The sequence below is a fragment of the Bacillus sp. CDB3 genome, from assembly GCF_002081505.1.
GTDB lineage: Bacteria > Bacillota > Bacilli > Bacillales > Bacillaceae_G > Bacillus_A > Bacillus_A cereus_AT.
Genome location: NZ_ALBR01000093.1, coordinates 1 through 57,671 on the forward strand (window position 1 = coordinate 1; position 57,671 = coordinate 57,671).

A 57,671-nucleotide genomic window follows, 5' to 3' on the forward strand; every position below is an offset into this window, starting at 1 on the left:
CATAAGAGTCGTCTTCTTACATACTAATTCTACAGTAGTAAGTAACTTACTAACGAAATCATTAGTTAACTACAACGAAAGAAAGCTATTACGCTACAATAAAGCTATGCCTTTTCTTTATTCATATTGTTAAACGTTCCATTCTTCGATATTCCATATTTTCGTTATCCACGCTTCATAGAAAGATGGCTCATGTGAAACAATTAAAACCGTACCTTTATATTGTTTTAACGCTTCCTGTAAAGCCCTCTTAGTCTCTGTATCCAAATGGTTAGTTGGTTCATCTAAAATTAAAACATTGCTTTTAGTTACGATAAGTTCGCATAACCGTACTTTTGTTTGTTCTCCTCCACTTAATAATTGAATAGGTCTTAATACATGTTCTTCTTTCAATCCGCACTTTGCTAATGCTTGTCGGATTTCTTTTCTTGTCATGTCTGGCCTTCCTGCCCATACTCTCTCTAGTGCAGTTATTTCTGAGGAAAATTCCTCTTGTGCAAAATAAGCGGGTTTTACTCGTTCCCCAATAGAAACTGAACCGCCTAACGGTTTTATTTGTCCTAGTAATGTTTTTAACATTGTTGTTTTTCCAATCCCATTATGACCAATAATCGCAATCTTTTCCCCTTTTTTCACTTGAAAATCCAATTCCGAAAATAACGGTTCACCATAACCAATTTTCAGTTTCTCTACCTGTAATATACGACTCACTGGCTCAGTATAAACATTAAAATCAAAACGAGCGCGAGGTACATAGTTAACCTTTTCAACCTTTTGCATTTTCTCTAATACTTTTTCACGACTTTTTGCTTGTTTCGCTTTACGAATTTTATTTTTTTGAATAAAGCTCTCTAAATGTGCAATTTCCTTTTGCTGTTTCGTATATGCTGCTTGTAATTGTTTCTTTTGCAGTTCATAATTACGCACAAAACTATTATAATCACCTACATAGCGCTTAATTGTGCGCTCATCTAGATGGTAAATAACTTTCGTAATATTGTTCAAAAATACTTCATCGTGCGAAATGATAATATAAGCTTTTTCATACATTTGTAAATATGATTGCAACCATTCTATATGAGCTGTGTCTAAATAGTTAGTTGGCTCATCTAATAATAAAACATCAGCTTTTTCTAAAAGGAGTTTACCAAGTAATAACTTTGTCCGTTGACCACCGCTTAACTTTGAAACATCCTTTTCCATTCCTACTTCAAACAACCCTAAGCCAGTCGCTACTTCTTCAATTTCTGTATGAATTTGATAAAAATTAGAATTCTCCAATATAGTTTGTAACTCTCCATACCTTACTAACAATTTCCCTACTTCTCCTGCTCCAGCCATCTCTTCTGTAAGTTTTAACATTTCACGTTCAAACTCATACAGATTAGAAAACGCACTTTGCAAGTATTCTTCAATTGTTATACCTTCTTGCAAATCTATATGTTGTTGTAAAAAGCCAATCTTCACATGTGGAAACCATTCAATTTTCCCATCATCATGTATAAGTTCTCCTGTTAACAAGCGTAATAATGTTGATTTTCCAATTCCATTTTTCCCTACTAGCCCAACATGTTCACCCTTTAATAATCGAAAGCACGTATTATATAAAATGGTTTTCTCACCATATGAATGACTTACATTTTCTACTGTTAATATACTCATTTTTTCTCTCTCCTTTTCTTATGATCCATAAGCTAAATAGAGAGAACAACAGTATAAAGCCTTATTTAGTTATACATATAAAAAATGGGTAAGGTGAATACACCTTACCCATTACATATTATCGTAAGAAAGGATTAAGGTTCTTTACCTGCTGTCTTCAATTTAGCTTATTTGTTAAAAATGGGCAGACTTCTCCCATATCAAGCTAAAACCATTTGAAGAACAGTTGATAAAGTCATTTTATCCTTTCACTCCTTTAACATTTGTTATATTAAGAGTATAAACTACTCTCTTATATTCTATTCTCTATTTTTTCTTTTGTTCCTTCTCAGTTTTTTCATATTCTGCGTAAATTTCTTTATACATCTTTTCTAATGCGTATGGACTTGTAAAGATTAGCGTTAACGATTTCCAAATATAAATTCTTCTTTTAATTCGTGATGCTCCATACCATACTTCATTAATAAAATATGATTTTTTAATAAAGCCTTTCCTTCTTCAAGATTATCAGCTGTTAATGAATCAACTATTTGCTCTATAGATTTCATCTTTCTCCCCCTATATAAAAAAGCCTCTTAACAGCGATTATACCAAAAACTGTTAAAAGACTTTTTCTATTTTTTCATATAAGGAGCTAACACTCTCAGAATTTCTTCCTTATCCTTCTTCAACTCAAGTGATGTTAACATATCCATCGTTCGTGGTCTAGGTAATTTCACTTGTACCTCACCAACTATTGATGCTGGTCTTTGAGATAAAATAAATACGCGATCCGAAAGCAAGATTGCCTCATCTAAGTCGTGTGTAACCATAACGATTGTTTGCTTCTCTTGGTGCCAAGAGTTTAAAAGCCAACTATGTACTTCCATTTTTGTAAAGGCATCTAATTTTCCAAAAGGCTCATCAAGTAGCATAATTGGTTTTTCACATAAATATGTGCGCAAAAAACTAATTCTTTGACGCATACCACCAGACAATTCATCTGGATAATGGTCTGCATATTCATCTAGCTCAAACTGCTTTAATGCTTCCATTCCCTCTGTTAACCTTTGTTTTTTCGGCTTTCCTTCAATTTCTAATGGAAGTACTATATTTTGCAAAGCCGATCGCCACGGTAGTAATAAATCTTGTTGCGGCATATAACTTACAACATCTTGTTTTTTCACATGTTCCTCGTTATAAAATACCTCTCCACTCGTTGGCTCTTCAACACTCGCGATCATATTTAACAAAGTGCTTTTTCCACAGCCACTTGGACCTACAAAAGAGACGAATTCCCCCTCTTGTATAGAAGCGCTAATATTTTTTAATACATTCTTTCCATCGAAAGCTTTTACAACCTCTTTTATTAGTAATCCACTCATTTTTCACTTGGAAGGAATTCATTTGTAAAGGCATCTTTCACATCAATTTTCTTCTTAATAACTTTGTTGTCATATAAGAAATTCATGTAATTCGTCCAAACTTCTTCCTTCTGTACTCCCCACGCTTTTGCATCATCTTGATACTTTGTACTTAACCATTTTTGGCTTTCTTGTACTAATTCTTTATTCACATCTGGAACAGCTTTAATTAAAATATCCGCAGCTTCTTTCGGTTCTTTAATTGCAAAATCATAACCTTCTGTCGTTGCAGTCATAAACTTTTTCACAAAATCTTTATCTTGTTTCGTATGTTTTTCACTTGTAATAATAACAGGACTATAGAAATCAAGCGCTGGATCTAAGTCTTTCACCATAATCGTATTTAACTCTTTTCCTTGACGCTTCGCTTCAATTCCATCCCATCCGTAATAAATCCATTCGAAATCTGCATCACGACCGATCGATTTGAAGAAGTCTGTTTGTCCAAGAATAATTTTTTCGACTTTATTAAAATCAGCTTGATGTTTCTCCATAATCGTTTTTAACGTCGCTTCTTCTGCTGGTCCTCCCCAGCCGCCATAACGTTTACCTTCAAAATCTTTCGGTGACATCATATTATCTTTTTTTAGCGATGCAAAAGCAGAGGTATTATGCTGAATAATTGCACCAACAGAAACAACTGGGATTCCTTCAACACGAGCTAATGTTACATTTTCTTGTGCGCTTATCGCAAAGTCTGCTTTCCCAGAAGCAATCATCTGCTCTGCCGTTACATTATCACCAGGCTGGATAATTTCTACATCAAGCCCTTGCTTTTTGTAATAATCTTTCGCTTGCGCTACATATAAGCCAGTATGATTCGTATTTGGAAACCAATCTAAAACGACTTTTACTTTTTTATCTTTACTTGAACTTTCTTCTTTCTTCGCCGGATTACATCCGACAACACCAACTGCTAATAATGCAGCTAACATAATTTTTAAACCTTTTTTCATTTTCTGCCGCCCTTTCTGTATATCCATGGTGCTGTTATTCTTGCCATAAATTCAACAATAAAGTACAGACATAATGTCACCATGACGATAATCGCTGCAACACCAAATACACGAGCCGTTAAAAAGGATTTTGTCGCTCTCGTGAGCATAACCCCTAATCCTTCACTCGCTCCAAGCCATTCTCCAATAATCGCTCCCATCACACTATATGTAACAGCTATTTTTAAACCTGAGAAAAAGTACGGGAGCACTGCTGGAAATTTTACTTTCTGATAAACTTGCCACTTTGTCGCCTTCATCGTTTGTAACAACTTCAGCATATTTTTATCTACCGTTTGGAAACCTTCTAAAATGCTAAGCGCAATTGGGAAGAAACAAACAAGAATAACAACCATTACTTTTGGCAACATCCCGTATCCAAACCAAATAATAAATAATGGTGCTAGCACAACGATTGGAATTGTTTGCGAAATAACGAGCAACGGATTCATTAAAATCCGAAATAAAGGGATAACATCCATAATGATAGCAATACTAGTCCCAAGTAAAATTGCAAAAAACAACCCAATTATTACTTCCTGTAACGTTTGCACTGTATTCGGTAATAGTAAATCTTTCATTCCAATTAACTCTTGCACAATTGCTGATGGCTTCGGTAAAATCCACGGCTCAATTTTAAATAATGAAACAGATCCTTCCCATATAGCAATGAGAAGGATAAGCCAAATTGTTGTAATTATTTTAGATCGCTTCTGGTTTTGCATATTCATCACGGTACTTCCAAACTTTTTCGTCAATTGTTACGCCCGTACTTGGACGATAGTGAATTTTAATAGAAGTGATAACTTCTTCTGCCCCAGCATCGACGCAAGCTTGTTGCGCGCGTTTAATGACGTCAAGAAGTACATCTAATTCTCCTTCCAACGTTGTTTCCATTGCCCCTACTTCATAACGAACTCCCGACTGTTGTACAACTTCAATTGCTTTATCAACAACAGAATACACATCTTTGTTCTTCGCTTGTGGTACTACTGAAAATGAAATTGTAACTTGTTGTGACATAATAAAATCCCCCTTACAAAATATGTTTTCAAAAAAAGAAAAGGCTTTCCTACCATGTAGGAAAGCCTTGTATACAAGTTATTCTATAATAACTTATGCTACATCACTTTAAAGTAACTCCCTACGCTGGCATTATCCAGATCAGGTTGAGGGTCGATGTATACTTACATCCTCTCAGCCAATTGGCTCCCCGGTTCTTAATTCGTTTTCATTGTAGCATGATTTATTTTATTGAACAAACAAAAGCGTACATATCATTTCATTATTTTCGGAAAATATCCAACTTCTTCACCATGAGCTACTAACTGCTGAATAAATTCTTTATTAATCGCTGGCACTACCAGTTCTTTTTTCTTAATCCATTCATTTGTTCTACGTGTACCCATAACAATTTCAGATTGCTGCGCTCCATCTCCTGCAACTTGAGAAGCAATTAGCTCTGCTATTACTTCATTTCCCCTCGCTAATTCGAGTCCAGCATCTACATATTGCGAAAGCGGAACCATTTCAAGATTATATCCACATTCCTCAATTAGTTGTACAAAATGTTCGAATTCAACTTGATGTGGATGACAAATATGTAACGTCTCTCCTACAATTTGAGGATCTTGTAAATACGATACAATCGACTTACTAGCAAAGTCAATTGGTGTAAAGTCAATTTTCCACTTCACGTTTGGTGCCTTTCCGATTAGAAGCATTGTTTTAATAAGACGATAAAATGCATTTCCTTCAATATTTCGTTGGAACGAACCCGTTTCTGAATGACATGCTAAATTACCCGCACGATATATATTCCCGTGCAAACCACATTTCATCGCTTCACGAACAAGATTTTCCGCCTGTAGTTTACTATTAGAATACACATTTTCTAACTCTACATCATAGTTAAAGTCACCTGTTTCGGCATATATATCCCCTTGCTCCATCGCTAATTCTATCGGAATACCAATTGTTGAAATAAAGTGGAATGTCGCGCCTTCTTCAGTTAGCGCTAGCATACGACTTGTTCCTTGCACATTTACATTTTCAAACTGGGCTACATCTCCGAAATGCCTTACATCTGCGCCACAATGAATTACCGTATCAACCTTGGAACGAATTAATCTAAATTCTTCTTCACCCATACCAAGATATTCTTCCCCAAGATCACCAGGAACGGCTTGTATACGCTGTAACGACTCTTCACATATATCATTAAAGTAGCTTGCTAATGTATCTATAATTCTTTGTTTTACATCTTCTGTCGGTCTGACTAAACAATAAATAGTGGCAGATGTCCCTCTCAGCAATTCATACAATATGTGTGATCCCAAATAACCCGTAGCTCCTGTTAAGAATACATTTGAAATGTATGTTTTTTTCTTAACATTTGTATAAGTAATATTATTTGGCTCATGAATTACTTTATATTCGCAGAACACTTCTTCTGCCTCTACTTTTATTTCCCTCTCAATTCGAGCTAATCCGTATATCGTTCTTTCTTTAAAGAAATCTTGAATTGTTAAATGCGGAAAATCTTCTTTTAACAATGTTAAAACTCTCAATACTTTTAATGAATGTCCACCGATTGTAAAGAAATCATCATGTACACCAATCTTCGAGATTCCTAACACATCAATCCAAGCTTTCGCTATTCTTTCTTCAGCTTCATTAGACGGTGCAATATATTCTTGTAGACGAACTGGCTCATGCTCTTCTTCCAATTGCGCTAACCTCTTAACATCAACCTTTTTATTTGGTGTAAGTGGTAACTCATGAATATAAATTAATTTAGACGGGACCATATAATCTGGTAACTGCTCTCTCAAATCATGTATTAAATCTACCATAGCGACTTCATTAACAGTTGTATAGACAGCAACTAAATAATGGCTACCTTCTTCACTTTTCTTCGTAAATACAACAGCCTCTTTTATCATTTCATGCTTTGCAATTGTGTTTTGAATTTCACCTAATTCAATTCGGTGCCCTCTAATTTTCACTTGATTGTCTTTACGATGTAGAAATTCAATATTTCCATCTTCCAATATTTTAACGACATCACCAGTTTTATATATTTCACTATCGTAATTTAAAGGATGTGAAATAAACACTTCTTCTGTTTTTTCTGGTTTATTAAAGTAACCTTTCGCTAACCCTACTGATTCTATATATAATTCTCCTGGAATACCAATCGGACAAACTTTCATATTTTCATTTAAAATCCAAACTTTATAATTATCTGCTGGCTTCCCAATTGGAATACTAGCAAGTTTGTCGTTTAACTCAGCTGGGATTGGATACGTCGTTGTTGTAATCGTACATTCTGTCGGACCATATGCATTGTTTAGTTGAACATGGTTACCAATTCTCTCACGCCATAATTTCACTACTTCAGCAGTAAGCATTTCTCCACCAACTGCAACCCTCTTTAATGAATCTAGCTTATATTTACTTTCGTTCGGGAGGTATGTCGCTACTTGTTGCAAGAAAATTGTAGCTAAACCTAAAATAGACGTTGCCTTCGCGTCATAGATCGCACTTGTAAACGCATCAACTGAAAGTCTTTGCTCATCCAATAAAACATATACATTTCCACCGCAGAATAATGACGCAAACAACTCCCAAATAGATGCGTCGAAACTAAATGACGGGAACTGCGCAAAAATATCTTCTTCAGTTAATTCATAATGTCTTTGCATCCATGTACATAAATTAACTACCCCGCGATGTGCCAGCATTGTCCCTTTCGGGTTTCCTGTAGAACCTGATGTGTAGATCATATATGCAATATCATCAAGATGAATTGACAATTTCACATCTGCATCTGAAAATTTTTCAATATCATAAAGAGACAACTCTCGAATGCCTTCATACGGAATTTTTGTTTCTTTTGTTAGCACTAATTTCGATTGGCTATCCTCAATAATATACTGCACTCGATTGGCAGGATAATCTGGATCGATTGGAATATACGCAGCGCCTGCTTTTAAAACCGCTAATAAACTTACTACCGTATCAATACTTCGTTTCATGAAGATACCAACATAATCACCTTGCTTCACTCCATTATGTAATAACATATGAGCGATTTGATTACTCTTTTTATTTAGTTGTTCATATGTTAATGTTCCTTCTACTGAAGACAAAGCTATACGATTTGAAAACTTTGTTACTGTTTCATAAAACATATGTGCAATGCTCTTATTTGGATATGCCACTTCTGTACAATTTATTTCTTCATATACTGCTAATTCTTCGTCTGTAATAATATCCATATCTACAACAAATCGTTTTCCGTCTGCAATTCCTTGTTGTAATACGTGCTCAATTTGATTTATATAGCGAATGGCTGTTTTTCCTTCCAATTGCATTCCGTTATAATAAATCTCATAACAATTGCTGTTTAATGCTATAAAGTTTAACTGACTACTTATATTTTCTTTCCCTACTGTAATTGCAGGTTTACCCCATTTTTTCTCATCGTATTGTAATAATATCCTTTGTACTTCTTCCATGCTTTCTAACTGTACAATTTGGTCATTAATTTTCATCCTTAACTCTCCATAAGAAAGTTCATTTGAAATTGTAATACATAACGGATAACTACTCTGTCCCATGTAATAAGGAATCACAATACGTTTTTCATTACTCACATGATGTAACCAAACAAAAGTAGCTACTATTATATCTAATTTACTGTGTTCAATCGCTTGTAGATCCTTAATTTTCATTTGCTTATATTCGTTTACTTGAAAATCTTTCGGTATCATAAGCGGTTCATAACTTTGTTGCAAAAACTGTTCATATCTCTCCAAATATGAACGCTTTAAGAAAATACTCATACTGAATCCTCTCGCTCTCCATAAAATAAAGTGAACCTTTAATCAGCGGAGGATATTCATCCCCCGCTGATTAAAATTACACTTAAACATCTTTAAATTCAAATATAATACTATTAGTTAGAAATATAAGGTGTAGATTATATCTACACCTTATATTTATTATTAACTTTTAAATTCTCCAATTAACTCTTGTAATTCCTGCGAAAGCCAACTTAAAGAAGTAGCTAATTCTGCTATATCCTGCACAGACATTTCCTGCTCCTTCATACTCTCTTCAATATTACTACTACTATTCGCATACGTATTTGCAATATGTGATAGCTCATTTACAAATCGAACAATATTTTGGCTGTTTTGTAAAATATCACTTGAGTTGCTAGAAACAGCTCTAACTTGATTTGTAACAGATTGTGCTGACTTTGAAATTTTCTCAAAGAAGACACCACTACTTTGAACAAGCGCAATTCCAGACTCTACTTCTTTTGAGCCTTTCTGCATCGAGACTACTGCATCTTCTGCTTCAGATTGTGTTTCCCCTATTAATTTAGCTATGTCTTTTGCTGATGCTTCCGTTTTCTCTGCTAATTTACGAACTTCATCGGCAACAACTGCAAATCCTCGCCCAGCTGCCCCAGCACGTGATGCTTCAATGGAAGCATTTAAAGCTAGTAAGTTCGTTTGATTTGAAATACCTGTAATTACAGTTACAATGTCACTTATTTCTTTTGACCTTGTTTCTAACGAGTAAATGATAGAAGATAAATCTTGTACTGCATTTTGGATTAAACTCATTTGATTAATGATTTGTTCAATAACACCATTTCCTTCTATTGAATGGTGCTCCATACTTTCAGATGCGGTTGCCACTTGCTTGGCAGCACTAGTTATCTCTTCCATCTTATTTTCCATTTCGTGTACAATCCCTAAGCACTGTTGTACTGAAGATTCTTGCGACTGCGCTCCTGCTCTTAAACCTACCATAGAGCTTGCAATCTCTTGAACCGCCATACTATTTTCTTCTGTACTTGCCGATAATTCCTGTGAAGAAGTGGATACCTGCTCTGCAGTTTGCTTCACTTTATCTATAATTCCCTTAAACTTTTCAATTGTATTATTGAAATAAACATTGATTATACCAATATCATCTGGTCTTTCTTCCAACTTAATGCTTAAGTCTCCTTCACCCACTTTGCGCAAACCTTCTCGTAAATCTCGCAAAGGAGCAAGTGCATTGCGAACAATCAAGAATTGGATAACAGTCGCAATTAAGAGCGAAATACAAATAAATAGTAAACCTTGCATAGTAAATTTTTTCTTTGTAATGGGAATAATAGAAGCATCTATATCTGCCGCTACAATTGCGACAATATTTTTCTCTCCGTCTGTAATTGGCTCTAATATTGTCACCCATGAACCTAATTCATCTTCATATACTTCCGTCATTTGTGCTTTTTTCGTATCCATTAATTTATCGTATGCCTTCATCCAACGAACTGGTTGTTCATAATAGTCTCCTGATTTTACCGGGACAGCATTTGCTAACTCTGTAGTCAAACCGACAACTTGTAGCTCCGCTTTTTTATTTGGTTTTGCTCCTACAACATACGTTTGTCCAACACTTTTCAATTCTTCTGTAACTTCATCTAATTGCTTAGTTAATATCGCTTTCTTCTCTTTTTGCGCCGTAGGATCTTTCTCAACAGCTCTTACTACTTCTGCATCCAATTTATGTAATACCGCATCTCCTGTTTCAATAGACTGTCTTTCAAATAAAGACATCATACTAGTTTGAAACATATTGAAACTTAACGCCCCCATACTACAAACAAGCGTTAAAATAACTAATACAGTTAACAATACATTTTTTTGAAGAAACGATAGCTTATGCCAATATTTTTTCATTAACATCACCTTTCTAAATTCGCTCAATATGAAGTGAAAATATCCAAATATAAAAACATTAAATTGATAACAATTCTCAAATATAGATAAAAATAAAAAAAAGACCAATGAAAAAGCATTGGTCAAGACCAACCCTATCCGTCCGGTAACTGGCTAGCATAGTCGTTTGACCTTAGCCCCTGTAGTTTTGCGTCCTCATGTTTCCATCAGTTTGCCTTTCTCGCTGAACGAGTTGAACGATATGGGAGTTCTATGAGAATTAAAATATTCTCTTTCAAAGATTACAACATAAAAATTAAAATGTCCACTTATTTAGAGATGCAAATATAAAGTTTTAATGTATTATTTTTTCGAAATAATTTAACAAAATAAGTGAATGTTACATTTCTTGTGTTATATAATAAAAAACGTATATAACACAAGGATTATTTCGGATGTTTATTTAATTTTCATTCAAATTAAACTATTCGAATATATCTTAACTTACGAACCTCGGAGGTAGTTTATCATGTTTTGGCTACAATTTCTTACGTTACTACTCTGCATTTTTATTGGTGCACGCCTAGGCGGAGTTGGTCTAGGAGTAATGGGTGGCGTTGGTATGGCAATACTTGTTTTCGTCTTCCACTTACAACCTACAGCTCCTCCTATTGATGTAATGCTTATGATTTTAGCAGTAATTACAGCTGCCGGTGCTTTGCAAGCTGCTGGAGGAATGGATTACCTTGTCCACCTTGCTGAGAAAGCATTACGAAAAAATCCAAAGCGTATTACATTTTTTGCTCCTATTGTTACTTATTTATTCACGCTATGCGCGGGGACTGGCCATGTCGCTTATTCTGTACTTCCCGTTATCGCCGAAGTATCTCGCGAATCAGGAATTAGACCTGAACGACCAATGTCAATTGCCGTTATCGCTTCCCAGCAGGCAATTACAGCTAGTCCAATATCGGCTGCAACAGTTGCACTTTTAGCAATGTTAGCCGACTATAAAATCACCTTGTTAGATATTTTAAAAGTCAGCATCCCTTCTACTTTCATCGCTTGTATGGTAGCTGCATTCGTTGCTAGTAAAATGGGAAAAGAATTAAATGAAGATCCTGAATACTTGAAGCGATTAAAAGAGGGAATGATCCCTAAACTTGAAGAGAAAAAAGAATTTGTGGGTGTAAAAGGTGCTAAATTATCAGTTATCCTTTTCCTAGTAGGAACTTTCCTTGTCGTACTTCTTGGTTCATTTGAAGCACTTCGTCCGGGATGGATGGTTGACGGGAAGTTAGCTCGTCTTTCCATGCCAAACACAATTGAAATGGTTATGTTAACTATTGCAGCTCTTATTATTATTTTCTGTAAACCAAATGTAGAAAGCATTGTGTCTGGTAACGTCTTTAAAGCGGGGGCAACAGCAGTTGTTGCTATTTTCGGTATCGCTTGGATGGGAGATACTTTCTTTAACGGAAACTTAAATATGATTCAAGGATCAATTCAGCACTTAGTGACTAGTGCACCATGGCTATTTGCTATCGCATTATTCATTCTATCTATTTTACTGTATAGCCAAGCAGCAACAGTTCGTGCTTTAATTCCACTTGGACTATCACTTGGTATTCCACCAGCTTTACTAATTGCAATGTTCCCTGCAGTAAATGGATACTTCTTCATTCCAAACTACGGGACAATCGTTGCTGCAATTAACTTTGACCGCACTGGTACAACAGGCATCGGTAAATATGTATTAAATCATAGCTTTATGATTCCGGGCCTAATTGCAACATTCACTTCTATTGGAATTGGAATGCTCTTAATTTCAATTATGTTTTAAATAAAAGTACAAACCTACAATTTTAAAGGGTTTGTGCTTTTTTAATCAAACGTTTGTTTAAATATTTTTAACCGTCCATTCTTCCATTATGTTCTTTACTATTTGTGTAAAGTCCTCTGGGAAAAGATGACCTAATCCTTTTCTCACAATTAATTTACAGTTCACATTATATTTCTCGAACATAGACATTACTTGAAGTGTGTTTTCATAAAATTGATCTTTATCTCCCGTGACAATATATCCTTTCACATTCGTTATATCATTCGATATAACGATACTTTCAATTGCCTCTACATCTCGAATAGCAGGTATAACCGCAATAAATTTTTGAGTCGCTAACATATTCTTTAACGCTAACTCTATTGCTATATTCCCCCCTTGAGAAGCTCCCGCGATGATGATATCTTCCAAGTTATATTTATTTGTAAAATCATTAAAATTTTTCATAACATCTTTTATAGCTATCTCATGATTATCCCAGCTATAAGAATTCATTCCATATATTTGTGAGGATTGAGAAAAACCTAACATATACTCATGTAGTATTTCTTCTTCACACCAATATGGTGCAAAATCATTTATGTTTGATCCTCTCCAATGTAAAGAAAATATACCTGCCTGCGCTTTTTCATTTCCATAAGTAAATAATTTTGACTGACTCATCATCTGATGCTCCTTCAAAATCTCTTCGCACTTTTTGACTATCGGCTTAAAATCTATTTTATCCTGTAATCCTTTTAAATCTTCATCATGCATGAGTGTATATGGGTTCCACCAAATTCCCCTTTGTATGGCTTCATTAAGAATAGCAATTGCCTCTTCATGCTTACCTTCCACTGAATATGCACAAGCTTGCCAAAAACTCGTTTTATCCATTCTTTCAGGAAACTCCCTTTTCGTTTCATCTATGCATCTATAAACGGCATCAAATTCCCCTTTTTCAAATAAACGAAACAACTCATTTTGCAACTCTACAAACCTATTCCGTTTCAAACAATCTCCTCCCTATTTCTAATTTTTAATATCAAAAACAAACAAAAAGCTATGTAGCGTTTTAATACTACATAGCTTTTTTCTACAAACTCTTACTTACTTCCTCTACTAGCTTCTTCGTACTCTCATACGCAGATTCCGCTAAACTAATCGCAGAAATAACAGAGACACCATCCGCACCGGCTTCTATAACCGAAGCGGTATTTTCAATCGTAATCCCACCAATGCCAACAATCGGTATTGTAATTCCTTGTTCTCTAAAATGAGCTAAACCTTTCGTTCCTTGCACAGCTTTCGTATCTTTTTTCGTACTCGTTGGGAAAATAGGGCCAACACCTAAATAATCAGCTCCGTTTTCAATTGCCCAGCGTGCTTCTTCAATTGTATGGGTAGATACACCAACAATTTTATCTCCCATTTTTTCACGAACAGAAGTAATTCCTTCATCATCTTGTCCAACATGCACGCCATCTGCATCTAACTCAAGAGCTAGTTCCACATCATCATTTACGATGAATGGTACACCATACTCCTTACAAATTGCCTGTAGTTCTTTTGCGAAACAAATACGTTTCTCTCCCGTTAAAGCGCCTTCCCCCTTTTCACGAAATTGAAAAATTGTTATACCGCCTTCAAGTGCATCTCTCAATACTTGTAGTGGCTCCTTCGTACAATTGTTACTTCCCATAATAAAATATACCGATAGTAATCTAGACATTTCAGCCTTTGTAATACGCGGCATCTAGTTCCCCTCCTTACTGTATAAGCTCAATCTTCCCATACTTCTCAATATCATCTGAAGTTGTATTCGCTAACTGATTTAAAAATTCAATTTGGAAACTACCAGGTCCCTTTTCCACTGTCTTAGCAGCTGCCAGTTCCGCAGCTACACCATAAAAAGTTAATGCCGCTACTGCTGCATTTACATAATCCTTTTCTACTGCTACAAATGCTCCTATTACAGAAGTTAGTAAACAACCAGTTCCCGTAACTTTCGTTAAAATGGGATGACCATTTCGAATAAGAATAGTTCGCTCTCCGTCTGTAACAACGTCTTCTTCTCCAGTAATTACCGCAACTGTATTTAATTCATCCGCTGCCTGTTTTGCAATATTTACAACATTGCCATTTCCAGCACCGGCGTCTACCCCTTTAATTTCCCATCTTTCATTAATAACGTTCGCTATTTCAGCTGCATTTCCGCGGATAATCGCTAAATCGATTTCAGCCGGAATATGTCTCGCAACTTCTGTCCGATACGATGTTGCTCCTGCACCAACTGGATCAAACAATACTGGTACATTATTCACATTTGCTGATTTACCCGCAAGTAACATCGCTTCTACCTCTTCAGAACGAAGTGTACCCATATTTAATACAAGAGCTCCAGCAATACTAGCCATTTCTGCTACTTCTTCTTTTGCATACGCCATTACAGGCGATGCCCCTAATGCTAATAAACCGTTTGCTGTAAAATTCGTTACAACAACATTTGTAATATTATGAACGAGCGGATTAGACTCTCTTACCAAATCCACTACTTTACTAATTTCTTTCATATTCATCCTTTTCATCTCCTAACTATAGTGATGGGAGATACACAAAAAGGCACTTTGCGCGTACGCAAAGTGCCTGAACATGTGCTTTTACACTCTCCCTACGCTGGCATTATCCAACAGGTTCAAATGGTCAATGACGGACTAGTAGTCATACTCTCAGTTTGCATCCACAAACTCCCATGTGTTTATTATTCATCTACTTCAAAGTCTACTCTTATTCTAGTAAAATAACAAGTTCTTTCCTTTTATAGAATGATAGAGATCATAACTCTCCTGGTTCAACCATTTTTCGCCTTTATATAATAAAAATGAAATTCATTTACAATGTCAATGGATACCCTTTAAAATCTGACATTTATATAAATCTTTTATTTACATAAGTAAAACTCTCCCCAGTATATTTCATCACAAATAACTCAAACCTTCCGCGAGACTGAATAGAACAAAGATGTATGCTATATTTAACGTATGGAAATTTGAAAGGATGTTTTTAAATATGGCAAAAAGTATTGTAATTGCTGAAAAACCTTCTGTTGCACGTGATATCGCACGTGTACTGAAATGTGATAAAAAAGGGAACGGCTATCTTGAAGGTAGTAAATATATTGTTACTTGGGCTTTAGGTCATCTCGTTACATTAGCTGATCCAGAAAGCTATGATGTAAAATACAAACAGTGGAATTTAGAAGATTTACCAATGCTACCGGAGCGTTTAAAACTAACCGTTATTAAACAAACAGGAAAACAGTTTAACGCTGTAAAAAGTCAGCTTCTTAGAAAAGATGTAAATGAAATCATTATAGCTACTGACGCGGATTTATCTCTATAAAATATAATTGCACGTAAATCCTAAAACACCTTTCATCCCTGATTTAAAAATAATATCTGGTATTTTCCTTTAATGTACATAAATAATATTTTGCACACAAATATATATATTCTTTCTTGGATATGGATAAAGAAGAACAAGGGGTTATTATATCTCATGGTTAGAATTATATATTTAATATGGAAAAGATAGTTGAACTGTCTGAAATAACTATCTTAACAAAGAATTAATTAGCCTTGCTTTAATATAAGCAAAAGGAAATGTGCTAATAAACTCGAAAAGAAAAAAATAACACGCACTTAGCGTGTTATTCTAGATAACTACACTTTAAATTTTTACTCATTAAATATCGCACCATTTTTATGTAGATATTCTTTTATTTTCAAATTAACACCAGAAGAATTTACAAAATTACTTCCTTGAAAATCACCAAAATGATAATAACTATTTATTATTTCCTTTTTTGATATATCCACTGCAATTAGATACTCTCTAGTAATAAAATACATAATATAACCATTACTATCCAATTTTATTTCTTTATAAAAATCAAAAGTTTCTTCAGGTAAAAATTCACTTATATCCAATACATTTATTATCTCAAAATCATTAAAGTTTATTATTTGTACTTGCTTACGGTTTGCTACACAGAGAATTTCCCCATCTTTTGAAAAAGAAATTGAAGAAGCCTTGTCAATTTGCATTTCTTTAATAAAACGCCCTGAATCAATTTCAAAAACTCTTAACTTATTATCATCTGTCAATACAAATACATCTTTAAAAGGATGGAATAAAGCATTGTAATGATTTAAATTTGAAGGATCTTTCTTTTCATAAATCACTTTTTTATTTTTTTCCAAATCCCAGAGTATGAATGCATGAAAACCTGAACTAACTAGAAACTTTTCACTCGGACTTAAAGTAAGATTAGATACTCCGTAGAAGCATTGAAGTGTCTTAACTTCTTTTTTTTGTAATAAATCGTAAACATAAATAAATGAGTTATTACAACTGGTATACAATACATCAGAATTATTCGAAAAGACAAAATCACTTGTCCAAAGATTTCCTGAATCTTCCATATTTAAATTTATTTGTTTTGAAAAAGTATGTTGAACTACAATTTCAAGATTTTTACTATCCCGAATACTTAATTTTCCCCATTTAGAATGAGCAATTAATTTCCCATCTGGTGATAATCGAACATTCCAAGCGGTATCGCTAATTCTCTTAACAACGTTAAAGTTCTTTTTATTTACTAAAAGCAACTCTGCAGGAGAACCTACTACGATATTTTCATTTTTTTCATGTATATCAAGGGCATCTGTCTGAACAAAATTGAATTTTAAACCTTTTATTTTAGCATTTTTAAAAGAAGTGTTTTTATACTGGTCTACATCGTCATAAGGTACTCCTCCAAAATTAGCATTTTGTAAGTCTGAATTATCAAACAAAGTTCCAGCAAAATTACCAAATTCATTTTCTATATAGACCTCAGCTTGCTTAGGAAATGAAAAATTTCTTAATGATAAATTGGAAAGATCTTTATTTACAAAAAAGTCTTGCTGATTAGATAGTAATAATAAAATAATATTGTTAGTTAAGTAATTAACTTCTTCAAATGGTTTTCCTTTACACAATTCTAATAAAGATAATAATTTTACTTGTACCGCTTCCTCTTTTAAGGGGATTATATTTAAAATTAAATCTAATATTGCTCTTGAGAAAGGCATTTTACCAACAGTCTCAAAGAGCGATGAAACTTCTTCATGATTAAAATCCTTTAAAGGGGCTATTTCAATAAGGTTACCCTGTTCATCCGTAGTTGCGTTAAAGTAATTCTTCCAAGTATATGCTTTAGGTGTTTGATTAAAATCGACATTTGATTGACTTTGTGCGACCTCTAAGAAATCAAGAGAGAGCACTCCCATTTCTGCTGCAAATTTGTATGCAACAAAGAATTCTAAAAATGATTTATGAGCAGGTTTATAATTTCCATCCTCCTCATCAATTATAAGAATAGTCTGAGCTTGTAAATCATATCGCCAATAATCTATCTCAGCATCTTCTATTTTATGTCCAAATAAATGCCCTACCACCTTCGGAAATTCTTTATAATTAATTTTCAATTTATCATTTTTTAGCATTTCCCATGAAAGTTCACACAGAAAATATAGTTTATCAGCTAAAGAAGTAAATGTTCTTGTTTCTTTTATATCTCTTTGCATTTTTCTTTGGGTTGCATATAGATAAATTCTTGCCATATCGATTGGCTTATTTTGTTCAATTTCTTTTAACGCATCAAGAATTAATTCAACCATAATAGGACGACTTAGAAGGTCAACAATCTCTTTATTTTCCATTAAATTTAAAATGGTTTTTTCATCCGTAAAGAAAGATAGCAGTTTTTGTATTTGTTCTTTATCAAATTTTAATAATTCTAAGACTTCAAATTGCGGAGTTTTTCCAGTTAAATATTTTGTTGATTCTTTAAGCTCTGCATTTAAAAGTGAACGACCTTCTTTTATTTGAGGAAAGTGCTCATTCCTACAAGTAATAATAACTTTAGAATTTCCTTTAATTACAGTTGCAAGTTCCCAAAAATTATCAATCATTTTTTGTTTATTTACCTTATCTGCCATCTCATCGAATCCATCAAAAATAAGTAAAAGTTTCCCCATTTTATTTAATTGCATAAAAGCAGAGAAAACCCCTTTCATTTCTATCTTATGTACTCGAAAAAAGAAGTCAGAAATTAGCGTATCAACTTTAAGTGCCTTGGAATATTCCCTTAAAAAAATTAGAATTGGTATCCTTGGTCGAGGATGGTTTTTTGCCTTTGCTTCTTGATATCGCTTAATCATTTCCCAAGTATATTTCAAACAAAACCAAGATTTACCCGTACCAAACTCTCCTAAAATAGAAATATGTTCTTTTTGATGATCCTCTTGCCAGAAATCTATATATCCTTCTAGCCATCCATCTTCACCATTATAAATGTTTTTAGCTTCATATCTCTTCGTTTTAGGATGCAATTCCACTTTTTCACAAGCCAAGGAAATGTACCTTTTATCAATCCCTCTAGTATAGATTTCATTTTCAACCCAATCAAAATAGCTTGATAGATCAATAGTTTCTTCTATTAATTCGTCAAAGTTATAGCAAAAAACATTCATGCCACTTTTACTTTCTGTAAGTGCCTTTGCCGCCTTACTAACTTTTGAATTCGTAACAATCCAACCTTCTTCACAATCGTGATATTGTACTAACTCTTCCATTTCCTTTACGTGGTTCACTTTAACTTCAGATACTAATCCATAAATTAATACATTTACGGTTCTTCTTCTTTCAGTAATTCTTATTATAAAATTAAAATAATCGTTATACTCCATATCCAATTTATCAAAGCTATACTCCAAAGCCTCGAACCATTCTTTTAAGTCATATTTGAATTTTCCTAAAAGACTAATTGGTGAAGATTCTAACATACCTGCTGGTGCAATTGATAAATAAGGTTTAATGTAGTTATGTAATTTATCAGGCACCTGTTCATTCATATAATCTTCAAAGTACCACTTTAGTAAGTTAACAAGTGCAACCTTTGTGATATTAACGTGCAAAGGTTCAATTATATCACTGTTACTATTTGGATCATGAGAAGCAGGATTTCCATGTGTTCTTATAGTCTCAAGGTATGATTTTACTTTTTCCCTTGCTCTTTTATCAGCTATAATTACTAACCCAGTTTTTGATGTTACAATTACATTTGATAAAGAGAACAAATTTAATTCTCTATTACTTCCTGGGTTTCCAAAACAATCTAATTTCCCTAAAATAATATTTTCACCCAGATTCTCCCCATAATGATTTAGAATAACAGCTTTACAAACTGCCTCAGCTGCTTTCCTTGAATTATTACATATATCTTCTAAAACAGTATCAGAAAATACTTGTACTACTTGCTTATTTAAATCAGAAACTTTTTGACAAAATTTTGGCTTTGTTAGCACCATTATTTCCTCCTTTTTTCAAAACGATTAACTATACCCATTAGCCAAAAGATAAAATTAAAGCCCTTATTTCTTAATGCTACCTAAATGTAATAGCAGTTAAACGTTAGCAAAGTTTTGCTATTTAGTTTAAGCAGAGTTACAGTGGTCAGTTTATCCTCCCTAACAATGGTATTATATTCCTTTATAAAAGAGAATGATATTCTTTAAAAATTTTACTAGCTACAGTATTAATATTTTTTCCTTTTCATTCCCAATTAAAAAGTTGTTCATCCACTGTTTTTCTTTCTGTCACAAAAATTAAATTTATATTAGAAATTAAGAAATTTAATCAAACTTCGTACATTTACTATAACCTTACTTTTTTCAGTTTTAATAACTTATTTGACGAATATTTATCTCCTTATCTACAAAGATTAAAGAAAAATTTAACCACTACAAACAAAAACCTATTGACTTTGTAAATAGAACTTAAGTAACCTGTGTATATAGTAAATAGATTTTCGAAGGAGGTACTATAATGAATTTAATTAATGTAGTTAGAAAAGCCGCCAAAGAATGTAAATTAACGGAAAAGGAGTTTATCAACGAAATTATAAACTACTACTTAATAAACTCTAAAAATACAATTGAATACTTAGATATCAGTAAGCAAAGGCTTTCTAATATGAAAAAACAAGGAAAATTATTAGAAGTTGAAAAAGGATTATATTTTAGAAGCGAAGTGGAAGAATTTAAATTAATTCAAAATGAAGTTAGAGAGAAGTACCATCACCAAAAAGTATATGATCTTTTTCCAGCTTATAAGGAAATTGGCGACACCTTAATAATAAATTTTTTAAGATTTTTTGATTGCGTTACAATGGTAAAACATAACTGTACAAATTCAATGTACAATAACCATTTAGAAAATGCCCTTACTGCAATTTTAAAATACGTTACATCGAATCAAGATGTCTTTATGTTAGAGCATGAAGGATTTGACTATGTAGAGGACAAGTTAGATATCCAGGAAAGTCAAATTAAAAAAAAATTTGATACGGAATTCTTCAAAGAATATCTTGAATCAAAAACCGCTTATATTTTGGGTGTTAATAAAATAGGGAATTTCAATGAAATTCTAAGTGCATTAAATAAAACAAGCTCTTCTAATAAATAATAAACAGCCAACTATATATAAAAGGAGAAATAAATAATGGATAAATTAAGTGAAAAATTAAAAAAGGATTTCGATGTAACCTTATTTGATACTAATTTAATGGCAGGTAAAATTTCAACTAAATTAGCCTTTAAAGATACCCATACAAATAATATAAAAAGAAATTTAAAATTGTTAGGTTTAAATGGTATTAAAACTAGCGCTGAAATTTTCGCTAAACAAAATAATTATGTATTACCTTTTATACAGATTGAAGAGGTTCAAATACTAGATGATAATCCGTACGGGTTTAAAATTATAGCACCTACTAGTCTTGTTTACTTTTTTGTATACAAACTACTTTATACCAATTAATACTTAAACTTAAAAGATATAGCGCACTTTTTAAAGCTATAAATCTATTTAACATATACATTAACTATTCTTATACTGCACCATCGATAAATTTAAAAAAACTAGAATACATTACTTCATAAACTGGATTTATTCCTATTTATAAAAATTATTAGTAGAGAAAGTTCTCAGATACATATCTAAAATAAATTTCTCAAAAAAATGATACAGCTACCTATGCTGTATCATTTTTTCTAAATAAATCTTACTTAAACTTCAAGTTTTTTAATGCTTCTGCGAACGGATTATTTAACGGTTCTTCCTCTTTTTTCTGTTGTTTCATATATTTTTGAACGTCGCGTTTATCAGCTTTGTTTCCAGATTCTTTTTTACGTCGCTCTTGGAATGTTGATAATTTTTCACGATAACCACATTTACACGCAAAGATTTGTCCTGCACCTTCACCACGTAATTCTAATTTTTTCTTACACTGAGGACAACGAGCGTTTGTTGTACGAGATACATTTTTACGATGACCACATTCACGGTCTTGGCAAACAAGCATCTTTCCTTTTTTACCGTTTACCTCTAACATTGGTTTACCGCAATCTGGACAAGACTTCGTTGAAATGTTGTCATGTTTATATTTTTTATCGCTCGATTTAATTTCAGAAACGATTTCTTTCGTATAGTTCTTCATTTCAGAAATGAATACTTCTTTTTTCAGTTTACCTTTTGCAATTGCTTCTAGCTTTTGTTCCCACTCACCAGTTAGTGTAGGTGATTTTAGCTCTTCTGGCACTAAATCAAGTAATTGGCGGCCTTTTGAAGTAATGTGAATATCTTTACCACGTTTTTCAATTAAGAATGAATTGAATAGCTTGTCGATAATATCAGCTCGTGTTGCTACAGTACCTAATCCACCAGTTGATTTTAACGTATCAGCGAGTTGTTTATTTTGCGTATCCATATATTTTGTAGGGTTTTCCATTGCTGAAAGTAAAGTCGCCTCGTTAAAACGTGCAGGTGCTTTCGTTTGACCTGATGTTTGCATAATTAACTTTACAGTTAATGTATCGCCTTTTTCAATGCGAGGTAAAAGTTGCTCTTTTACGTCATCAGTTACATCATCATCTTCAAAGCGATTTTCATATACTTCCTTCCAACCGGCATGTAAAATTGTTTTTCCGCGTGCAATGAACGTTTCATTGCCGACTTTTGTGCGTAACGTTAGTTGTTCGTACTCGAATGCCGGGAATAAAACAGCTAAGAAACGTTTTACAACTAAATCATAAATTTTACGTTCTTTATCTGTGAAAGCGGAGAAGTTAACGTATCCTTCTGTCGGAATAATTGCGTGATGATCACTTACTTTACTATCATCCACAAATGATTTATTAGCCTTGATAGGCTTTTGTAATACTTTATGTGCGAAGGGACGGTACTCTCCAACACCACATGCTTTTAGACGTTCTGGAAGTGTTCCAACGATATCAGATGAAATGTAACGTGAATCTGTACGAGGATACGTTAGCACTTTATGTTGTTCATATAACTTCTGCATAATGTTTAATGTTTCTTTAGCAGAGTAACCGAACTTTTTATTTGCATCACGTTGCAATTCAGTTAAATCGTAAAGACCAGGAGAGAATGACTTCTTCTGTTTCTTATCAATTTCCACAACAGTAGCATTTTGTTTATCTAGGTTCTTTACGATGCTATCAATTTTTTCTTTATTAAAGCTACGGCTATTACCGTTTGCATCTTGCCACGTAAGTTTTAACTTATTCATTGTTTGTGCTTCGATGCCGTAGTAAGTTTGTGCTTTGAAATTCTTTATTTCATCTTCACGACTAGCGATCATAGCAACAGTAGGGGTTTGTACACGACCGCAATTTAACTGGGCATTAAAGCGAGTTGTTAAAGCGCGAGTAGCATTAAGACCGATATACCAGTCAGCTTCTGAACGTGCAACCGCCGAAGCGTATAAATTGTCATATGCCTTGCCTGGTTTTAAATTTGCAAAACCATCTTTAATGGCTTTATCAGTAACAGATGAAATCCATAAACGCTTAATTGGTTTATTCACCTTTGCTTTTTCAATTATCCAGCGTGCAACTAACTCTCCTTCTCTTCCAGCATCTGTAGCCACAACCACCTCATTAACATCACTTCGAGTGAGTTGATGTTTCACAGCATTAAACTGTTTTCCCGTTTGTTTTATAACAACTAATTTCATACGTTCTGGAAGCATTGGAAGATCTTCAAGGTTCCATGTTTTATATTTATTGTCATAAACCTCAGGGTCTGCCAGTGTCACTAAATGCCCAAGAGCCCAAGTTACTATGTATTTGTCACCTTCTAAAAATCCATTTCCTTTTTTGGTACACTTTAATACTTTTGCTATATCACGTGCAACTGATGGTTTCTCAGCAATTACTACACTCTTTACCATTTTTTATTCAAACTCCTTTACTAACTATATACCGTTTAATATACCACAGTTTTCAAGAAGAACAGTAAGAACCACCTTCTATTTGGCACTCATAATTGACATAGCTTGTTTAAGGATCTCTACTTCTTGTCTTAATTTCTTATTCTCTCTATAAACCTCATTAAACTGCTTTGGAGTAACTATCACTTGCTGTTTTGAATAAAACTTAATCCATTTATAAATAGAGGTAGGAGATATTTTATATTCAATGCTTAAATCCGTAACAGATTTCCCTTCAACATGTTGCTTTACAATTTCTTTTTTAAGGCTTTCATCATATTTTTTATTTGTCATTACCTAATAACCCTTTCTAGTAAAAATTTTATCACTTAGATAGTTTATTATTGTATCACTACCGCCTTTTGATGACTATAGTCGGTCGATTAAAATGCCATTTTTCTTAGTTAATTAACTAAGAGGTGATGTCATGGAAATCCCAAAAGCTTTCGGTAAAGTGTTAAGAAAACATAGAAAAAAGGCTAATTTTTCACAAGAACAATTAGCCCTTCAATGTAATTTAGACAGAACTTATATCGGACTACTTGAACGTGCTCAAAGACAACCAAGCATATCTACCATATTCGTCATATGTAAGGTATTAAATATTGCTCCACATGAATTAATTAAAGAAATGGAAGAACTTATACTTACCCGATAATGAATGGGGATAAAGAGGCGATCTGACAAATGAAGATGTTCTAGGTAAATGTCTTAGTATCTTGAATAATAAGTAATTGATTAAATAAATATAACCCCTATCCTACAAATAAAAAGAGCAACATTATTTAGTTCCTTTTATTTGTATTTTTCCGGTTCAACTAATTAATTAAACTTAAACCCTGTATATGATTAAAAGTGGATAATCCCCTTCCAATATAGAGAACTTATTATAAAAGACTATCATTAAGGTTCAATTGAAATTCATGTCGAATCATTAATAAAAAATAATGATTCGACATGAATTTTTAATGGACAGCACAATTTTATTTTTAATGTCAAAAACATTTTAATAATTAACTTTAAAATAAAAAAACTTCCTCAAGCAAAGACCCGAGAAAGTAATACTTAATCTTCAGATGTAATTTTTTCAACCTGCCATAATTCTTTCAAATAATTTAAATATTCATATACCCTACTATCAGTAGGATTAATAAAGTATATATGATTAGCAATTCCTAAAAGATGCTTTAGATATTGATATTTATCTTTTTTTATAAATTCTAAGTGAGAATTTAATCCATATTTTTTGATAAAATAAATATTTTTTCTTAACTCTTTTCTCATTTCACAAGGTGCTTGTATTTTTTGATTAACAATAATACCTGTTACCTCTTGACGTTGATGTGGAAAACGGACTCTTGTTTTTTTATCATTAATACTAAATCCTTTAGACCTCAATACAGTAGTTACAAATTTGATAATCTCTCCTACTTGAAAATCTCCAGAAAAAGTTAAATCATCTGCATATCTTGTATAACGAATTTTTTTCTTTTTTAAAAAAGCTGATATACGCTTATCAATATCCTTCATTAATAAGTTGGACAAAGCAGGACTAGTAATAGCCCCCTGAGGCAATGACCCTTTTAAAGTACATAAATTGGTTAACAATGTCGCAACATCTTGGGAATATCCCAAGGAACTAAAGAAATTATAAACATCTATATGTCTAATAGATCCAAAGAAATCTTTAATATCTATAGTTAATACCATTTTTTGTCCTCTATGAAACCTTGCATTGTCTTTTAAAGAGACATTCTTTTTATAAGCTTTAGCAAATTCACTCGTCTTGCAAGAATATAACATTTCTTCCAATATCCATTTTTGTATAGATTTTAAATTGGGTAATGGCTCTGCAATATTCCTAAAACCACCATTTTTTTTAGGGATTTTAAAATACCTATAAAACCCTTTTTGAGAGTTAGATACTTTCAATAGATATTCAATATCATAACCTACAAGATACGAGAGGTGCATTTGATCATATATAATTGGAATTCCCTGTAAATGAAGCGAATGTGCTTTCTTGAGATTCTCCTCAATATACATGCTGTCATAACCTGCTTTAAGAGCAGATTCTGTAAAATTCCGCTTATATTTTTCCCAAATCATATTTATATCCCTCTCCAATTAAATTACAGGCTCTTACATCCATACACTTACCACTATCACGTCTCTATCCTCCACAATGAACATTTTGATACTCTTTTCGTCAAAATGTTCATTGTACACCGTGGCGCAAGCCTAAGGTTGTGTAATACATTTATATAGCGTCTCCCGACGCGTTAAATGTATTACACAGGGCTTGAAATTAAGTTCTTCTTAGCATGGTGACTCACCATACCTGGTTTTTTTTTTAAAAAAACCATAAGTCTAGTAGGTATTGATGTAAAAGACCTGAAATTGTTATACTACGGTAAGTATACCTTAAATTTATCCCATTTTTCAATCATATATTCATATTGAGGACTAATCCATTCTTCGGAATGCTTACGTTTTAATTCCTTATTTAATTCATTTATTTTTGTTTCACCTAAATCCGTTAACTTGAGATCCCCATATATATCTGTAACTAAACCATTCCTTTTGATATGACTTATATAGCCATAAACCATTGAAAAGCTTACCTCTGCATTGATAATTTCCTGAATATTCCCGTTGTTTTTTATCAACTGCAAAATTACAAGGATTAATCCTTTATCATTGTATTTCAACTAATTTCCTCCTCGCGGAAAAGGGGCCCTATTTCCTTTTTTGTCTAACCAATAAACAGGAAACGTATTATTCGGTGTTCTTACTAATGTAATCAAAGCTTCTGAACCTTTATAACCGAATTTATAATCATCATGAGGTGCCACAATTTCTTCAATGGATTTCATAATAGTCATTTTTGTTGCTAATTCATTCTCATGATAATAATCTGATAACGCCCTTTTTAATACTTTCCCTGAAAAAATATTGATTCCTTCTTTTCTAATTAAATCATAGCCACTAAATAAGGAAACCAGTGATACAATAATAATTTCCTGACTCTTTATACCTAAGCTTTGATAAAATTCATATGCAGATAAAGCTGTTTCACCCGTACCAATAAAATCATCAACTAAAAGTAATTTAACTTTGGGAGATTCATTTATTTTGTTAAGTTCCTTGGCTGTCAATTCATTCCTTACTTTAAAATCTATTTTCGAAACATCTTGATTGTATTTTATCTGGGGAGACTGGAATAAATATGCTACTAACGTTGAGCTCTTTATTTTATTTCTGTCTTCCTCAGGTACCAAAGGCATCACATATACAGTATTCAATTCTTTAAAGTCTTTTATTTTGGCTACAATTTGATTCAATGTTTGATTTATTAATTTAGTGTATTCATCAAAACTAACCTTTTGATATTTATATGTTAAATCAATTATAAATTCTTGTTGTTCCAAACTTAAACAATTTAACAATTCGCAAAAGCGATTAAATAAACTTGATTCATTGTGTTCTTCATCAATTTCCCAACCTTTTTCTTCAAACAGAGTACCTAACTTATTAAGTATGTTCACATTTATCTTTTTATATTTAAAGTTTTTTCTCATAATAAACACCTATCGATTTATATTATTAGCAAAATGAGGACATTAAAAAATGATTAGTTATGATTCTATAAAATTATATCACGTAAATCCCATAAAAAATAATAGGATTATCTCTTAATTAAAGAAGACCATAGTATCGCAATTATAGTCTTTATTCCCTCTCTTAAAACCTTAATCTCTTAGCAAAATAAATATTTCAATAAACTATTAAAGAAACAAAGAGAAGGCTCTCATCTCTAGTGTAAATACATGTTTTTAATAGTTTAAAATTGCTAGGAAGCATAAACCTATATTTTATGCAAAGCTATGCCTCATTTTTTAGTTTTATATCATCAACTGGCGTCCTCTAATATTATCTATAGACTTAATTTAGCTACCTTACCAATCTAAATTAAATAATTCATTAAGCTTTTCTATTTTTTTATCATTTACATCAATAGTATTTGAAATTGCTGATTCATTTTTGAAAACCTTATTAGGGTTATTTAATTCTAAAACTTGTGAAGTTTGATTTGGTAAAGTAATAACTTCCGCCTTCACATTAGCTTGTTTTAACTTATCTGATTGTCCGTATAGATGAGGAAAATAACTTTCAGCAACAATTTGATTATAAAGTGTCTCATAGTGAGTCTTTTGAACTGTCACTTTAGATAGTTGTTCTTTTAATTGCTCTATTTCTGACTTCATTTTTTGTGTAGCTTCTTCAAGTGTTACTAATTTTTTAGTATCTGTGTAAAGGTCACTAATAATGTTTAATAACTTCGCAATCTCATTTTTTAATTCTGTTGTGTTAGCACCATATTTTAAAAACAGTTCTTCAACGCTAGGAATCGTTATAATACCACTTTCATCCAGTTTCGGAATATGAACAGGAGAATTTAAATGATTTATAAATTCCTTCATTCGCCTACTCCATGTATTCCTTCCAATTCCAGTTTCTTTTTCTAATAATAACGACGTTAATTTTCGATTAGGCTGCTTATATTTAACCTCTAGAGCAATGTTCTTTAAATTCTCATCAGACCATTGTTGTGGTTTACCTCTTTTAGTTTTTACCATTCTTATCACCCGCAATATTAGCATCTATTTTCGATTTCAGTTCTATATAGTATTGTAACTTTTTGGCCGCTGACTTTCTTTCAGTTATATTTAAGTCATGACCGTATCTTTGTGGTAATCCAAATAAGCTTTCTAAAAGAGAAATAGACTCTTCAATTCGTTGTTTTAAATCTACAGAATGATTAGACAGCCATTTAATAGCTTCGTCTTTTTCATTTATACTAGGCGAAAAAATATATTTTGGACAAAACTCACAGAACTCAATACAAGTATCCGGAAAATTCTCTTTTAGTTCTGAACATAAACCATATTGAACTCTACCTATGTGTTTTTCGGTTATCTTCTCTTTCTCAACGTTAGATTTATGAACAATATATTTTTTCCACCCTATGATAGAATTGTCCATTCTATAACCAATCTCTGTTTCAAGCTTTAGTTGAGCTAGCCTATAGACATACGATTGTGCAAAATGCTTAACATGACTAAAGTAACCTTGCGTAATTTTTAGTTCACTATGTCCAGCTAGTGTAGCAATATTATGCATACTAAAACCTTGCAAGCACATATTGATGATAGCAAAGTGTCGAGTATCTCCCGCTTTCACGCGTTCTAAATTGTATCGTCCATATTTCTCTTCTACGATTATTTTATAGAATCTATCTTTTAAATCATTAAAATTTCGTAAGTTCATTATTGGATTCTGCTTTTTCCTTCTAACTTTATAATTTAAGCTAAACATTTCTGATGGAAAAAAATATTCTGAGTAAGGAAAATACATATTTACCTTGTCCCTTACTTCTATTAACAGTTGATATGTTTTTTGATCAATCACAACTGAATCATATTTTATAGAAAAATCAATGGTAGCAGACTTATTTTTTATTCGTGGAACCGAAATTGTATAGGGCTCATTTTTACTTTCATCATAAGATAGACAATTTTTTTAAGTTTCAGAAGTTCACTTGGACGCATAGGCAATGTATTAGTGAGTAACCACCAAACTAAGATTGGTATGTAACTTATAATTTCTTCTACAGAATTATTTTTAAAATAATGGTTGATAACGTCATCTAACTCAAGTACATCTTGAAAATCAGGTAAATCTCTGGAAGCTTTTGAATGTTTAGGCATACTAGAGCATATATTAAGAATTTCTTGATAATTATCAGCTCTATAAAAATCAATAAAATTAGACGTAACACTAACCATGTGATAACCAAGATATTTATATTTTTCAATACTTTCAGCTAATATGCCCTTTAATTGAACTAAACTTTCGAAACCTTGAGATCCAAGTATAACTTTTCGTAATGTAGATAACTCATCATAAGTAGTTTTGGGTGTTTTTCCAGATATAATTCTAAGTAAAATAAAATATTTTAGATGTTCATTGATTTGTGGATAGCTAATTAAATCAAATTTCATTTGCAAATTTAATTGTGATAAAGGATCATAAACAAACCACAGGTTGTCTTCAAAAGATTTATTTTTTATAACCGTATTTTCAACTAAACCATCAAATATCTGTTTATAATCTTTTAATAACAAGTCATCTTTAGAAATTTGTTGAATGGACTCTATTTTATAAAAATGTGATTCATTTAAAATTTTTCTAATCTCCATAGTTAGCTCCTGGTAAATAGATTTTGTAAGCATATTGTTTTAACAAATCATTGACTTGATTCACATCTACATAAGCTTTTACATAACTTTTGCCGAAAGTGTTATTAGCTTCACTCAGTACCAATAAACATTGCAGTAGAAAGCGACTTTTCCTTTTTAAAAGATTTTCATTGTCACTTTCCTGTATTGAAGTTAAAAGTCTTAGAAGTTCCTGATTTAATTGAATTAGAATCAAATTTTGCGGAAGAACATATTCACAATACATACAATTCATTAAAGCTGGATAAGCACAATTTGGGAATACTAAACACTGTGCATGTTCAATTTTAGACGGCATAGAATGGGTTGATAATTCCGAAAATAAGTCATGTAATTGCTGTTTATTTAAGCGCATAACTTGATGTATAACTTTTAACCTCTTTTCATAGATTGCATTCATTACTTTCACAACCGAATCATTATCAGTCTCCTCTATACTGGCAGGGGTTAAATAATTAGAAACATAAGCAGCGATTGATTCAGTTTCTTTAAGAGAGATGTGTTCTTTTATTTCTTCAATAATAGTGGTTCTATCTTCTAGATTTAGGGTTTTATAGTTATCAGTATACGTAAATCTTAATAATTGATCATATAGCCATCCAAAATTTCCTCTTCGAAAAATATTTATGGCAACTCTTCCAATAGAGCCATCTTTATTCATAAGCTGTATATAAGTTTTTGTGGTATCTTCATTTTTATGTGATCTTGCATTTTGAGCTAAAGTCAGTGCTAACTCAGAATCAAAAGCATCCCCTTCAGTTACAGATCCATATAAATATGTTGCTAAAGAGCGATTCATTATTAAACTACTAAATCTAAATCCCTCAAATTTTTTATAATCGTTAAAAAATTTTAATTGAGTCATACCACCTTGAGTTTTAATTTTGCGATACTTCCCCTCAATAAAGGTTTCTAACTGACATGTTTTATTTTCTCTTAATCGCTCGGATAAAACTAACGCGTAAGCTAGTGGCATCTCTAGGTTCGAGGGCACTAAGAAAGTAAGTAGCTCACCTGTTTTAGATGCACGCTTATTTCTAAAGGAAAGATACAAAGTCTTAATTACTATTTGAACTTGATACTCATTCAATTTAAAGTTATTACTGTGAAAATCTGCTTCCCGAATATCAAGTTCTTTTAAATTTAAGCTAGGTGTGTTGAGAACCAAATCACTTCCTCGTATAAAATCACAGCATAGTAAAGTAACATATACCCACATATTTGCATACGATCTGCTATTAAGGCTTTTTTCGATATGAAGTTCTATATTTTGTACATGCTTATATATTTGATTAAAAGTTGAAGCCGAATAAATTTCCTGTTCTTTACGTTTAGACTTTTGAACAGCTAACAATTTATTCTTTAAAGGCATATTTTTTTGATCAAATACGTATGATAGAAACCGAGTAAATAGTAATTTTTCCTTCGAAGTAAGCAAACCTTCTTTTAAAAACAATTGATTTAATTCCTCTATATCAACTTTGAAGATTTCCCTAGATAAGTTCCTTTGGAGTTTGTTATGAAAATTAATAAATTGACCAATAGTAGCTTGTTTATAAACTGTAGAGCCTGTACATTTATTAAAATAAACTTGTGAATATGTTATAAAAAGCGTTCGAGTATCCATAAACAAAGTATTTTGTTCTGTTTCGTTAGATATTTTTTTTATCGCATATTCACAGTCAATCTCAACAAAATTATCACGTTCTTGGAGAAACTGTTTGTATTTTATCAGCTCTTCCTTGGATATAAAAACTTGCCCATTTATTTTTTCCACATTCACTTCATGCCTGGATTGTTTTGAATAAATGCTATTTTGAATAGAAGCCATACTCCTACCAAGAATCTCCGAAGCTTCTTTAATTGAATAATAATCTTTATTCAATTGAGCCATAACCCTTCAACTTCCTTTCAATAAGATTAGGAATGTATTCCTCATGCATATTATCTAATTTTCCTTCAATTTTTTTATGCATTCGTGGTGTTGAGACCATATAAGAAAGGGCAGATTCTAAACTAGAATCACCTCGTAAATGTGCAATTTCATAAGGGTTTTGTGCTTCATTTGCAATGAGGTTTGTAAATGTTCCCCGTCCTATATGCGTAGACCATTTAATACTTTTTAAATGCTGAGCTACTAAGCGGTGTTCAATTTCATTTGAGGTTTCTAAGGTGGATATTAATTTAATTTTGCATTTGTCGAAGTACTGTCTATAACTTCTACCTGACATCGGCTGCTCATTGGTGTTTAAAAACAAAGCATTAGTTTGTTTAGAAGAGTATAGCTTTAAATGCTGTCGAATCAACGTAGTTCCCCAACCATTCACATCTAATGCTACCTGGGATCGTGTCTTTTTTACTGAGGCATGCTCTTTTAAATCTGTTCTGAAATTTTGATTTTCTATTTTTAATATAATTTCTTTATTTGCTAGAGATTTTGATATTTGTGTACGTTTTAAATTAACTACTTCTGAAACTCGTAGCCCTCCGAATATTTGTAGATATATTCCTAAAGCGATTCTGGGAGTATGTGTAGAGGCAATCTCTAAGAATAATGGTATATATTCAAAAGGTAAAATGTGTTCAATTTCTTTGATTTTCTTTTGTGGATAAACCACTGTAAAAGGAGATTTATAATATAACGTATTGTATTCGTTTTTTTCTTGTTTAAAATCAGTTAAACTAAATTTTGAAAATAGTAATTTATTTATTCCCCAAGTATAGAAGTTCACTAAGGTCCTTTCAGCGTCTTTAACAGTATCTTGAGAAACCTTATTGGTACCCAACCAATTTAAGTATGCAGAGCCATGTGAGATAGTCAATTCTGCTAAATTTTTGATTTTCAAACTTGGATAATATTTTATTAAGTAGTTTAAAAACTTCACTATATTTGTAGCATGCTTTTTCTGAGTATTAAATGACTTATAACCCCATTTTTCAATAATAAAATTGCTAAGGTGATGAATTACATATGTGTCCTTTTTGATGTTTTTAAGAGCAATTAATGAAATATGTTTTTTCTCTTTAACTGTTTGGCTTTCTTCAATTACATAATCAATCCAAACTGGTTGTGTTATAAATTTAAAATTTTCATTTACACTTTTTACTGAGATTAATTCCCCCACTAACTCTCCCCCTTTTTTAATTATGTGCAATGAATTTTAAAGTTTATCCTCCCCTATACCCTTATGAAATTAATAATGAAGCACCTTTTATGTTCTTGAATATTGAGTATATTATTATTGTACATCATTATGGAGATAAGCCGGTCGTGAGGGAGAGTTGGTCGCACGCTGGATTATCGATAAAGTTAAAATGCAGAAACCAATTAAACGTCTATGGATTTCATCTGTTACCGATAAAGCAATTAAAGATGGCTTCGCAAATTTAAAACCAGGAAAAGCATATGATAATCTATACGCTTCTGCTGTCGCACGTTCAGAGGCTGACTGGTATATCGGCCTTAATGCGACTCGAGCATTAACTACTCGCTTTAATGCTCAACTAAATTGTGGTCGTGTCCAAACACCTACTGTAGCCATGATTGCAAGCCGTGAAGATGAAATCAAACATTTCAAAGCTCAAACTTACTATGGTATCGAAGCTCAAACAGCTGAGAGATTAAAACTAACTTGGCAAGATACAAAAGGAAATAGTCGCAGCTTCAATAAAGAAAAAATCGATGCACTTGTGAACAAAATCAGTAAGCAAAATGCTACTGTTGTAGACATTGATAAAAAACAAAAGAAATCGTTCGCTCCTGGTCTTTACGATTTAACTGAGCTACAACGTGATGCGAATAAAATATTTGGTTACTCTGCGAAAGAAACATTAAACATTATGCAAAAATTATATGAACAGCATAAAGTTTTAACGTACCCTCGTACAGATTCACGCTATATTTCATCTGATATTGTCGGAACACTTCCAGAGCGTCTGAAAGCTTGCGGAGTTGGAGAATACCGTCCTTTAGCACATAAAGTATTGCAGAAACCTGTAAAATCTAATAAATCATTTGTTGATGATAGTAAAGTAAGTGATCATCACGCGATTATTCCAACAGAGAGCTATGTAAATTTCTCAGCTTTCACAGATAAAGAACGTAAAATTTATGACTTAGTTGTAAAACGTTTCTTAGCTGTTTTATTCCCAGCCTTTAAATATGAACAACTAACATTGCGCACGAAAATTGGTGATGAAACGTTCATCGCACGAGGAAAAACGATTTTACATGCTGGCTGGAAAGAAGTTTATGAAAATCGCTTTGAAGATGATGATGCAATCGATGATGTAAAAGAACAAATCTTACCTCGCATCGAAAAAGGCGATACATTAAACATAAAACTAATTGTCCAAACATCAGGTCAAACAAAAGCACCTGCACGCTTTAATGAAGCAACATTACTTTCAGCGATGGAAAATCCAACAAAATACATGGATACGCAAAACAAACAACTTGCTGACACGTTAAAGTCAACTGGTGGATTAGGTACTGTAGCAACGCGTGCTGATATTATCGACAAGTTATTCAATTCGTTCTTACTTGAAAAACGTGGTAAAGATATTCATATTACTTCAAAAGGCCGTCAGTTACTTGATTTAGTGCCAGAAGAACTGAAATCTCCTACACTAACTGGTGAATGGGAGCAAAAGTTAGAAGCTATCGCTAAAGGAAAATTAAAGAAAGAAGTATTCATTTCAGAAATGAAGAACTATACGAAAGAAATTGTTGCTGAAATTAAATCGAGTGATAAAAAATATAAACATGATAATATTTCAACGAAGTCTTGTCCAGACTGTGGTAAACCGATGTTAGAAGTAAACGGCAAAAAAGGTAAAATGCTCGTTTGCCAAGACCGTGAATGTGGTCATCGTAAAAATGTATCCCGCACTACAAACGCACGATGTCCTCAGTGTAAAAAGAAACTAGAACTCCGTGGCGAAGGAGCGGGCCAAATTTTCGCATGTAAATGTGGCTATCGCGAGAAGCTTTCTACATTCCAAGAGAGACGTAAAAAGGAATCTGGAAACAAAGCTGATAAACGTGACGTCCAAAAATATATGAAACAACAGAACAAAGAGGAAGAACCATTAAACAATCCATTCGCAGAAGCATTAAAGAAATTAAAATTTGATTAAACAAAAAGGTTCCTACCACTAGCGGTAGGAACCTTTTATTTTTAATGAATAATTTTACTTCCTTTTGCGTTCTCAACGAATTTTTCACTTGATTTATTAATTGGTGTTTTCAGTAATAACGCCGCAATAATCATAACTACTACGAAAACACTTAACACAAGTAAATCTCTTATTACTATATCCCAAAGCATTCCACCTACTGTTTCACGAATTGCACTAATTGCATATGTGAATGGTAAGAACGGATAAATCGCTTGGAAGAATGGTGGTGTCATTTGAATTGGGAACGTACCACCCGATCCTGCTACTTGAAGCACCAGTAAAATGATTGCCATCGATTTCCCAACGTTTCCGAAAATAGAAACAAGTGAGTACACGATACAAACAAATACTCCGCCAATAAATAAACTAAATAACACAAACCAGAATTTATCGACTACGTACGTACCGAGTAAGAATATATCCCCCATTGATACGATAAATGCCTGCGAAAGACCTATCGTTAAGAATGTTAATAAACGTCCAAAGTATATTTCATGGCTCTTATAATTAGCGCCCTCTTCATGCACTTCTACCGTTAATAACGAAACCATTAATAGTGCGCCTACCCATAACGCAAGCACTGTGTAGAATGGTGACATTGCTGAACCGTAGTTCGGCATCGCAAATAACTTATTCTCTTTCAAATTTACTGGATTCGCGAAGTAATCACTTTGCTTTTCAACATCATTTTTCAATAAGCGTATGATGTCTTTTATATCCTCTTCTGATTCAAAATCACGAATTTTATTTGCTAAGTCTTTAATCTTTTTCTCAGTCTCCGGCATTTCAGCTTTAATATCTGCTAATTTCTTTTTACCGTCTACTAAGCCTTTTGATGAATCTTCTAGTAATTTTTTAACATCTGGAAGCTTTTTGTCTGCCTCTTTTAAAATTTGAGATGTATTTTTAGACATCTCTTTTGTACGAGCAATAGCCGCATTGAAATTTGGAGTAATTTCAGAATCATATTTAGCCAAAATATCGCCTAATTGTGCTGAAACATTTTTAGATACTTCATTAATACTTTCAATAACATCTGCTGCTGGTTTTTGACCTTTATTAATAGCGTCAATTCCTTTATCAGTTAAATCCATTCCTTTTTGCAAACCATCTTTTGCTTTATTTAACTTAGCAATTGTACCATTAAGGTTTTTATCACTATTCACATCAGCTAAAACTTTATTTGTACTTTCCAGAACTGGAATCATGTCATTAACTAAATTCCAACTTGCTTTAAACTGCCCATTTAAATCATTTAAGGCTACTTTTGTAGAATCTAATCCATTAACACCTTTATTACTTAGGTCTTCTCTTGCTTTTTCGAGCTCTGTTTTTATCCTGCCGTAATCATTTACAGCCTTATCATATTTTTCTCTACCGTTGTTTAATACCTCATTAGCTTTGTTTATATCTTGATTTAAATTTCCTCTTAGTTGCTGAGCATCTTCTTTTACATTTTCAGCCTTGGTTTTCAATTGTTCAGCTGTGCTTACTGCTTTTTCAAAATCAGCTACAAATGTTGCATTATAATCCTTTTCAGCTTGATTTACTAAATTATTTACTGCATCTAATTTTTGATTTACAGCATCTCGCACATCTTGTTTAACTTCTTGCCCGGAACTAATTAAATCCCCTACATGCTTAACTCTATTGTTAGCATCTACCATAGAATTTTTAAGCACTGTTAAACTTTCCACTCTGTTTCCAAAGAACTGTTTACCGAAATCCGTTGAAGCTTTTTCCTTAAAAGCTGTAAAGAAATCAATTAAATATGAAACACTATCGATACGCTCTTGGAGAAGCTTCGAAGCATCCTGTACATTTTTCTGTGCTACAGCTGGATCTACACCTTTATTTTGAAGCCCATCCATCACACTTTTTACATATGCCGTCCCAACACGAGTAGAATTAAAAACATTGTTTACAGTTTGATTAATGTTATTAGCAATATTTTTATATCCCTCACCATTCACTTGCGGTAATGCTGGAATTTCCGGTATTTGTGGGATATTTACAACAGGTAACTCTGGTAATTGTGCTGGATCTGGCAGTGTCAGATTAAAATCAAATGCCGGATTTTTTAAGTAATCCGTAATTTTCGCTGCAGCATCCAATCCCTGCTTCATTACCGTTAAATTATTTTTAATAGTTTCCGGAGCACGATTCAGTGTTTCATCATTTCTCGCAAAGAATTTATCTAAATTCCCTAACGCTTCTTGCCCATCATTCATAACACTTTCTACAACTGGCAACTCTTTTTGCGCTACTTTTACAACATCTTCTGCTCGAGTTGCATCATCTAATGCCTTATCCATAAGTGTATTCATTTCTGGGAACTGCGCTTCTAACTTAAATACAAGATCTTTTACCTTTTCGATACTTGGTAAGTTTGTTTCTAAATCGATTCCAAGATCATTGAAAATTTTAAAAATCTCACCGTTTGCTGTTTTAACAAAGTTTTTACTAACCTCTTCTGTAAGACCCGATGCACCTTTAGCTGTAATCTTCGGTGCAATGGCATTCACCTTTTCATTTACATAATAATCAATTTCTGGTTTCTGTGGATTTTCATTCAAGACTGTTGCAATCTTTTCAGAAAAATCTTTTGGAATAGTAATACTTGCGGAATAATCTCCACGCTCTACTCCATAAATTGCTTGCTTTTCATCAACAAACTTCCACCCGAAATTTTTATCCTTCTTAAGTGAATCTACAATTTCTTCCCCGATGTTAATATCTTTCCCTCTTAAATTTGATCCAACATCTTGGTTAGAAACTGCAATCTGGATTCCTTTCGTATTTCCGTAAGGATCCCAAGAAGCTTTAATGTTAAACCATGCATATAACGATGGTAAAATCATTAACCCTAAAACAATAACAATTGCAGCCCAATGTTTGGCTACATTCCGTAAATCTGTCTTATAAATACGCCAAATTTGTTTCATAAAAGTTATCACCTAATTATATATTTTTCCTTCTTTAGAAAATGATACATACATTTTGCAATTATATCACTTTCTACATCGTGGATTAACCGAAAACGCACTATTTTTTCCATTAAATATTTCACCTACTTCATTATATAACGAAGTAGAAAAAGTATGCATACAAAATGACCAAATTAGTTTTACATTCAATAATAACAAATATATAGGAAATGTCATAAAAAATACAAGTATTTTCTCTTGGAAATACTTGTATTCATCAAAAAAATCCTCACAGCTTTTCATTATCTGTGAGGATTTCTTCTATTATATATCTAATTGTACCTCTACACCGAAATGATCTGAAATTACATTTCGATTTGTACCATTAAAAATAACTTTTGAAGAACTAACCGTTTTACTTTGATTACTTAATATTAAGTCGATTCTTAAGTTTTGTTTATTTTCATCCCAACCAGCAATCTCACCTTGGACAGTTGTTCCTTCATCCTTCTCCATTGCTAGTTCATATGTGTCGTATAAGCCTTTTTGCATAATGTACTCATAACCCTCTCCTTGCAAACGAGCATTGTTATTAAAATCACCCATTAAGAAGGAAAGTCCATTGCTATTTACACGCTCCATTAAACGATTAACTTGATCTTTGAATGATTCTTCTTCATCATTCCACCAGCCAAGATGGCAAGAATAAAACGTTATATTCTTATCATTATAAGCAATTGTTGCACTTACAATTTTGCGTGTTTTCCAATACGTTGTATCCTTATTTTCTGAGACAAAGAACGTATCTTCCTTTACAATGTTGTGCTTTGTTATAATTGCTAATCCTTCCTCGTACACATCATATCCAATATGAGAGAAATCCCAAATAATATTGTATTCTTTTACATTTAATGCTCTTAACTCTTCTAGCAGTAAAAGCCCAAAATTATCTTTTTTCTTGTTACCGCATACATTTTCAGCTTGTATAGACTGACTTACTTCTTGCAATGCGATTACATCATAATCTTCTTCTTGAATTACTTTAGCAAGATACTTTATTTTTTCAATTTGATTCTCTTCTTGCCAAGAGTGACAATTTAAAGTTAGCAATTTCATATTATTACGCACCTAACATATCTTGAATGTCTGACTTTAATACGTCAGCTTTCGGGCCATATACTGCTTGTACACCTTTATCTTTTACGATAAGTCCTAAAGCACCATTTTGTTTCCATTGTGCTTCTGGTGCAACAACATCTAAATCTTTTACTGTCACACGTAAGCGTGTCATACAAGCATCTACGTCAGCAATATTTTCTTTTCCACCTAATAAATCGATAACTTTTGTTGCTAATGAACCATCTTGTACGTTTCCTGTTCCTTCTGATGACTCATCTTCATTATCAATATAGTTACCCGCACGACCTGGTGTTGGTAAATTGAACTTTTTAATTAAGAAGTTGAATAATGTAAAATTAAGACCGAAGAACACTAATGAAACGATAACGAAATTGATTAAATCTCTTGTTAAACCTGCGTTAACCATCATTGGTGTACGAGTAATTAACTCAATAAATCCAAATGCATGAACACGTAAATGAATTAAATCTGCTAATGCGAATGCAAGTCCTGTTGTAATTGCATATACAACATATAATACTGGTGCAATAAACATGAACATGAATTCAATTGGTTCTGTAACACCTGTTAAGAATACTGCTAATGCTGCTGATAAGAACATTGGTTTATATTTTGCACGCTTATCTTTATCTACGTTACGGAACATCGCGAATGCGATACCCATTAAAGCTGCTGATGAACCAATAACTTGTCCCGCTTTGAAGCGAGCTGGTACAACATTATTTAATAAATCGTTATATGCTTTCGTATCTCCACTTGCTAATAAGTTATTTAAGTCTGTAATCCATGCAAGCCACAATGGATCTTGTCCTGCTACGATTTGTCCAACTTTTGAGCCAGTTAACATCGTGTATGTTCCGCCTAGCTCTGTGTAGTTCATCGGAATCGTTAACATATGATGTAATCCAAATGGTAATAATAAACGTTCTAATGTTCCATATACAAATGGCGCAACAACTGGCGCACTATCTTTAGATGCTGCAATCCAACGACCAAATTCATTTAATCCACTTTGGATAAATGGCCATAAAAGTGATAATACAATCGCAGTGACTGTAGACCAAACAATTACAACGAACGGTACGAATCGTTTTCCATTAAAGAATGCTAATGCCTGTGGCAGTTTATTATAGTTATAATACTTGTTATATAAAGTAGCCCCTAAGAAACCTGTGATAATCCCTACGAAAACTCCCATGTTTAATGCTGGTGCACCAAGTACAGAAGTAAAGTAATCTTTTACAACTAAATCTCCTGCTAATACTGAAGAAACTGTCGCTTTTGAATCCGCTAACATTTGAGCGTTTACGCCAAATATAGCTCCTGTAATTCTATTGGTTAAGACGAATGCTAATAGTGCTGCAAATGCACCACCTGCGCGATCCTTCGCCCAAGATCCCCCAATTGCTACTGCGAATAAAATGTGTAGATTTGTAATAATTGCCCAACCGATGTCTTCCATTACGCGAGCAATTGTATGAACTGCGTTAATATCCCCAGCAGACATCCCAATTAACTTCCCGATGGAAATCATTAAGCCCGCTGCTGGCATTACAGCTACAACAACTAATAATGCCTTCCCGAACTTTTGCCAAAAATCAAAAGACGTAATTTTCATCTGTTCTTCCTCCCCTTTATTTATAACAACATAATGATTTAAATTATAATTTCTGTTTCTCTTATGAAAACGATTCCTTATATCCCTATTTTTTTATTGCGCAACCGTTTTCATAAATCTATTTTAATAAAAGCGTTTTCACATTGCAATAGAAATTTATTTTTTTTCATAAAAAAAGATGCTCAAAGAGCATCCTTTTTTATTATAAAATGCGATAAACCCTTGTTTCATAAGGTTTTAACGTGATTGAAGTTACTTGTTCATTTTCCGCAACTTCATAGTTATTTAAAAGCAAACGTTTGCGTTCTAGTGCAAATAAAGGCTCGTTATACACAGCTTCCTCTTTTGAGATATTACTAATTACAATGACTTTTTCATCCTGTAACGTACGTGTATACGCATAAATTTGTGGATCGTCCTCTAAAAGTAAATCGTACGTCCCATAATTCAATACATCGTGCTCTTTTTTCAAGGCAATCATTTTCTTATAGAAATTGAAAATAGACTTTTCGTCATTTTTTTGCTTTTCAACATTAATTTCTTTGTAATTTGGATTCATGCCAAACCAAGGTGTACTTGTTGTGAAACCAGCATTCATCTCATCGTTCCACTGCATAGGTGTACGTGAATTATCACGGCAAGAAGCCCATATAATTTCCATCATATCTTGATGTGATACACCTTCTGCAATTTTCTCTCGATATAAATTTTTAATTGCTACATCATCGTAATCTTCAATATTTGGTAACTGAACATTTGTCATACCAATTTCTTGTCCTTGATAAATAAACGGTGTGCCGTGCATAAAGAAATACATTGCCCCTAGAGCTGTTGCACTTTCACGCCAATATTGTTTATCATCTCCCCACGTTGAAACGATACGTGGCTTATCGTGATTCTCGATGTATAAAGCGTTCCAGCCTTTATTTTCTAATCCTTTTTGCCATTTCGTTAATACTTTTTTCAATCCTACAACATCAAGGTCTTTCTTCTTTTCTGCATCCCATAAGCTTAAATGTTCAAACTGGAATACCATATTGAATTTACCTTGTTCTTCTCCAACCCAAAGCTCAGCATCTTCAATCTTAACGCCATTAGCTTCACCAACAGTCATAATATCGTACTTAGAAAACGTATTTTCTTTTAACTCTTCTAATAAAGGTTGAATACCATCCACATTCATATGTTTATCAAAAGATGGTACATACTTTAGTTCTTTTGGATTTGGCATATCTTTGAAACCATCTTCTTTTTTAATATGACTAATTGCATCCACTCGGAAACCATCAATTCCTTTATCAAGCCACCAATTAACTGTATCGTATAACACTTCGCGGACTTCTTTATTCTCCCAGTTTAAATCCGGTTGTTTACGCGAGAATAAATGTAAATAATATTGCCCTGTTACTTCATCATATTCCCATGCTGAACCATTAAAAATACTTTCCCAGTTGTTTGGTTCCGCACCATCTTTACCATCATGCCAAATATACCAATCACGCTTCGGATTGTCTTTAGATGAACGAGACTCAATAAACCATGGATGTTCATCACTCGTATGATTAATAACTAAATCAATAATAAGCTTCATATCACGCTTATGAACTTCATCTAGTAAAGCATCAAAGTCTTCCATCGTACCAAACTCATCCATGATATCTTGATAATCACTAATGTCATAGCCATTATCATCATTAGGCGACTTATACATTGGACAAATCCAAATTACATCTATACCTAAATCTTTTAAATAATCCAGCTTTGCAATAATACCTTGTAAATCTCCAATACCATCACCATTTGAATCCATAAAGCTACGTGGATAAATTTGATAAGCGACAGCTTCTTTCCACCATGTCTTATTCATAATCATTCTCTCCTTTTGCATCCCATCGGAAATTTATGCAAACGTTTTCGTAACACTATCATAACAAAATATGAATAGTTTGCAACTGTTTTCATTGAACTCTATGTAGATTCCTTATTCTTAAGCTTTATTTATTTCTCGCAAAGATAAAATGAAACTTTAATCAGTAAGGTTTTTGTCCATTCCCCACTGATTATTAGCCCACACCAATCGTACTTTTACGAGCACCCCTATTTTCATCTAACTTCTTTACTTCAGCCAGATTTTGAGGTGGGAGTCTTACTGCTCACAACTAGCAGAATAAATCTAACACTTCTCTTCTTCTTGTCCATACGCGTTACACACACTCTTCATATACTAATACAAGCTCAGATTATTTCAGAAAGGAGATACAAATTGAAACAAACAAAATTAACTGGTCGTATCGTCGTTCCTTCAGATCCCGGGTATGACATAGCCCGAATGAATTTAAATTTAAGTATTCCAAAACTCCCTTGTATTATTGTTTTTTGTCAAAATAAAAATGATGTGTGTAACGCCTTAAAGTGGGCACGTGAGCATCATGTACCATTTCGCTTAAGAAGCGGGCGGCATAGCTATGAAAATTTCTCCCTTTTAAATCGAGGACTTATTATTGACGTGAGTGAAATGAAGAAAATTACGGTTAATACAGGGAAATTAACAGCAACAATTGAAGCAGGTGCAAATCTTGGCACCGTTTATAAAGAGCTTTGGAATTACGGTGTTACAATACCGGCTGGTACAAGTGCAAGCGTTGGAATTATTGGATTAACACTTGGCGGTGGCATCGGTATGCTTTCACGCTTATTTGGATTAACATGTGATCAATTACTAGAGGTCGAAATGGTACAAGCGTGTGGAAAATTTGGTGCAAAAATCATTCGTGCAAATGAACAAGAAAACCCTAACCTGTTTTGGGCATGCCGTGGTGGTGGTGGTGGAAATTTCGGAATTGTTACCTCCTTAACTTTTCGAGTCCATCCTATAAGAAGCGTATCAATTTTCTCACTTACATGGGAATGGAAAGACTTTATTGCTACATTCCAAGCGTGGCAAAACTGGGCACCTTATATAGATGAACGTCTCACTTCATCTATCGAATTATTCTCCAAACAACGAAATAAAATTGAAGTAAAAGGCGAATTTGTTGGCCCTCCCTCTGAACTCTATTCTCTATTATCTCCCCTACTTAAAATTGGTACCCCCTCTCTCTTTATAGATGAAGTTCCTTATATAAAGGCTGTTCAATTCTTTAATAGCGGTAATATCCCTGAAAATTTCAAGCGCTCTGGTTCCTATGTATATAAACCTATTCCCCTTAAAGGCATTCAAATCATGCAACATTTTCTTTCTCATGCCCCAAATAAAGATGCGAGTATTTGGCATCAATCACTCGTAGGTGCTGTTGAAAATATTCCACCTAATGACACAGCTTATTTTCATCGTAAAGCAATCATTGCTCAAGAATACATTACCTCTTGGAAATGCGATGATGAAGAAAATCGAAATATACGCTGGGTTAAAGATTTACGAGAAAGCTTAGATCCTTATACACTAGGTGACTATGTCAATTGGCCCGATATCGACATTAAAAATTGGCAAACTAGTTATTATGGCTCTAACTTTCAAAAATTACGTAAAGTGAAGACTATATATGACCCTTGCAATGTTTTTCGTTTTCAACAAAGCATTCCTCCTTTCCATACGTAAAAAGGAAGAACAGAATACTGTTCTTCCTTTTTACATCGAAAATCGTTCAATCGTTTGTTTCAAATCAGCCGCTTGCTTCGTCGCTTCTCCTGTTTGTTTTCTAATTTGCTGAACTTGATTATTTGTATACAAAAATGTAGTATCAATATTTTTTACCATACCTCTTAAATTTCCTAGCATCCTATTAAATGCAATACTTAAAGACTTAATTTCATTATCCGTCTTTGGCAATGGGGCATCTTCCCGAATATCACCCTCAGCCGCTTTCCTTGCAGCTTCTTCCAACTTACGAAGTGGTTTAATTAAAAAAATTGCTGCTCCATATGCTAAAATTCCAGACCATACTACACCTAATAACATAACGATAATATTATAAACAGTTCGACTTACATAAATTTAAAAATAATCATATATAACGTAAATAAAAAATAAGCTTGTTGAATATGTAATGAAAGCTAAAACTGTCGTAAATAGCATAAGCTGTATACGTAAACCAAAGGAAAATGTTTTCCTTTCTTTTTCCATCTCTTCTTTCCCCCTTATTTTAAGCAATATAAGTAATGCCTATATATTGTTATCCATACTTTCGCTATAGAAAGATATAAAGATTTTAAAAATCATAATTTCCTTGAATATCAAATCCCGCCAAAAAAATAAAGGATTCTGACAATTTATGACTAATAACAGAAATAAGGGGCAACATTTGTAAATATATTTTTGACTGGGGGTTTTGTATGATTCAAGTTCGAAATCTAGTAAAATCATTCGGTTCACTTGATGTTTTAAAAGGAATTGATTTAGAAGTAAAAGAAAAAGAAGTTGTTGTTTTAATCGGTGCCAGTGGTTCCGGCAAAAGTACATTACTTCGCTGTCTTAACTTTTTAGAAATGTACGATGAAGGTGAAATTCATTTACAAGGTGAACGAATTGATCCAAAGCATTCAAATTTAAACAAAGTCCGTGAAAATGTCGGTATGGTTTTTCAGCACTTTAACCTCTTTCCTCATATGACCTCACTAGAAAACATCACAGAAGCACCTATTCACGTAAAAAAATTAGAGACAGCAAATGCAAAAGAAATTGGAAACCAACTCCTACAAAAGGTTGGGCTACAAGATAAAGCAGATGTAACTCCCCACCTCCTTTCCGGTGGTCAAAAACAACGAATTGCGATTGCACGCGCTCTTGCCATGAATCCTAAAATTATGCTATTTGATGAACCTACCTCAGCTTTAGACCCTGAACTTGTTGGAGAAGTGTTGCAAGTTATGAAAGAACTTGCTGAAGAAGGAATGACAATGGTTATTGTTACTCATGAAATGAATTTCGCAAGAGATGTAGCTGACCGCGTCATCTTTATGGATGACGGGAAGATTGTGGAGGAAGCTCCTCCCGCGCAATTCTTTTCAGCTCCATCACATGAACGGGCCAAGCAATTTTTACGCAACGTTTTATAATGTAACTTCTGTTTCAATCGAAAAGAAATACAGTCATACGGTGCACAACTAATCATCCAAATAAAATATCTCGATAACATACTTAAAACCATCCGTATGATCAATATATAGGAGGGGTTTTATGAAAAGAAAACTATTAACTATTGTTGCGAGTATTACACTGTGTACATCCTTCATACTAGGAGCCTGTAGCAAGGAAAGCACTACTACCTCATCTAATGGTGAAAAAGAATTTCGTTATGCGATGAGTGGTTTATACAAACCTTTTAATTATAAAGAAAATGACGGAAAGCTTGTCGGTTTTGATGTAGAAATAGGTGACGCTCTCGCGAAAAAGATGGGAATGAAGCCAGTTCCTGTTACAAACCCTTGGGAAACATTAATTCAAGGTCTGCAATCGAAAAAGTATGATGTAATATTAGGAAGTATGGCTATTACAGAAGAGCGATTAAAAGCCGTGAATTTCTCAAATCCATATTATCGCTCTGGTGCACAAATTTTTGTAGCTAAAAAGAATACATCTATCTCTTCTCCAGAAGATTTGAAAGGTAAGAAGATTGGTGTTGTAAAAGCCAGTACCTTTAAAACTCTTGTTGCAAAACATACAGATCAAATTACAGAATATGATAGTGATATTACTGCACTTATGGACTTAGAACCTGGACGTGTTGATGCAGTAATCACTGATCAAATGGTTGGTCTTCGAATGATTAAAGAAGGGAAATCAAATATAAAAGAAGCTGGCAAACCATTAAACCTTGATGAAATGGGAATTGCTATTCGTAAAGATGATAAAGAAATGGTTGAGAAAGTAAATAAAGCTTTAGATGAAATTATCAAAGACGGCACGTATGAAAAAATTAGTAAAAAATGGTTTGGCCGTAATATTCTTGGAGAAGAGGAGAAAACGAAGTAAGTTAGCTATTCAAAGATTTCATAAATGATGCCCCACTTCCCATGTGGGGTATTTCATTCCCTACTAAAATCCATACAATATGAGGTGACACATATGTTTGAAATTTTTATTTCTACCTATCCCACACTCTTAAAGGCTACTATAGTCACATTACAATTAACACTAACATCCCTATTACTCGGTTCACTAATTGGATTACTATTCGCTTTTTTTCGAATCTCTAACAATAAAGTTCTAAATAGTATTGCTCATGTATACATCGCCATTATTCGTGGTACACCTTTAATTGTTCAAATTGCCATTCTCTATTTTGGGATTACATCCGTTGTTGTTTTTACCCCTTTTTGGGCAGGTGCAATTGCTTTAGCAATTCATAACGGTGCATATATTACTGAAATTTTCCGCGGATCAATTCAATCCGTCGACCGGGGACAATTAGAAGCTGCACGCTCTTTAGGTATGCCTTATCCTTTAGCGATGCGCCGAATTATATTACCACAAGCATTTCGCCTATCGCTTCCTCCTCTAGGGAACCAATTCATCATTGGATTAAAAGATTCTTCACTCGTTGCTTATGTAGGAATGTCCGAATTATGGGGGTCAGGTTTATCCATTGCCGCAGGTAACTTCCAACAATTAGATACATATATAATCGTTGGTGTATATTATCTCGCACTTGTTCTTCTATTCACTTACCTTGTTAATCTTTTAGAAAAACGACTACAACGAAAAGAAACTAACTCTATACAAACTACCAAAAAGAAAACCAAAGAAATGTCTCTTTAAACACCCCTAACAGGTTAAGGTCTATTTCCTTAACCTGTTTTCATTCTTTCTCCACACCTTTTTCTTCCATAATATTTTTCTATATATGAGAAATTTATTGTATTTCCACAGTCTACCTCTTTACACATCATAAAATTATCCATAATATAGTAAAGATAGATATGCACATCTAGACATCTTAAATAGTGCAAGGAGGTCACTATGCTTGATTTAATTTATAAAGATTGGCTAAAACAAAGATATCAAATTTATAACCTTCAGCAACTTACAAGTTATATAAATAACTTAACAAGCCTGGCTGAAACATTAGGATTCTATCAATTACAAAAAGATTTGCAACAATTATCTACAACCTTAAAAGATTCTAGCTCTGTCTACGACGTGGTCGAGCATATCACACAAATGATGCTTTCCTTTAAACAGAATGAGCAGTTACTTAAAGTTTGTGTAATTGGCACTAGCCCTGAGGTGCTCCAAAATGCCTCCATTCAAATTGTCGACAACATAAATAACGCTGATTGTGTTGTTGTATATAAAGAAATTATTCCGTCTCATTATATACAACAACCTATCATTTATTTTTATGAACATGCAGATGATGAACAAATCGTTCACCACGCAGCACAAGAAGTGTTACATGTAAAATTACCTTTGGAAACAATTCAAAAGAGATTACAAAAATATATGTCAGTATCTCGCCCAACCCCTCCATTATTAGTAGTAACCGCTGATGACTTATTAGCGAAATTTTTAAAAACTGAATATACAACTTTACTAAACGTATATCATTTCACTAGTGGAAAGCATTTTTTCACAGAAAAAGTCTATGAACAGTTTCCATTCTTCATACTAATTGTGGATTGGATGATGCCACAAATGGATGGCTTAGAACTTATTAATCGATTAAAGAGATTGTTGCCTAGTCGACATTTCCGAATTTTTATGACCTCTACTAAATCAACAGCCCACCATCTTGAAGAGGCGTTTAAAGCGGGAGCTGATGATTTTATTGAAAAGCCGTTTTCACCTTTAGAATTTAAAGTTCGTTTGGCGCATTTATTAGAAGGAAGGAATGAACGCTATTGATTATAGTTACGATTATCCAATCCATAGTTATCTTTTTAATATTTGCTATTCTTATAGCCTATATATATTTAATTTCACTAAAATTACATAGTAGAAATTTCAAAAGAAAAAATTATAAATGGAAAGAAGAAAACAGGAAATCTATATATGAGTTTATCATGTATAACAAATACCATGATTTCAAAATCGAACATACAGCAGATATTCACGCACTAGAATCTCTCTGTATTAAAGCCACGCAGCTCGTATCCGGGGTTGATGAAAAACAACGAATTCATCATTTATTACAAGTTTATTTGTTTCCTCATTATACAGATAAATTAGTACACGGCAACCATATAGAAAAACAAAATATATTAGATATTATTTCTTTCTTCAAAATAAAAGAATTTGAAAATGAGGTAAAGGAGATTTGCACTCAAACATCCGGATCTATCCAGCATCAGGCATTTACTACCTTAAGTACATTAAACACAAGGCAAGCAATTTTACTTGCCACAAGTGTTCAAGATTCAATTCCAATTACTATGATTGCATTAAGCATTTCTCAAACTGAAAATTTTTCAGTTTGGGTTGAGTTTTTCCACACATTACCCAAACAATTTCAATATGAAATTTTAAATGCGATTGGTACACGAGAAGAGAATACTTTCTATCCTTTTCTCGTTCAAAACTTAAAGAATGAAGATGAGGAAGTTATTATTCGCTCGTTACATGCTATTTCAAAGTTAATGCCTAAAGCAGAAACAAAAGAGCATATTGAACATTTATTCAAAAAAGAAAGTTGGCAAATTCACCTAATGCTTATTCGTGTAATAAGTCCCTTTAAAGATGAAACATATTTCCCTTATTTACTAAAACAAGCGGGGCATAAATCTTGGTGGGTACGTCGTGAAGTCCAACATGCAATTCAATATTATTCAAACTGGCAAGAAAAATATATTGAAATTGCCTTACATCACTCTGATCGTTTCGCACGTGAAAGTGCATTAGAGGCTTTAACACGAAAGGATGTGACAACACGTGCATTATCTTGATATATTTTTAAAAATTTCCCAATGGCTCTTCTTACTCTATATGGGCGTTGCTATCTTATTCTATACCGCTATATTTCTTATTTCTGCATTCACCTTAAGAAAAAGACGAGAACGTGATGAAAACAGGGAATTACTTCATTATTTACAGTCTGGTATTACTCGACCTGTTTCTATTATTGTTCCTGCCTATAATGAAGGAGTCACTATCGTATCAAGTGTCCAATCACTATTAACTTTAGAATACCCTGAGTTTGAGGTAATCGTTGTAAACGATGGATCAAATGATGACACTTTAGGGCAATTAAAAAATCATTTTCAACTATACGAAATTCAAAACGTGGTTAGGTTACAATTGGAAACAGAGACCATTCGAAAAATATATCGCTCATCTGTTAATAAACAAATTATCGTTGTCGATAAAGAAAACGGCGGCAAAGCGGATGCTTTAAATGCAGGTATCAATATTTCAAACTATCCGTACGTTTGTTCATTAGATGCCGACTCTCTCTTAGAACGTGATGCACTTATGAAAGCTATGAAACCAATTTATGAATCTCCAGAAAAAGTTATGGTAACTGGCGGAAGTGTTCGTATTGTGAATGGTTCTTACATACAAAATGGACAAATGATTGAAAATCGTCTTCCAAAACAACCTCTTGCTCTCATGCAAATTATTGAGTATTTGCGTGGATTCTTATTTGGCCGCTTAGCATGGAGCAAGTATAATATTCTTCCTATCATTTCTGGTGCATTCGGTATTTTCGATAAAGGAGAAGTTATTCGTATTGGAGGTTATCAACGAAAAACTGTCGGAGAAGATATGGAACTTGTCGTTCACCTCCATAAAAAGGCTTTACAAGATGGAGAAGAAAAGAAAATCATTTATAATCCAAACGCAATTTGCTGGACACAGGCTCCTGATGATTTAACAACCTTCCGCAAACAACGAAGTCGTTGGCACCGTGGTTTAGGTGAAACTTTATGGCGCCATAAAGATATTTTATTCCGTCCAAAATATAAAGCTTTCGGTATGATTGCAATGCCTTTTTATTTATTACTAGAATGGCTCGGTCCTATTATTGAAATACTTGGCTATTTACTACTACTGTATCATTTACTATTCGATGAGATTTTCACAGAATATGTATTTTTACTGTTAGCTGCTACCGTACTATACGGATCATTCCTATCTGTAGGAGTTGTTTTATTAGAAGAATGGAGTATGAAAAAGCAAAATAGTATAAAAGATTTCACACTCTTACTTCTCTGGTCCTTAACTGAATCATTTTGGTATCGTCCACTTACTGTTTGGTATCGATTTTTAGGGCTTTTCCAAAGTCTTTTCCGAATTAAAGGTTGGGGAAAAATGAAGCGTAAATCCCTTGAAAATCAATCTTCAGAACGTTTTTGGTGGCTTCGAAGGATTGCTTTCGTCCTTATTATTTTAACTGTTATTTTCGGTATAGATGCGACAAAGCATCGATTGCAATCAACATTCATAAAAAGCCCTGAAGATAATATTTCTTACGGGTTTAAAGCAGAGCGAAATAAGCAAACCCTTCAGCATTATACAGGAGGTAAATGGGAAGATTGGACAATTAAAGGCGTGAACCTCGGCATGGCAAAACCAGGTGCATTTCCAGGGGACGCTGCGATTACGAAAGCAGAATATAAAAAATGGTTGAAACAAATTAGCGAAATGGGTGCAAACACGATTCGTATTTATACCATTCACCCTCCTGCTTTTTATGAAGCTTTATTTGAATTTAACCAGCAAGCAAAACAACCTTTATATTTCTTCCATGGCGTATGGGTTGAAGAAGAACAGCTGTTAGAAACAAAAGATGCTTATCAATCAAAAAATGAACTCTTTAAAAATATCGAACGAACAGCCGATGTGATTCATGGTAATACAACAATCGCTGCTGAAAAAGGACATGCCTACGGTGAATATAATTACGATGTGTCACAATATTTAGCTGGTTGGATTCTGGGGATTGAATGGGATCCTGATATGGTCATCGAAACAAATAAAAAACATGCTGATAAAACTTCATTTAAGGGTAAATATTTCGAAGCAAAGAACGCCAGTCCATTTGAAATTTGGCTAGCTGAAGGAATGAATCATATCGCTCAATATTCTATTAGCAAATATGAAACCGCTCAGCCTATCGCTTTTTCTAACTGGGTTACAACAGATTTACTAGAACATCCTGCTGAACCGTTTGTTGGTGAAGATGCTGTATCAATAAATCCAAATCATATCTTTGCTAATAAAAATTATCCAAGTGGGGCGTTTGCATCTTATCATGTGTATCCTTATTATCCTGATTTCTTAAATTTTGATCCTGATAAAGCGAATTTTAAAGACCATCGCGGGCAATCAAATAGTTACGCTGCTTATTTAAAAGACTTGCATGACTCACATGAAATGCCTGTTGTTATTTCGGAATTTGGTATCCCTGGATCACGAGGTATTTCTCATAAAAATATACACGGAAAAGATCAAGGACATATGGATGAAGATGAACAAGGTAAACGTAATGCGGAGCTCTTCGAAGATATTATTCAAGCGAAATTGGCCGGCGGTATTGTATTCATTTGGCAAGATGAATGGTTTAAATTCTCTTGGAATACAACTAAATATGATAATCCGGAAGAGCGACCACATTGGAACAACGTACAAGTTCCTGAACAACATTTCGGTTTACTATCATTTGAATCACATACTATTAATGTCGATGGTGATACGAGTGATTGGAAAACAAAAACGGAAATTGGAGATAAGAATGGGTACAAAACTTTCGTAACACACGATGAGTCATATTTATACTTATCCATTGACCGTCCAAAAGCTAGACCTCTTGAAGAGGAACCTATTACAATTGGGATAAACATATTACCTGAACAAGGGAATAAAGAATTTAACGGCCTTTCTATGAAAGAAGGCGCTGACTTTAAAATTGATCTGCACGGCGGGCAATTTAATCAAGTACTCGTTGATTCTTACTATGATGTATTCTCTTATGAATTTGGTTTCCAACGAAATCTAGTTCCATATACAAAACCTGAAAAAAATAGTGGGCAATTCTCCCCTATTTATACAGCATTAAGTTTGCCAATTACATTACCACTTTCTCAGGAACAATTGCCATTTGAAAAATTTAATGTCGGAGCATTAACTATGGGGAATAGTAATCCAAATAGTGCGGATTACAACTCACTTGCAGATTTTTCTACTCCTGAAAAAGAAACAATTGAGGTCCGTATTCCTTGGATGGTATTAAATGCGAAAGCACCAAATATTAAAGAATTTATTGGTGATATTTATGCAAACGAAGAAATAGATGGTTTAACTACGAAACAAATTATTAACGCGATTGGCTTTACAGTTCAAATTGGAGCTGAAAACATTACAACTGCACAAGATGGAGAATATGCTATGTATAACTATTCAAAATGGGGTGATGTCGTTGAATACACATCACGACTCAAGAAGAGTTACTACTACATGCAAAAAGTATATCAAACTACAAAATAGCAAAAAGCAAGCTACTCTTCAGTAGCTTGCTTTTTCAAAATGTATACGTGTTTACTGATTTACTTTTTTAACACTCTCTTTTTCCTCTATATGATCCTCACGATATGAAATATTATGAGGGTCCAATCCATTTCCTAAAGAACCATAGAAATGCTCCCTATGCGGATCAACTAATTCACTTCCTTGATAATACACACGTGGTGTATTCCAAAGTGCTCCCAATGCTTTTGTCATCGGCATTTCGTGATAACGTTCCGGCCACATTTCTTTAATTTTCTCTTTTACTAACGGATAGTATTTAGAACTCATAGCAGGAAACAGATGATGTTCCGTATGGTATGAGAAATTGAAATGCAAAACATCTACCCAGCGCGGCACTGTTACTGATAAACAGTTTGCTAAAGGATCATTTACTGGAACAATTGGATTTAAGCGGTGATTCGTTGCGATATATGCCATTACAATAAAGTTAGCAATTAACAACGGAATCACGTATGCAAATAACCACTTTGCAGGTCCCATAATAAACAATAAACTAATCCAAACTGTCCAAGGCAAAAGAAGTTGTAGCCATACAGATTTTTGATTGGATGACTTAAATTCCTTTATAAAATGAAAGAACATTCGAGTCGAATGTAACGTAAATTGAATTGTTAGTGACAGAAAACTAAAGAATGAACGTACATGAAGAGGCATGCGATATACCCAACTCAAAAACTTACTCTTTTTAAGTTTCTCAAATGTTGGCCATGCATCTGGATCATTCTCTTCATGCTGTGTGTGAACATGATGCGTTGCATTATGCCACTTTCTCCAAAGTTTTGGGCCAGTTGATAATGGCATAAATGCTATCGCACCTAAAAAATCACGAAGCCATGCCTTTCTTACAACTGTTCCGTGTAAAATTTCATGTCCTAAAAATCCAAGTGAAGCAAAACATAATCCAAGAACAATTGCAATTCCTAGATTTACCCACACATTCAATTCAAATACACCGATCGTTATTAAACCAGCCAATGCCACAAGTAAATAAGCCAGTCCACCAAATAAACGAGTAGGAACTGGTTTAAATGCTTTTTTCGGCAAATGTGGTGATACACGCGCTGCATACCACCCAAACGTATGAAGCTCCTTCATCCTTTTGCCCCTTTCTTATGCCGCGCCCTGCGCAAACTTGCATATATCAATTCTTGCTTCCAGATTGATTTTACTAGGTGATCAAAAAAGCATTTATTCATAAGGAAAATATACTCACTCTATCGTCACTTATTTTTCCGCTTTTATTATCAATGAAAAACATTTCTCTTTTTACTCTCTATCAACCTTTCCACATGATGAATCATAACAATAGAATTTCTATATTGTCAACAACTTTTATGACCTAGTAATAAAAGTTGGTTATATTTTTATAATCATACTTTATTTCACTAAAGAAAAAGTATAGATTTCATAAGGATTTATCCACTATATATATGCATCTTCTTAAACGCCATGGACTCTATCTTATTCAAAAACTCTCTATGTAATCAACAAACGGAATCACTTAAATTTAGTTTTCTATAAATCCCACTTCTTCATACTGCCCCATTAAAATAATTATATTAAAATAATTTTATCTTTCTTTTAATAAAAATAGAACGCTACTAAAACAACATACATGAATTCCATATAAGATGGAAATATTAAAAGGAAAATTGTTCTAATTTAGGAGGTTTCACAAATGACAGATGACACGTTTCCCCAGTTACCATCATCCTATTGGATTGAATCTACTCAAATTCCTACTTTTCCTCATTTATCCGAAAATATAAAGACAGAAGTTGCTGTTATCGGTGCTGGTATTACAGGTATTACTACTGCCTATTTACTTGCAAAAGAAGGCATCGACGTTGTTTTAATTGATTCTGGTCTTATTTTAAATGGAACAACTGGGCATACAACAGCAAAAGTAACAGCACAACATGATCTTATTTACGACGAATTAATAAATCATTTCGGTGTGGAAAAAGCCAGGCTTTACTACGAATCAAATAATCACGCTCTACAATTCATAAATGACACTGTGCAAACATATAAAATCGACTGTAATTTTTCAAATGAAGATTCATACTTATATACAACTACTGATAACGGTTTAAGAAATTTATCGAAAGAATATGAAGCTTATCAAAAATTAAATATACCTTGTGACTATGTTCAATCTCTATCGATTCCTATTCCAGTACAATCTGCACTTGTAATGAAAAATCAAGCGCAATTCCATCCCCTCCTTTATTTGAAAACACTTTTAGAAAAGTTTGTGGAGATGGGTGGCAAAGTTTATGAACAAACAACAGCTATGGATGTGGAAAAAGGAGATTATCCACAAGTAATTACAAAGGAGGGGCATCGCATCACTTGTGAATATGTCGTCTCTTGTTCTCATTTTCCTTTTTATGATGCGAATAGCTTTTTCTTTACGAGAATGTACGCAGAACGCTCCTATGCTCTTGCAATAAAAACAAAAACAGATTATCCAGGTGGCATGTATTTAAGTATTGATGATCCAAAACGCTCCTTACGCTATATAACAAACAATGGAGAAAAGTTGATTTTGATTGGCGGAGAGAGCCATAAAACGGGACAGGGAATAAATACGATGCTTCATTATGAAGCACTCTATTCTTTTGCTGAAGCAACTTTTGGAGTAGATGAAGTTCCCTATAGATGGTCAGCGCAAGATTTAATTACGCTAGACAAGCTCCCCTATATCGGACATATTAACGAAAGAAATCCAAATATATTTGTTGCAACTGGATATCGCAAATGGGGAATGACAACAGGAACTGCTGCAGCTCATTTACTGAAGGATTCCATTCTAAAAATCCACAGCCCATATAAAGAGCTGTTTGCACCATCACGCTTTCATGCAAATCCAGATATAAAAACATTCCTTTCTCAAAACATTGATGTTGCTAAACATTTAATTGAAGGGAAAATTGAAACCGCATTACGTAAACCAGAAGATCTTGAAGTTGGTGAGGGATCTGTTGTACATGTCAACGGCAAACGAGCAGGTGCCTATAAAGATAAAGAAGGAAAATTACATATCGTCGACACGACTTGTACACACCTCGGCTGTGAAGTTGAATGGAATAATGGTGATTGTACTTGGGATTGCCCTTGCCACGGTTCTCGTTTTTCAATTGATGGCGATGTTATGGAAGGGCCAGCAGATCAACCATTAAAACGAGTTGATAACGAGTAAAAAAACAAAGAAGTTCAACAAGAATCCTGTTGAACTTCTTTGTTTTTCATGACACCTTTTCATATAAATTTCGACACAAGCAGGGAAATATTAACATTAAATAAAATAATATATTCATCTACAAATAAAAGGGGTGAATACTATGCAACCTTCTGCTCCACCTCATCTAGAATCTACAGAAACTATCTTTTCAAGCTCTATTACAAAACTTGTTGTTTTTATTTGTTGGCTCGCCATTCTAGCTGACGGATATGATTTAGGTATTTACGGCGCTGTTCTGCCAAAGCTTCTAGAAGACAACAGCTGGGCCCTATCACCAGCTCAAGCTGGAACAATTGCCAGCTATGCTCTATTTGGGATGTTTATTGGCGCTATTCTAGTCGGAACCATTACAGATTTAATTGGACGAAAGTGGACACTTATATGCTGTTTAGCTCTTTTTTCTATCACAATGGGCTTAGCTGCAATTGCTCCTTCTCCTGAATTATTTGGGTTATCTCGATTTATCGGAGGAATCGGATTAGGCGGTGTTATCCCAACGGCTTCAGCACTTACTGTTGAATATTCACCAAAAAAACGGCAATCTTTTATTTACGCTCTTATGTTTACCGGCTATCCTTTAGGTATCGTGTTAGGTGCTATTTTATCCATGTTTATGTTAGAAGATTTCGGATGGAGAATTATGTTTGGCATCGGAATGATTCCGCTACTCCTCGTTCCTTTCATTATTCGTTATTTACCTGAGTCCATTCAATTTTTATTATCACGGAATCGACAAGAAGAAGTGAACAAAATTCTTAATCGCTTTCAAATTGAATTCCATG

General features: G+C 33.5%; 40 protein-coding genes, 3 pseudogenes and 3 riboswitches (1 of these 46 running past the window's edge). Of the genes and pseudogenes, 15 read left to right on the top strand and 28 right to left on the bottom strand.

The window, feature by feature from the left end; all coding sequences use genetic code 11:
* Positions 1–129: 129 nt before the first annotated feature.
* The 8 genes from CDB3_RS22645 to CDB3_RS22675 all read right to left on the bottom strand — a co-directional run bounded on the left by CDB3_RS22645 (position 130) and on the right by CDB3_RS22675 (position 10,812).
* Positions 130–1,662, bottom strand: coding sequence for an ABC-F family ATP-binding cassette domain-containing protein (locus CDB3_RS22645; RefSeq protein ID WP_128856032.1), 1,533 nt, complete (start codon positions 1,660–1,662; stop codon positions 130–132).
* A 401-nt stretch (positions 1,663–2,063) separates the two neighbouring features.
* Positions 2,064–2,210, bottom strand: a complete 147-nt coding sequence (locus CDB3_RS31835) for a hypothetical protein (protein WP_179139746.1) — start codon at positions 2,208–2,210, stop codon at positions 2,064–2,066.
* A 66-nt stretch (positions 2,211–2,276) separates the two neighbouring features.
* Positions 2,277–3,026 (bottom strand): ABC transporter ATP-binding protein, encoded by a 750-nt coding sequence (locus CDB3_RS22650; protein ID WP_128856033.1) that lies wholly within the window; start codon positions 3,024–3,026, stop codon positions 2,277–2,279.
* Entirely contained in the window at positions 3,023–4,021 is a 999-nt protein-coding gene (locus CDB3_RS22655; protein WP_128856034.1) for an ABC transporter substrate-binding protein, read from the bottom strand. Before CDB3_RS22655 ends, CDB3_RS22650 begins: the two co-directional genes overlap by 4 nt.
* The gene (locus CDB3_RS22660; RefSeq protein WP_002091231.1) at positions 4,018–4,791 is read right to left on the bottom strand and encodes an ABC transporter permease; all 774 of its coding nucleotides are present in this window, start codon (positions 4,789–4,791) and stop codon (positions 4,018–4,020) included. The genes CDB3_RS22655 and CDB3_RS22660 overlap by 4 nt, the downstream gene beginning before the upstream one ends.
* Positions 4,763–5,083, bottom strand: coding sequence for an MTH1187 family thiamine-binding protein (locus CDB3_RS22665; RefSeq protein ID WP_000082898.1), 321 nt, complete (start codon positions 5,081–5,083; stop codon positions 4,763–4,765). The genes CDB3_RS22660 and CDB3_RS22665 overlap by 29 nt, the downstream gene beginning before the upstream one ends.
* A gap of 101 nt (positions 5,084–5,184) precedes the next feature.
* Positions 5,185–5,286, bottom strand: a riboswitch (TPP riboswitch).
* Positions 5,287–5,337: 51 nt separating this feature from the next.
* Positions 5,338–8,910, bottom strand: a complete 3,573-nt coding sequence (locus CDB3_RS22670; protein ID WP_372708556.1) for a non-ribosomal peptide synthetase family protein — start codon at positions 8,908–8,910, stop codon at positions 5,338–5,340.
* A 162-nt stretch (positions 8,911–9,072) separates the two neighbouring features.
* Positions 9,073–10,812 carry a methyl-accepting chemotaxis protein gene (locus CDB3_RS22675; RefSeq protein ID WP_128856035.1) on the bottom strand — a complete coding sequence of 580 codons (1,740 nt, stop codon included), beginning with the start codon at positions 10,810–10,812 and terminating at the stop codon, positions 9,073–9,075.
* 141 nt (positions 10,813–10,953) lie between these two features.
* Positions 10,954–11,038: riboswitch (cyclic di-GMP riboswitch) on the bottom strand.
* Between the two features lie 282 nt (positions 11,039–11,320).
* Here CDB3_RS22675 and CDB3_RS22680 point away from each other — a divergent pair.
* Positions 11,321–12,634: an anaerobic C4-dicarboxylate transporter family protein gene (locus CDB3_RS22680; RefSeq protein WP_128856036.1), complete on the top strand. Its 1,314-nt coding sequence runs from the start codon at positions 11,321–11,323 to the stop codon at positions 12,632–12,634.
* Between the two features lie 57 nt (positions 12,635–12,691).
* Here the strand turns inward: CDB3_RS22680 and CDB3_RS22685 are convergent, their stop codons facing one another.
* The 3 genes from CDB3_RS22685 to thiM form a co-directional block, all read right to left on the bottom strand.
* Positions 12,692–13,627 carry an alpha/beta hydrolase gene (locus CDB3_RS22685; protein WP_128856037.1) on the bottom strand — a complete coding sequence of 312 codons (936 nt, stop codon included), beginning with the start codon at positions 13,625–13,627 and terminating at the stop codon, positions 12,692–12,694.
* Between the two features lie 82 nt (positions 13,628–13,709).
* Positions 13,710–14,369: a thiamine phosphate synthase gene (thiE, locus tag CDB3_RS22690; RefSeq protein ID WP_001137418.1), complete on the bottom strand. Its 660-nt coding sequence runs from the start codon at positions 14,367–14,369 to the stop codon at positions 13,710–13,712.
* 13 nt (positions 14,370–14,382) lie between these two features.
* Complete coding sequence (gene thiM / locus CDB3_RS22695; protein ID WP_128856038.1) at positions 14,383–15,192, bottom strand: hydroxyethylthiazole kinase; 810 nt, start codon at positions 15,190–15,192, stop codon at positions 14,383–14,385.
* 72 nt (positions 15,193–15,264) lie between these two features.
* Positions 15,265–15,377, bottom strand: a riboswitch (TPP riboswitch).
* Positions 15,378–15,682: 305 nt separating this feature from the next.
* Here thiM and CDB3_RS22700 point away from each other — a divergent pair.
* A pseudogene (locus tag CDB3_RS22700) lies at positions 15,683–16,000 on the top strand (toprim domain-containing protein); the annotation flags it as partial.
* Between the two features lie 350 nt (positions 16,001–16,350).
* Here the strand turns inward: CDB3_RS22700 and CDB3_RS22705 are convergent.
* Positions 16,351–20,028 (bottom strand): restriction endonuclease, encoded by a 3,678-nt coding sequence (locus tag CDB3_RS22705; protein WP_128856039.1) that lies wholly within the window; start codon positions 20,026–20,028, stop codon positions 16,351–16,353.
* Between the two features lie 517 nt (positions 20,029–20,545).
* On the opposite strand from CDB3_RS22705, the gene CDB3_RS22710 reads away from it, so the two are divergent.
* On the top strand, positions 20,546–21,184 hold the full coding sequence (locus CDB3_RS22710) for a hypothetical protein (RefSeq protein ID WP_128856040.1): 639 nt from the start codon (positions 20,546–20,548) through the stop codon (positions 21,182–21,184).
* A gap of 36 nt (positions 21,185–21,220) precedes the next feature.
* A complete protein-coding gene (locus CDB3_RS22715; protein WP_128856041.1) occupies positions 21,221–21,538 on the top strand; it encodes a hypothetical protein in 318 nt (105 codons plus the stop codon).
* Positions 21,539–21,782: 244 nt separating this feature from the next.
* Here CDB3_RS22715 and topB read toward each other — a convergent pair whose 3' ends face one another.
* Together topB and CDB3_RS22725 are read right to left on the bottom strand one after the other, a co-directional pair.
* The gene (topB, locus tag CDB3_RS22720) at positions 21,783–23,972 is read right to left on the bottom strand and encodes a DNA topoisomerase III (RefSeq protein WP_128856042.1); all 2,190 of its coding nucleotides are present in this window, start codon (positions 23,970–23,972) and stop codon (positions 21,783–21,785) included.
* Between the two features lie 78 nt (positions 23,973–24,050).
* A complete protein-coding gene (locus CDB3_RS22725) occupies positions 24,051–24,305 on the bottom strand; it encodes a transposase (RefSeq protein WP_128856043.1) in 255 nt (84 codons plus the stop codon).
* A gap of 133 nt (positions 24,306–24,438) precedes the next feature.
* On the opposite strand from CDB3_RS22725, the gene CDB3_RS22730 reads away from it, so the two are divergent.
* Positions 24,439–24,669 (top strand): helix-turn-helix domain-containing protein, encoded by a 231-nt coding sequence (locus tag CDB3_RS22730; RefSeq protein ID WP_128856044.1) that lies wholly within the window; start codon positions 24,439–24,441, stop codon positions 24,667–24,669.
* A 407-nt stretch (positions 24,670–25,076) separates the two neighbouring features.
* On the opposite strand, the gene CDB3_RS22735 is transcribed toward CDB3_RS22730, so the two are convergent.
* From CDB3_RS22735 to CDB3_RS22765, 8 genes are all read right to left on the bottom strand, one after another.
* On the bottom strand, positions 25,077–26,120 hold the full coding sequence (locus tag CDB3_RS22735; protein WP_128856045.1) for a retron St85 family RNA-directed DNA polymerase: 1,044 nt from the start codon (positions 26,118–26,120) through the stop codon (positions 25,077–25,079).
* Positions 26,121–26,419: 299 nt separating this feature from the next.
* Positions 26,420–26,722 (bottom strand): hypothetical protein, encoded by a 303-nt coding sequence (locus CDB3_RS22740; protein WP_128856046.1) that lies wholly within the window; start codon positions 26,720–26,722, stop codon positions 26,420–26,422.
* Positions 26,723–27,592: a phosphoribosyltransferase gene (locus CDB3_RS22745; RefSeq protein WP_128856047.1), complete on the bottom strand. Its 870-nt coding sequence runs from the start codon at positions 27,590–27,592 to the stop codon at positions 26,723–26,725. It abuts the gene before it with no gap.
* 378 nt (positions 27,593–27,970) lie between these two features.
* The gene (locus CDB3_RS22750; protein ID WP_256869925.1) at positions 27,971–28,651 is read right to left on the bottom strand and encodes a hypothetical protein; all 681 of its coding nucleotides are present in this window, start codon (positions 28,649–28,651) and stop codon (positions 27,971–27,973) included.
* The gene (locus CDB3_RS32560) at positions 28,638–29,483 is read right to left on the bottom strand and encodes a site-specific integrase (RefSeq protein ID WP_256869926.1); all 846 of its coding nucleotides are present in this window, start codon (positions 29,481–29,483) and stop codon (positions 28,638–28,640) included. Before CDB3_RS32560 ends, CDB3_RS22750 begins: the two co-directional genes overlap by 14 nt.
* Before the next feature lie 47 nt (positions 29,484–29,530).
* Positions 29,531–30,274 carry a hypothetical protein gene (locus CDB3_RS32565; RefSeq protein ID WP_256869927.1) on the bottom strand — a complete coding sequence of 248 codons (744 nt, stop codon included), beginning with the start codon at positions 30,272–30,274 and terminating at the stop codon, positions 29,531–29,533.
* Positions 30,264–32,207 (bottom strand): helix-turn-helix domain-containing protein, encoded by a 1,944-nt coding sequence (locus tag CDB3_RS22760; protein ID WP_128856048.1) that lies wholly within the window; start codon positions 32,205–32,207, stop codon positions 30,264–30,266. The genes CDB3_RS32565 and CDB3_RS22760 overlap by 11 nt, the downstream gene beginning before the upstream one ends.
* A complete protein-coding gene (locus CDB3_RS22765; protein WP_128856049.1) occupies positions 32,191–33,438 on the bottom strand; it encodes a tyrosine-type recombinase/integrase in 1,248 nt (415 codons plus the stop codon). The genes CDB3_RS22760 and CDB3_RS22765 overlap by 17 nt, the downstream gene beginning before the upstream one ends.
* A 139-nt stretch (positions 33,439–33,577) precedes the next feature.
* Between CDB3_RS22765 and CDB3_RS22770 the strand changes: the two are divergent.
* A pseudogene (locus CDB3_RS22770) lies at positions 33,578–35,452 on the top strand (DNA topoisomerase III); the annotation flags it as partial.
* Between the two features lie 41 nt (positions 35,453–35,493).
* Here CDB3_RS22770 and CDB3_RS22775 read toward each other — a convergent pair.
* From CDB3_RS22775 to CDB3_RS22790, 4 genes are all read right to left on the bottom strand, one after another.
* Positions 35,494–38,439, bottom strand: coding sequence for a YhgE/Pip domain-containing protein (locus CDB3_RS22775; protein ID WP_128856050.1), 2,946 nt, complete (start codon positions 38,437–38,439; stop codon positions 35,494–35,496).
* 306 nt (positions 38,440–38,745) lie between these two features.
* Positions 38,746–39,537 carry an endonuclease/exonuclease/phosphatase family protein gene (locus CDB3_RS22780; protein ID WP_128856051.1) on the bottom strand — a complete coding sequence of 264 codons (792 nt, stop codon included), beginning with the start codon at positions 39,535–39,537 and terminating at the stop codon, positions 38,746–38,748.
* Between the two features lie 4 nt (positions 39,538–39,541).
* Positions 39,542–41,179 (bottom strand): PTS transporter subunit IIBC, encoded by a 1,638-nt coding sequence (locus CDB3_RS22785; protein ID WP_097828949.1) that lies wholly within the window; start codon positions 41,177–41,179, stop codon positions 39,542–39,544.
* A 202-nt stretch (positions 41,180–41,381) separates the two neighbouring features.
* Positions 41,382–43,046 carry a glycoside hydrolase family 13 protein gene (locus CDB3_RS22790; RefSeq protein WP_128856052.1) on the bottom strand — a complete coding sequence of 555 codons (1,665 nt, stop codon included), beginning with the start codon at positions 43,044–43,046 and terminating at the stop codon, positions 41,382–41,384.
* A 396-nt stretch (positions 43,047–43,442) separates the two neighbouring features.
* Here CDB3_RS22790 and CDB3_RS22795 point away from each other — a divergent pair, with 396 nt between their 5' ends.
* A complete protein-coding gene (locus CDB3_RS22795; RefSeq protein ID WP_128856053.1) occupies positions 43,443–44,777 on the top strand; it encodes an FAD-binding oxidoreductase in 1,335 nt (444 codons plus the stop codon).
* 36 nt (positions 44,778–44,813) lie between these two features.
* Here the strand turns inward: CDB3_RS22795 and CDB3_RS22800 are convergent.
* Positions 44,814–45,302, bottom strand: a pseudogene (locus tag CDB3_RS22800) (HAMP domain-containing protein); the annotation flags it as partial.
* A gap of 209 nt (positions 45,303–45,511) precedes the next feature.
* Here CDB3_RS22800 and CDB3_RS22805 point away from each other — a divergent pair.
* From CDB3_RS22805 to CDB3_RS22830, 6 genes are all read left to right on the top strand, one after another.
* Positions 45,512–46,234 carry an amino acid ABC transporter ATP-binding protein gene (locus CDB3_RS22805; protein WP_128856054.1) on the top strand — a complete coding sequence of 241 codons (723 nt, stop codon included), beginning with the start codon at positions 45,512–45,514 and terminating at the stop codon, positions 46,232–46,234.
* Between the two features lie 121 nt (positions 46,235–46,355).
* On the top strand, positions 46,356–47,150 hold the full coding sequence (locus CDB3_RS22810; RefSeq protein WP_128856055.1) for an ABC transporter substrate-binding protein: 795 nt from the start codon (positions 46,356–46,358) through the stop codon (positions 47,148–47,150).
* A gap of 93 nt (positions 47,151–47,243) precedes the next feature.
* On the top strand, positions 47,244–47,936 hold the full coding sequence (locus CDB3_RS22815) for an amino acid ABC transporter permease (RefSeq protein ID WP_128856056.1): 693 nt from the start codon (positions 47,244–47,246) through the stop codon (positions 47,934–47,936).
* A 201-nt stretch (positions 47,937–48,137) separates the two neighbouring features.
* Positions 48,138–49,022 carry a response regulator gene (locus CDB3_RS22820; RefSeq protein ID WP_128856057.1) on the top strand — a complete coding sequence of 295 codons (885 nt, stop codon included), beginning with the start codon at positions 48,138–48,140 and terminating at the stop codon, positions 49,020–49,022.
* A gap of 158 nt (positions 49,023–49,180) precedes the next feature.
* The gene (locus CDB3_RS22825; RefSeq protein ID WP_256869928.1) at positions 49,181–50,059 is read left to right on the top strand and encodes a HEAT repeat domain-containing protein; all 879 of its coding nucleotides are present in this window, start codon (positions 49,181–49,183) and stop codon (positions 50,057–50,059) included.
* Entirely contained in the window at positions 50,046–53,600 is a 3,555-nt protein-coding gene (locus CDB3_RS22830) for a glycosyltransferase family 2 protein (protein ID WP_179139747.1), read from the top strand. Before CDB3_RS22825 ends, CDB3_RS22830 begins: the two co-directional genes overlap by 14 nt.
* Positions 53,601–53,651: 51 nt before the next feature.
* On the opposite strand, the gene desB is transcribed toward CDB3_RS22830, so the two are convergent.
* Positions 53,652–54,737 (bottom strand): Delta(10) desaturase DesB, encoded by a 1,086-nt coding sequence (desB, locus tag CDB3_RS22835; RefSeq protein WP_128856060.1) that lies wholly within the window; start codon positions 54,735–54,737, stop codon positions 53,652–53,654.
* Between the two features lie 583 nt (positions 54,738–55,320).
* Between desB and CDB3_RS22840 the strand changes: the two genes are divergently transcribed.
* Complete coding sequence (locus CDB3_RS22840) at positions 55,321–56,847, top strand: FAD-dependent oxidoreductase (RefSeq protein ID WP_128856061.1); 1,527 nt, start codon at positions 55,321–55,323, stop codon at positions 56,845–56,847.
* A gap of 142 nt (positions 56,848–56,989) precedes the next feature.
* On the top strand, positions 56,990–57,671 hold the 5' portion of the coding sequence (locus CDB3_RS22845) for an MFS transporter (protein WP_128856062.1). It continues 620 nt past the right edge of the window; the window shows 682 of its 1,302 coding nt (coding positions 1–682); its start codon is at positions 56,990–56,992; its stop codon lies beyond the right edge, outside the window.

Bases quoted from the DNA above. Each gene is read 5' to 3' on its own strand.
- CDB3_RS22645 (WP_128856032.1), bottom strand. From the start codon at position 1,662: ATGAGTATATTAACAGTAGAAAATGTAAGTCATTCATATGGTGAGAAA.
- CDB3_RS31835 (WP_179139746.1), bottom strand. From the start codon at position 2,210: ATGAAATCTATAGAGCAAATAGTTGATTCATTAACAGCTGATAATCTT.
- CDB3_RS22650 (WP_128856033.1), bottom strand. From the start codon at position 3,026: ATGAGTGGATTACTAATAAAAGAGGTTGTAAAAGCTTTCGATGGAAAG.
- CDB3_RS22655 (WP_128856034.1), bottom strand. From the start codon at position 4,021: ATGAAAAAAGGTTTAAAAATTATGTTAGCTGCATTATTAGCAGTTGGT.
- CDB3_RS22660 (WP_002091231.1), bottom strand. From the start codon at position 4,791: ATGAATATGCAAAACCAGAAGCGATCTAAAATAATTACAACAATTTGG.
- CDB3_RS22665 (WP_000082898.1), bottom strand. From the start codon at position 5,083: ATGTCACAACAAGTTACAATTTCATTTTCAGTAGTACCACAAGCGAAG.
- CDB3_RS22670 (WP_372708556.1), bottom strand. From the start codon at position 8,910: ATGAGTATTTTCTTAAAGCGTTCATATTTGGAGAGATATGAACAGTTT.
- CDB3_RS22675 (WP_128856035.1), bottom strand. From the start codon at position 10,812: ATGAAAAAATATTGGCATAAGCTATCGTTTCTTCAAAAAAATGTATTG.
- CDB3_RS22680 (WP_128856036.1), top strand. From the start codon at position 11,321: ATGTTTTGGCTACAATTTCTTACGTTACTACTCTGCATTTTTATTGGT.
- thiE (WP_001137418.1), bottom strand. From the start codon at position 14,369: ATGCCGCGTATTACAAAGGCTGAAATGTCTAGATTACTATCGGTATAT.
- thiM (WP_128856038.1), bottom strand. From the start codon at position 15,192: ATGAATATGAAAGAAATTAGTAAAGTAGTGGATTTGGTAAGAGAGTCT.
- CDB3_RS22705 (WP_128856039.1), bottom strand. From the start codon at position 20,028: ATGGTGCTAACAAAGCCAAAATTTTGTCAAAAAGTTTCTGATTTAAAT.
- CDB3_RS22710 (WP_128856040.1), top strand. From the start codon at position 20,546: ATGAATTTAATTAATGTAGTTAGAAAAGCCGCCAAAGAATGTAAATTA.
- CDB3_RS22715 (WP_128856041.1), top strand. From the start codon at position 21,221: ATGGATAAATTAAGTGAAAAATTAAAAAAGGATTTCGATGTAACCTTA.
- topB (WP_128856042.1), bottom strand. From the start codon at position 23,972: ATGGTAAAGAGTGTAGTAATTGCTGAGAAACCATCAGTTGCACGTGAT.
- CDB3_RS22725 (WP_128856043.1), bottom strand. From the start codon at position 24,305: ATGACAAATAAAAAATATGATGAAAGCCTTAAAAAAGAAATTGTAAAG.
- CDB3_RS22730 (WP_128856044.1), top strand. From the start codon at position 24,439: ATGGAAATCCCAAAAGCTTTCGGTAAAGTGTTAAGAAAACATAGAAAA.
- CDB3_RS22735 (WP_128856045.1), bottom strand. From the start codon at position 26,120: ATGATTTGGGAAAAATATAAGCGGAATTTTACAGAATCTGCTCTTAAA.
- CDB3_RS22745 (WP_128856047.1), bottom strand. From the start codon at position 27,592: ATGAGAAAAAACTTTAAATATAAAAAGATAAATGTGAACATACTTAAT.
- CDB3_RS22750 (WP_256869925.1), bottom strand. From the start codon at position 28,651: ATGGTAAAAACTAAAAGAGGTAAACCACAACAATGGTCTGATGAGAAT.
- CDB3_RS32565 (WP_256869927.1), bottom strand. From the start codon at position 30,274: ATGGAGATTAGAAAAATTTTAAATGAATCACATTTTTATAAAATAGAG.
- CDB3_RS22760 (WP_128856048.1), bottom strand. From the start codon at position 32,207: ATGGCTCAATTGAATAAAGATTATTATTCAATTAAAGAAGCTTCGGAG.
- CDB3_RS22775 (WP_128856050.1), bottom strand. From the start codon at position 38,439: ATGAAACAAATTTGGCGTATTTATAAGACAGATTTACGGAATGTAGCC.
- CDB3_RS22780 (WP_128856051.1), bottom strand. From the start codon at position 39,537: ATGAAATTGCTAACTTTAAATTGTCACTCTTGGCAAGAAGAGAATCAA.
- CDB3_RS22785 (WP_097828949.1), bottom strand. From the start codon at position 41,179: ATGAAAATTACGTCTTTTGATTTTTGGCAAAAGTTCGGGAAGGCATTA.
- CDB3_RS22790 (WP_128856052.1), bottom strand. From the start codon at position 43,046: ATGAATAAGACATGGTGGAAAGAAGCTGTCGCTTATCAAATTTATCCA.
- CDB3_RS22805 (WP_128856054.1), top strand. From the start codon at position 45,512: ATGATTCAAGTTCGAAATCTAGTAAAATCATTCGGTTCACTTGATGTT.
- CDB3_RS22810 (WP_128856055.1), top strand. From the start codon at position 46,356: ATGAAAAGAAAACTATTAACTATTGTTGCGAGTATTACACTGTGTACA.
- CDB3_RS22815 (WP_128856056.1), top strand. From the start codon at position 47,244: ATGTTTGAAATTTTTATTTCTACCTATCCCACACTCTTAAAGGCTACT.
- CDB3_RS22820 (WP_128856057.1), top strand. From the start codon at position 48,138: ATGCTTGATTTAATTTATAAAGATTGGCTAAAACAAAGATATCAAATT.
- CDB3_RS22825 (WP_256869928.1), top strand. From the start codon at position 49,181: ATGTATAACAAATACCATGATTTCAAAATCGAACATACAGCAGATATT.
- desB (WP_128856060.1), bottom strand. From the start codon at position 54,737: ATGAAGGAGCTTCATACGTTTGGGTGGTATGCAGCGCGTGTATCACCA.
- CDB3_RS22840 (WP_128856061.1), top strand. From the start codon at position 55,321: ATGACAGATGACACGTTTCCCCAGTTACCATCATCCTATTGGATTGAA.